Below are 57,671 nucleotides of genomic sequence, written 5' to 3' on the forward strand. Positions count from 1 at the left end.
GCCACGCCCGAGGGGTCGAGGACCAGGGGGTCACCCTGGTCCACCCGTTCGCCGGTGAGCAGGTCGGTGGCCGGGGCGTGGGCGGTCAGTCGGGCCGGTCGCGGGGCGTGGTTGAGGAGGAAGAGCAGACGGGTGCCGACGGGCGCCACCCGGGTGGCGGTCTCCACCGCCGGATGCCCGGCGTAGGGGCCGAGCAGGTCGTGGCGGGTCAGCACCCTGCCTACGACCTGGTCGACGCCGGGCTGGTCCAGGGCGGTGGCGACGTACCAGGCCTCGCCCGAGCCGCGGCGGTTGCGGGTCACGGCCGGGGTGCCCGCGTAGAAGTCGGCGCCGTAGGTGGCGACCGGTTCGGCTCCCCGCGGGAGGACGATCCCGAAGACGAGCCGGGCCGTCGCCCCCGGTTCCGGGACGGTCTGTCGACGGTGAGGGTGTCGATGCCGGACCGGGTGAACAGGCGGTGGTCCTCGTCCCAGACCTCCCGCGGCCACTGCTCGGGGTTGTAGTCGCCGCCGTAGCGGATCTTGGGCGTCATGCGGTGAAGTCCTTCCGCGTCTCGGCGATCACGGCCCGGCTGCCGTGCAGCAGAGACAGCAGCAGCGGGGCGGCCAGCAGGGCGGGCAGGGCCTCGGTCAGCAGGGCCGTCGACGCGGCCGTGAGCATGAGCAGGGAGGCGGCGGCGAGGGTGGCGTGGCCGTGCCGGGACAGGAAGTACGCGGCGAGGCGGGCGGTGTCGCGGGCGCGGAAGGTGAACAGCGAGGTGAGGACGAGGGCGTGCGCGCCCCACAGGAGGGAGCCGGCGCCGATCGCGGCGAGCAGCAGCGCCCACCAGCGGGGTAGGCCGGTGGCGGAGAAGTGCGTGAGGGTGAAGGCGATGACCGTCAGCCAGGCCAGCAGGGGTGCCCACAGCTTCAGTGCCGGTACGGCGTTGAGCCGCCAGCCGCGCAGGTAGGCCCGGGCCGGGTGCAGCTCGGTGAGGTCGCGGCTCCGGTGGTGCAGGGCGTAGAGCCCGGCGGACAGGGCCGGACCGAGGGGCAGCAGGCACAGGGCCGCGAGGGGAAGGTTCGCCGGGTCGGGGCCGAGCAGGAGCAGCCCGGCCAGGCCCGGGGAGGCGGCGAGGAGCAGCAGTGCCTCGACGGTGAGGACGGTGTGGATGAGGGCGGAGGCCCGGGAGAGGGGGCCGGTGCCGAAGTCGGAGGTCCGTGCGGTGCTCACGCCGTGACCTCCCTGCCGGGCGCCGGGTGGGGCCGGGCGACGGCGGGCCGGGCGCGGGGCATGTCGGGGACCCGGTTCACCCGTTCTCCTTCCTGTACCGCTCGTACGCCTTGTTGTGCAGGTCGACGAGCTGCCGCATGTTCTTCGACTTCAGCTCGGCGAGGTAGTCGTCCCACTGGGACAGCGGGCGCTTGCCGAGGACGAACCGGAGGGTGTTCTGGATGACGTGGTCCTTGAGCGGGGTGTCCCAGAGGGACGCCTGCTCCTGCTCGAAGGACCGGAGCGGGTGGGCCGGTTCGATGGGCAGTTGCTCGCGCTGGGCCATGGCGTCCTGGAACTTCTTCTCGTCCGGGCTGAACGAGGAGGAGACCAGGTCCCAGCTGCCGCCGTAGGTGAAGACGCCGTTGAAGAAGCCGTAGTCCTTCTGGAGGTCCTTCGGCGCGTCCGGGTCCGAGCCCATGAGCGAGATGCCGGGCTTCGGCTCGAACCGGCCGCCGGAGCGGGTGTGGGTGACGCCCTCGACGCCCCACTTGCAGAACGTCTGGCCCTCGTCCGAGTACCAGAGCCAGTCGAGGAACTGCATCATCGCGACGAAGTGGTCGCTCTCGAGGGCCTTGCTGGACACCATGACGCCGTTTTCCAGCCGGGTGCCGCCGAGCACCACGGAACCGGCCGGGCCGAGCGGCACCGGCACCATCTCGATCGTCGCGCCCTTGACCTGCTTCTCCAGGTTGTAGCGGTAGTTCTGCACCAGCTCCTGCGGATTGGCGCTGATCACGAAGGACTTCTCGGCCAGCAGCTTCTGCACCGCCTGCTCGTCCTGCTGCGCGAAGCTCTCCGGGTCCAGCAGCTTCTCGGCGACGATTTTTCGCAGGTACTCGATCATGTGACGGTAGCCGTCCGTCGCCCCGTTGAAGACGAACCCGCCCGCCTCGGCGTCGAAGGCGATGTTGTCGTACGTCCAGCCCGCCTTGACCCCGTACGCCTGGCCGAGGTAACTGAACAACGCGCCGCACGGGAAGGGCGTGTTGGTGCTCCAGCGGTCGGTCCACGGATACGTGCCGGGGTGCTCCTCCTTGAGGGCCTTGAGGACGTCGTACACCTCGTCCCAGGTGGTGGGCAGGCGGAGGCCGTGCCGGTCGAGGACGTCCGTGCGGAAGGACAGCGAGTAGCCGGACTTGGGCTTCTCGTGCAGGCCGGGCAGCAGGTAGTACCTGCCGTCGGACTGGCGGATCGAGTCGAGCTCGGGCTCCAGCTTCCACTTGCGGACCTTGTCGCGGAAGTTGGGCATCAGCTTCACGTAGTCGCTGACCGGGAGGATCGCGCCCGAGGAGACGAAGGCCACCTCGGAGGGGTGGTACGTCTTGGGGATCAGGAAGGGCGCGTCGCCCGCGCCGATGAGGACACTGCGCTTCTTCTCGTAGTCGGCCAGCGGGACGTCGACCGGCTTGAGGGTCACACCGGTGCGCTGGGCCAGCTCCTTCCAGAACAGCCAGCCGTTCTTCATGGGGTAGACCGGGTTGTTGTTGTGCAGCACCGAGAAGGACAGCGGCCGGGCCGCCTTGAACCGCTGTCCGGCCCGGTAGTTCTTCATGGCCCCGTCCTGCTTCTTCGACAGGTCCTTCCCGTCGCCGCCGTCGTCCCCGCCGCCGCAGCCGGTGACCGCGGCGAGACCGATGGACCCGGCGGCGGCGAGGATCTGACGCCGCGACAGCTGCCCTGTGTTCTTCACGGGAACTCCCTTGTTCCGTAGCCCAGTTGAGGAGTAGTGCGACGTCAGCCCTTGACCGCCCCGAGCATCACGCCCGAGACGAAGAAGCGCTGGACGAAGGGGTACACGAAGAGGATCGGCAGGGCGGTGAGGACGATGGTGACCGCCTGGATGCTCGCGCCGACCTGGCTGAGCTCCGCGGTGCCCGCGCCCGCGTTACCGCCTCCGGTGGCTCCGGCGATGAGATTGCGCAGATAGACGGTGACCGGCATCAGGTCGGAGTGGTCCATGTACAGGAACGCGCTGAACCAGGAGTTCCAGAAGGACACCGAGTAGAAGAGCAGCATCGTCGCCACGACCGCCTTGGACAGCGGCAGCACGATCCTGAGCAGGATGCCGTAGGTGCCCAGGCCGTCTATCTGCGCGGCCTCCTCCAGGTCCGTCGGCAGGTTCTCGAAGAAGGCCTTCATCACCAGCAGGTTGAAGACGCTGATCGCGTTCGGCAGGGCGATCGCCCACACGCTGTTCTTCAGGCCGAGGCTCGTGACCAGGAGGTAGTTCGGGATCAGGCCGCCGGTGAAGAACATGGTGAACACGGCGATGCCGACGAGTACGCCGCGGCCCTTGAGGTGCCGTTTCGACAGGACGTAGGCGTAACAGGTCGTCAGGACCATGGCGACGGCCGTCGCCACGACCGTGTAGAACACGGTGTTGCCGTAGGTGCGCCAGAACATCGAGTCCTGGAACACGATCTCGTACGTGGTGAGGTTGAACCCTTTGGGCCACAGGCTCACCTCACCGGCCCGGATCTGGCGCTCCCCGCTGAAGGACCTCGCGATGATGTTGACGAAGGGGTAGAGGGTCACCAGCACGACGAGCGTGAGGACCACGCCGTTGACGCCCTGGAAAACCCGGTGGGAACGGCTCGGCTTCACCACAGGCTGGTCCCCACTGTGCGGCGCGAGAGCGTGTTGGCGGAGGTGATCAGGACCAGGCCGATGATCGCCTCGAACAGGCCGATGGCGGCGGCGTAACTGAAGCTGCTGGACTCGACACCGGCCCGGTAGACGTAGGTCGAGATCACGTCGGCGGTCGGATAGGTCAGCGGGTTGTACAGCAGCAGCACCTTCTCGAAGCCGACCGCCATGAAGGTGCCGACGTTGAGGATCAGCAGCGTGATCATGGTGGGGCGGATGCCGGGCAGGGTGACGTGCCAGATCTGCCGCCAGCGGCCCGCGCCGTCGATCCGGGCGGCCTCGTACAGGTCCTCGTCGATCGTGGTGAGCGCGGCGAGGTAGAGGATCGTGCCCCAGCCTGCCGTCTGCCAGATCTCCGATCCGACGTAGATCGTGCGGAACCACTCGGGTTCCTGGATGAAGCGGACCGGTTCGTGGCCGAGCATGCCGAGGACGTGGTTGACCGGGCCGTCGCTCGCCAGCATCTGCATCGTGATGCCCGCGACGATCACGATCGACAGGAAGTGCGGCAGATACGACACCGATTGCACGAACCGCTTCAGGGAACGCCGGCGCACCTCGTTGAGCAGCAGCGCGAGAACGATCGGGATCGGGAAGCAGAAGACGAGCGTGAGCCCGCCCAGCCACAGCGTGTTGCGGAACACCTGCCAGAAGGTGGGGTCGCCGAGGAACATCCGCACATAGCGCAGGCCCACCCATTCCTCGCCGAAGGGCGAACCACCGGGCTCGAAGCGCCGGAACGCGATCACGTTGCCGATCATCGGCAGATAGCGGAACACCAGGAAGAACAGCAGCGGCAGGATCGCCAGTGAGTACAACTGCCAGTCGCGGCGCAGCGCCCGCCGCCAGCCGGTCCGGGCGGGTGTCCGCCCGCCGAGCTCGGGGGCGGCCCGCTCCGCAGGCGGTTCCTGGGTGCCCGGCGGGGCCGGTGTGGTGGAGGTGCTCATTGCTCGGGCCTCCCGTGAGCGGGGACGCGGAACCGAAACTTTCGAGCTCTTACCGGTAACTTCGCGGCAACTTAGGGGCAGCAGAAAGCGCTGTCAATGGGTACCGCACGAGTCGGACGGGGCGCCTGTTCCGGGGTGGATCCCCACCGAAGGCGGGTGACCATCAGAGACCAACCAGCCTGGGACCGCCGCAAGTTTCTGTCATGCGGCCGATTCCTGCGAGGGGCCGCCGTGCCCGCGCGCCACCCGCCTCCGACGGAGCCGGCGGCGGGGAGACGACGGGGACGACCGCGACGGGAATGGGGGGGGGCAGGGACCGCGACGGGGATGGCGACGGCGTGCTGCTCGCGTGACGACGGCACCGCCGGCTCGTGGGACAGGGCGTTCGGCGGCGAACCTCCGGGGGCACCGGCCCGCGGCGGACCTCCGGGAGTACCGGCTCCCGATGGACGACCGGGAGCACCGGCCACTTGTCGCCGAGGTACGCACCAGGACCCGGTGCGCCGGCCGTAGACAACCGGGCCGACTGGCGCTACCTTCCGCAACAGGCGGGGTGGGAGCGCTCCCATAACGGTGGACCGGAACCCGCCCTCGAGTGCCCCCACCCCGCGCATCCGTGCACACACATCCGCAGGCCCGTACCCCCACGAACGGATGATGCTGTCATGATCACGACAAGCCGACCGGGAGGATCCGCGATGCCACGATCAGCGCTCCCCCACCGGGCCAGAGCCCTCTTACTGGTGCTGCTCTCCCTCCTCGTCACCGTCCCGGCCATCGGCCTGGTCATGACGGCCGGTGGCGAGGCGGAGGCGCACGGCACCCCCATGAAGCCCGGCAGCCGTACGTTCCTGTGCTGGCAGGACGGGCTGACCGACACCGGCGAGATCAAGCCGGTGAACCCCGCGTGCCGGGGCGCACAACAGGTCAGCGGCACGACGCCGTTCTACAACTGGTTCTCGGTGCTCCGCTCGGACGGCGCCGGCCGCACCCGGGGCTTCGTACCGGACGGCGAGCTGTGCAGCGGCGGCAACCCCAACTTCACCGGGTTCAACACGCCCAGCAAGGACTGGCCGCTCACCCATCTCACCTCGGGCGCGACCGTCGACTTCTCGTACAACGCCTGGGCGGCGCACCCGGGTTGGTTCTACGTCTACATCACCAAGGACGGCTTCGACCCCACCAAGACGCTCACCTGGAACGACATGGAGGAGCGGCCGTTCCTGAGTGTCGACCACCCGCCGCTGAACGGCTCCCCGGGCACGGTCGAGGCCAACTACTCCTGGGCCGGGAAGCTCCCCGACAACAAGTCGGGCCGCCACATCATCTACATGGTCTGGCAGCGCTCCGACAGCCAGGAGACCTTCTACTCCTGCTCCGACGTGGTCTTCGACGGCGGCAACGGCGAGGTGACCGGCATCAAGCAGCCGGGCACCCCGTCCGAGCCGGTGCCCGGCACCTGCACGGCCACCCGCAAGACCACCGGCACCTGGAACGGCGGCTACCAGTCCGAGGTGACCGTCACCAACACCGGCACGGTCCCGATGCTCGGCTGGATGGTCGACTGGACCCTCCCGTCGGGCCAGAAGGTCGAGAGTCTGTGGAGCGGCAGTCCGACCTACAACGGCCAGGCGGTGATGGTCCACAACACCGACTGGAACGGCTCCCTCGCCCCGGGCAAGAGCACGACGTTCGGCTACGTCGCCTCCGGGCCGGGGGGTGACAGCGCGAGCGGCCTGCCCTGCCGGGTGGGCTGAACCGTCCCCCATGGCGGGCCCGGTGACCGGAGAGGTCCGATGGCCGGGCCCGCCGGCACGGCAGGTGCCGTAGGACGGCGTACGGCCGGAGCACAACGGCCCGGCCCCTCGCCGGGGATCTGACCTCGCGGGTTGACGCCATGGTGCGGGGGGGGGGAGGGCGAGGGCCGCGGCCGACTCGACGGGGGCGCGAGAGGGGCCGCGGCCGATTCGGCGGGCGCGAGTGGGCAGGCCGGGGGCGCGCAGCAGCGCCCGACTCGGGCGCGGCGGAAGTCGGCGGGGTGGGTCACCGGGACCCGGCGGGCACCGTCGGCCGAACCCGGCTGTTCGCCCCATATGTCGCAGATATCCATGTGTGCGATTCTGTTGGAGGGTGCCCTGCCGCTCATGTGCGGCGTGGATCCACCATGGGAGGCGCGACGCCGCGCAGCCGCTCCCGTGCCCGCGTCGTCGATCACCTGAGTTCCGGGACTCCCACCTGCCGGTGGCTGCGGCATGGACGGGAGGTGGATGCGGAACATGCCCCATTACGGCGATGCCCGGGCCGCGGCCCCGGGCCTTCGGGCGCCGGGAAGCGGAGGCACCGGTCCGTCACGTCCCACGCCGGAGCTCGCCGCCCGGGCGCGCGTGCTGGCGTTCGCCGGGGTGGCCCTGGCAGCGGTGTACGTGCGGTGCGAGGACGGCACGGAACTCGGGCTGGCGGAGGTGGCCGCGGCCGGGTCCGCGCAGTCTTACGAGGTGCCGGGGCGCGTGGTCACAACTGCCGTGAAGGGGGCTCCCGGCTCGGGGCCGGGCGCTTCTCCCGGACCGGGCTCGAACCCCGCTCCGGACCGTACGCGCTCCCCCGCCTCGTCGCCCTCCCCTGCCTCATCACCCTCTTTCACCTCATCGCCCTCCCCCACTCCCCGCGATGCCAACGCCCCGGCGCCCCTGGACCCGTCGGGCACCGGCGGCGACGGCTCGCCCGTCGCCGAGGCCTATCTGCGGGGGCGGCCGGTGTGGCGCGCCGCTGCGATGCCCGCCGGCCGGGAGGAAGGCACGGCCGCCTCCGTCCCGCTCGGGGCGCTGCCGCTGGGGGCCGGCGGCGGGTGGCTGGGCTGTCTCCTCGTCGTGGGAGAGGCCGGGGAGGGGTTCGGGGCCGAGCAGCGGGAGTTCCTGGAGCGGTATGCCGAGGCCGTCGCCGAGCGGCTGCGGGGCGAGGCCGACCGGTCGGCCCCCTCACCGGTGCTGGATCCGGCCCTGCGTGCCATGGGGGTCGGTTCCTTCGCCCTGTCGCCCGGCACCGGGCTGGTCGAGACGGACTCCACCCTGCTCGAACTCATCGGCATCCCCGCGGGCGGCTTCGACGGCAAGACCGACACCCTGCTCTCGTGCAGTGTCCCGGAGGACGTCCCCGCCCTGATGTCGGTCATCGAACCGTCCGCGCAGACGCCGGGCCGCCGTGAGCTGGAGTTCCGCGTCCGCCGCCCCACCGGTGAACTGAGCTGGCTGCGGCTGAGCTGCCGGGTGCTGAAAGGGCCCGAGGGTGCCCCGGAGCGGGTGCTGGGCGTGGTGACGGCGGCGCCCGTGCTGCGCCGCAGCGCCAGCGACGTGGCCCGGATCCAGTGGCTGACGGCCGCGCTGGACGACGCCATGACCGTCCGGGACGTCAGCCGTGTGGTGGTCGCCGCGCTGCGTGAGCCGCTCGGTGCCGACCGGGTGGCGCTCGCCGAGCTGCTGGACGACCGGCTGGCGGTCACCGTGCTCGATCCACCGGGTCCCGGTGCCTGGCCGGAGCTGTGGCGGCGTGAATGGCGCTCGGAGTGGCCCGACGCGCCGGTCACCGCCCTGCCCACGCTCCAGGCGGCGCTGCGGGACGGGCGGCTGAGCCTGTGGCCGACGGGCTCCGTGCTGGAACCCGGGCTCGCGGGGATCGGCCCCGGAGGGCTGGCGGTGCTGCCGCTGCCGGCCAAGCGAAGGGTGGCCGGGGTGTGCCTGATCGGCTGGGACACCCCGCACGAGTTCGCCCCCGAGGAGCGGGCTCTGCTGACCGCGACCGCCGGGCTGGTCGGGCAGGCGCTGAAACGCGCGCACGCCTACGACGCCGAGCAGGAACTCGCGACGATGCTCCAGCGCAGTCTGCTGCCGCGCCGGCTCCCCCAGCTGCCCGGGGGCATCGCCGTGGCCCGTTATCTGCCCGCCCGCCGCGGACTCCAGGTGGGCGGCGACTGGTACGACGTGATCGCGCTGTCGGAGAGCAAGGTGGCCCTGGTCATCGGGGATGTGCAGGGGCACAGCGCCGGAGCCGCGACGATCATGGGCCAGATGCGTACGGCGGTCCGGGCCTACGCCGTGGAGGGGCATCCGCCGGACGTGGTCGTCGCGCACGCCAACCGGCTGCTCGTCGGCATGGAGACCGACCTGTTCGCCACCTGCTGTTATGTCGAGCTGGACATGGAGGAGGGCAACGCGCTGTTCGTGCGGGCCGGGCATCTGGCCCCGCTGGTGCGGCACCCCGACGGCGGCACCGCGGAGATCGCGGTCGAGGGTGGACTCCCCTTGGGCGTCCTCGCCGACGCGGAGTTCCCGCTGACGGCGCTGGCGCTGGCCCCGGGCTCGGTGCTCACGCTGGTGACGGACGGCCTGGTCGAGTCGGCGGATCTCCATCTGGACGAGGGGATGCGGCTCGTACGTCAGGCGCTCGCAGCGGCCGATCCCGCGGACCCGGGGCGGATGGCCGACGCGTTGCTCGGCGAGGCCGGGCGCCGTGAGGACGACGTGGCGGTGCTGCTGCTGCGCTACGACGGGATGACGGTACGGCCGGTGCGGGCGGGCTGGGTGGTGTGGCGGCTGCCGGACGCGGTGATGCACGCACGCCGGTTCAGTGCGCGCACGCTGCGTTCGTGGGGCATCTCGGACGAGGCCGACACCGCGCTGCTGGTCGTGTCGGAGCTGGTCACCAACGCGCTGGTGCACACACAGGGCGCGGTCCGGGTGGAACTGACCCTGGCGGCGGATCGGCTGCGGGTGACCGTGAGCGACTCCTCGCCCCGGGCGCCGGCCAAGCCGGTGGTCGTGGACTGGGAGTCGACGGGCGGCCGGGGGCTCTTCCTGGTCGAGGCCGTGTCGGCGGCCTGGGGCTCGGTGCCGGTGGGCGGTGGCAAGCAGGTGTGGAGCGAGATCGTCGTCACCCGCCCGGACCCGGACGCGGAACCCGGTGAGGAGCCGGAGCCGGAGCCGGAACCGGAGACCGTGCCGGAGGCGGATCGCAGGCCGGGCCGCGGGTGGGGCCTCGGCCGTGACCGCACCTGGGGCCTGGGCCGCAACCGCGACCGCCGCAGGGCGCGCGAGCAGGGCCGGGAACGCGCCGACCGGCCCCCGGCCCGCGAGAGCGACCCCGCCACGGACCACGAGAGCAACCCGGCCACCGACCGCGCCGACGGCCCCGCGACCAACCACCACAGCAACCCGACTACCGGCCGCGCCGCCGACCCCGCCACGGACCACGAGAGCAACCCCGCCCCCGACCGCGACAGCGATCCCCTCACGCACCACCACAGCGACCCCACCACCAGCCACCACGGCGACCCGCGCCAGGGCCGACCCGACCCGGGAGGTGCCTGATGCGTGGTCTCAGCCGGCGTGGTGCCGCGTGGCTGCTGGCGGTCGTGCTCGCCGTGTCCCTGGCGGGGTGTTCCGACAGCGGCGGGGAGAGCGGGGGCGGCCTGACGATCGGGCTGCTGCTGCCGAGCCGGGCCGTGCCGCGCTGGGAGAAGTCCGACAAGCCCCTGATCGAGGAGCGGATCAAGGAGCTGTGCCCGGACTGCACGGTCGTGTACGCCAACGCCGAGAACGACGCGGCGAGCCAGCGGCAGCAGATGAACTCCATGATCACCCGGGGCGTCTCGGCCCTGATCCTGGACGTCGTCGACCCCAAGGCCCTGCGCTCCTCGGTCCGGGCGGCCCGGCGCGAGGGCATCCCGGTCCTCGCCTACGACCGGCTCGCCGAGGGCCCGGTGTCGGGTTTCGTCAGCTTCGACGGTGGCCAGGTCGGCCGGCTCCAGGGCCGCGCACTCCTCAAGGGCATGGGCGCCAGGGCCGACGGCGGCGGTGTCGTCATGATGAACGGGGATCCGTCCAGCCCCAACACCGCCTGGTACGAGGGCGGGGCCCGGTCCGTCCTCCGGGACGAGGTGCGGATCCTGAAGTCGTACAACACCCTCGGGTGGCGTACGGAGAACGCGAACGACCACATGTCCGCCGCGATCAGCGACCTCGGCCCGAGCCGGATCGACGGGGTGCTCGCGGCCAACGACTCGATCGCCGCCGGTGTCATCGCGGCGCTCAAGAGCGCCCGTGTCTCGCCGTTGCCCCCGGTCACCGGGCAGGACGCCGACCTCGAGGCCGTGCAGCGCATCGTCAAGGGCGAGCAGTACATGACCGTCTACAAGCCGTTCCGGCTGGAGACCGAGGCGGCCTCCGCGATGGCCGTCGCCCTGGCGCGTGGCGAGGACATCGACGCCCTGGTCACGACGACGGTGGACAGCCCCACGAACGAGGGCGTCCCGGCACTCCTGCTCACCCCGACGGCCGTGACGCGCGAGACGATCGTCCCCACGCTCGTACGGGACGGTGTCTACACGCTCGGCCAGATCTGCACCCCGAAGCTCCGCCCGGCCTGCGACCGGGCCGGGCTCACCCGGTGAGCGAGGTGGTTCTCCGTGGTCCATCCACCCGTGCTGGTGTTGCGCGGCATCACCAAGCGGTTCGGGGGCGTCCAGGCCCTCGTGGACGTCGACCTGAAGGTCCGGGCCGGTGAGGTGGTGGCCTTGGCGGGCGACAACGGGGCCGGCAAGTCCACCCTGATCAAGGTGATCTCCGGGGTCAGCCCCGCCGACCGGGGCGTCATCGAGTGGGAGGGCCGGCCGGTGCAGATCAAACGCCCGCACGACGCCCACGCCCTGGGCATCGCGACCGTCTACCAGGACCTCGCCATGTGCGACAACCTGGATGTCGTGGGCAATCTGTTCCTCGGCCGCGAGATCGACCGGGTGGGCATCCTCGACGAGGTCGAGATGGAGCGCCGTGCCCGTGACCTGATGCGCGCCCTGTCGATCCGCGTCCCCGACGTGCGGATGCCGGTCGCCGCGCTGTCGGCCGGGCAGCGGCAGGCGGTCGCGATCTCCCGCTCGCTCATGGGTGCCCCCAAGGTGCTGCTGCTCGACGAACCCACCGCCGCCCTGGGCGTGGAGCAGACCAGCCATCTGCTCGACCTGATCGAGGAGGTGCGCGACCGGGGTATGGCCATCATCCTCATCAGTCACAACATGGGCGACATCAAGGCCGTCGCGGACCGGGTCGCCGTACTGCGGCTGGGCCGTAACAACGGCTTGTTCGACGTGAGCACGGTGACCCAGGAGCAGATCATCTCCTCCGTCACGGGGGCGGCGGACAACGCCGTCGCCCATCGCACGAAGGGGGACGAGGAGGCCTGGCCGTGAGCCGCGGCGGGACGCACCGCGACGGCGGACCGTCCGAGCCGGGCAGCGCGGGGCCGGTCACCACCGGCGGCGAGCAGCGCGCCCGCGGCCGGCGGGACGGCCTGCGGGAGTACGTCCGGGGGATCCGAGTCAGTGTGGGGAACGGCGAGCGGGGACCGATCCTGGTCCTCACCGGGCTGCTCGTGATCTGGATCGTCTTCCAAAGCCTGGACGACAAGTTCCTCTCGCCGCGCAACCTGTCCAACCTCAGCGTGGACATCGTCGGGACCGGCCTGGTCGCCGTCGGCATCGTGTTCGTCCTGCTGATCCGCGAGATCGATCTGTCGGTGGGTTCCGTCAGCGGGCTCGCGGGGGCCGCCTTCGCCGTGCTGAACGTGAATTACGGGGTGCCGGAGTGGCTCTCGGTGATCGTGGCGGTGGCCGCGGGGACGGCCGTGGGCGCCTTCCACGGGGCCTTCTTCGCCTGGCTCGGCGTGCCCGCGTTCGTGGTGACGCTGGCCGGGCTGCTGATCTGGAACGGCCTGACGCTCTACCTGCTGGGGGCGAGCGGCACGATCAACATCGACGAGGAGGGCCTGGTCGCCTCCCTGACCAGCCGGCACTTCGGCGACGACCTGGCGGCGTACGCGGTCGCGGCGCTCGGCACGGCCGGCTACTTCCTGGCCGCCCGCCGCCGGCAGAGACGCTACCGGGCCGCCGGGATGCCCTACCGGCCCGCGGGTGACATCTGGCTGCGCACCGGTCTGCTCGCCGTGGTCGCCTTCGCCGCGGCCCACACCCTCAACCGGTTCCAGGGGCTGCCGCTGGCGCTGCTGATCTTCCTGGTGGTCCTGGTCGTCTCGGACTACCTGCTGCGCCGCACCCGCCACGGGCGGCGGGTCTACGCGCTCGGCGGCGGGGTCGAGGCGGCCCGCCGGGCCGGCATCGGGGTGTCGCGGGTGCGCGTCGCGATGTTCATGGTGTCGGGCACGCTGGCCGCGGTCGGCGGTCTTTTCGTGGCGTCGGGGCTGACCTCGGCCAGCCCCACGACGGCACGGGCCGCCGGCTCCGGGATGTTGCTGATCAACGCGATCGCGGCGGCCGTCATCGGCGGGACCAGTCTGTTCGGTGGGCGGGGGTCGCCCTGGTCGGTGCTGCTCGGTGTGGTGGTCATCCAGTCGATCGCCTCGGGCATGGCGCTGCTGGGGGTCCAGGACGCCGTGCAGTTCATGATCACGGGTGGCGTGCTGCTGGCCGCCGTGGCGGCCGACGCGCTGTCGCGGCGGGCCCAGGCCAGACGCGGCCGACCGTGAGCCACGGCGTGCACCAAGAGACGTCCGGTATCCCTTTTGTCATTAGATGCCTAATAAACGGCAAAGGTGGGTAAGGGCCGGAGTGCCATGAAACGCAGCCGCCTCACCTTGGCCGCCGTGGCCGCCACGGCCGCCACCGGCCTGGCCCTCGCCGGGTGCGGTGACGTCGACGTTTCCGGTGTCGAGGAGCAGGCCGAGCTCAGGGTGCTCGCGACGGACGTGCCACAGGTGCAGACCCTCGAGAAGCTCACCACGAAGCACTTCACGGCGGAGACCGGCATCACCGTCGACTACACGGTCCTGCCGGAGAACGAGGCGCGGGAGACGATGAACCGCGAGTTCGCGACCCAGGCCGGACACTACGACGTGGCGAGCGTCAGCGCGTACGAGGTGCCGATCTACGCGGACCACGGCTGGCTCGCCCCGCTGGACTCCTACGTGAAGGCGGACAAGGACTTCGACCAGGGCGACGTCTTCCCGAACCTGGCGTCCTCGCTGACCGGGGAGGACGGCAAGCTCTACGCCGAGCCCTTCTACGGCGAGGGCTCCTTCCTGATGTACCGCAAGGACCTGTTCCGCAAGGACGGGCTGACCATGCCGCCGAACCCGACCTGGAAGCAGGTCGCCGACCTCGCCGCGCAGGTCGACGGCACCGACGGCGCGAGCGGCATCTGCCTGCGCGGCCTGCCCGGCTGGGGCCAGAACCTCGCCCCGATCAACACGGTCGTCAACACCTTCGGCGCCACCTGGTACGACATGGACTGGAACGCCCGCCTGACCGCGCCCGAGTTCAGGGAGGCCGTCGGGTTCTACGTCGACCTGCTCCGCACCCACGGCCAGCCCGGCGCCGAACGGATGGGGGTGCTGGAGATCCTGGACCGTTTCGTCGCGGGCGAGTGCGCCATGATGTACGACGCCACTTCGCTGGCCTCGTCGGTCGAGGCCGACAGCTCCTCGGTCAAGGGCAAGGTGGGCTACGTCCAGGCCCCGCACGAACGGACCGACAAGGCCGGCTGGCTGTGGACCTGGGCCTGGGGAATCCAGCAGGCGTCCGAGCACAAGGACGCCGCCTGGGAGTTCATCTCCTGGGCTTCCTCCAAGGAGTACCAGGAGCTGGTCGGCGAGCAGGTCGGCTGGACCTCGGCGCCCGCCGGGAACCGCAAGTCGCTCTACGAGAAGCCCGAGTACCGGCAGGCGGCCGGTGCCTGGTACCGGCAGGAGTACAGCGCCGCGACGGACTCCGCCGACCCGAAGGATCCCGGCGTCGCCCCCCGCCCCTACGACGGCATCGGTTTCCTGGGCATTCCCGAGTTCGCCGTGCTGGGAACGGCGGTCTCCGAGCAGATCGCCGCGGCCATCGCCGGTCATCAGTCGGTGGACGCGGCCCTGGAGAAGTCACAGGACCTCGCCCAGGCCGCGGCGGCGAAGTACCGCGGCGAGTGACCCGGCCGCCCCTCAGCAGGACGACGGCCGGGCCGAGACCGGCGATGTCCTGCCGTGAACGGCGCGGGCCGCGCCCCCGGTCACCCGGGAACGCGGCCCTCGAACCGCCGTGCCGGTCCGCTTACTTGCGGATCAGGCTGCGCAGCACGTACTGCATGATGCCGCCGTTGCGGTAGTAGTCCGCCTCGCCGGGGGTGTCGATGCGGACGACCGCGTCGAATTCGACGCCGGTGTCGGTGGTGACCTTCACCGTGCGCGGGGTGGTGCCGTTGTTGAGCTCCTCGACGCCGGTGAAGTCGAAGGTCTCCTCACCGGTGAGGCCGAGGGACTCGGCGGACTGGCCCTCGGGGAACTGCAGCGGCAGGACGCCCATGCCGATGAGGTTCGAGCGGTGGATGCGCTCGTACGACTCGGCGATGACGGCCTTGACGCCGAGGAGCGCGGTGCCCTTGGCGGCCCAGTCGCGGGACGAGCCGGAGCCGTACTCCTTGCCGGCCAGGACGACCAGCGGGATGCCGGCGGCCTGGTAGTTCTGCGAGGCGTCGTAGATGAAGGAGACCGGGCCGTCCTCCTGCGTGAAGTCGCGGGTGTAGCCGCCCTCGGTGCCCGGCGCGATCTGGTTGCGCAGGCGGATGTTGGCGAACGTGCCGCGGATCATGACCTCGTGGTTGCCTCGGCGCGAGCCGTAGGAGTTGAAGTCACGACGCTCCACACCGTGCTCGGTGAGGTACTTGCCGGCCGGGGTGTCGGCCTTGATGGCGCCGGCCGGGGAGATGTGGTCGGTGGTGACCGAGTCGCCGAGCTTGGCGAGCACCCGGGCGCCGGAGATGTCGGAGACCGGGGTGGTCTCCATCGTCATGCCCTCGAAGTACGGGGGCTTGCGCACGTAGGTGGACTCGGCGTCCCACTCGAAGGTGTTGCCGGTGGGGATCGACAGCGCCTGCCACTGGGCGTCGCCCGCGAAGACGTCGCTGTAGGACTTGGCGAACATGTCCTCGCCGATGGCGCTGGCGACGACCTCGTTGACCTCGGCCTCGGTCGGCCAGATGTCCTTGAGGAAGACCGGGTTTCCGTCCTGGTCGGTGCCCAGGGCGTCCTTGGTGACGTCCACCTTCATGGAGCCGGCGAGGGCGTACGCGACGACCAGCGGCGGCGACGCCAGGTAGTTCATCTTGACGTCGGGGTTGATGCGGCCCTCGAAGTTCCGGTTGCCGGAGAGGACCGAGGTGACCGCGAGGTCGTGGTCGTTGACGGCCTTGGAGACCTCCTCCGGCAGCGGGCCGGAGTTGCCGATGCAGGTGGTGCAGCCGTAGCCGACGAGGTTGAAGCCGACCTTGTCGAGGTACGGGGTCAGGCCCGCCTTCTCGAAGTAGTCGGTGACGACCTTGGAGCCCGGGGCGAGGGTCGTCTTGACCCACGGCTTGCGGGTCAGGCCCTTCTCCACCGCCTTCTTGGCCACCAGGGCGGCGGCGACCATGACGTACGGGTTGGAGGTGTTGGTGCAGGAGGTGATGGCCGCGACCGTCACCGCACCGTGGTCGATCTCGTAGGTCGAGCCGTCGGGGGCGGTGACGGTGACCGGGTTCGACGGGACGGGGGCACCGGTGCCGTCGGCGTGCTGCGGCGCGCCGGCGCCGTTCTCCTGACTGCCGTAGGCCGGGGCGTCGGAGGCCGGGAAGGACTCGGCGCTCGCCTCGTCGACCGGGGAGGCGGACGCGCCGGGCTGCTGCGCGACCGGGGCCTCGACGTAGTTGAGGACGTCCTTGGCGAACTGCCGGGCGGCCTCGGCGAGGACGATGCGGTCCTGCGGGCGCTTCGGGCCGGCGATGGACGGCACGACCGTCGACAGGTCGAGCTCCAGCTTCTCGGAGAAGTCCGGCTCGGCCTTCGGGTCCAGCCAGAGGCCCTGCTGCTTGGCGTAGGCCTCGACCAGCGCGAGCTGCTGCTCGCTGCGGCCGGTGAGCCGCATGTAGTTGATGGTCTCGTCGTCGATCGGGAAGATCGCGGCGGTGGAGCCGAACTCCGGCGACATGTTGCCGATGGTGGCGCGGTTGGCCAGCGAGGTGGCGGCGACGCCCTCGCCGTAGAACTCGACGAACTTGCCGACGACGCCGTGCTTGCGCAGCATCTCGGTGATGGTCAGCACGAGGTCGGTGGCGGTGGTGCCCGGGGTGAGCTCACCGGTCAGCTTGAAGCCGACGACGCGCGGGATCAGCATGGAGACCGGCTGGCCGAGCATGGCGGCCTCGGCCTCGATGCCGCCGACGCCCCAGCCGAGCACGCCGAGGCCGTTGACCATGGTGGTGTGCGAGTCGGTGCCGACCAGGGTGTCCGGGTAGGCCTTGCCCTCGCGGACCATGACGACCCGGGCCAGGTGCTCGATGTTCACCTGGTGGACGATGCCGGTGCCGGGCGGGACGACCTTGAACTCGTCGAAGGCGGTCTGGCCCCAGCGCAGGAACTGGTAGCGCTCCTTGTTGCGGCCGTACTCCAGGTCGACGTTCTGCTTGAAGGCGTCGTTGGTGCCGAACTTGTCGGCGATGACGGAGTGGTCGATGACCAGCTCGGCCGGCGCCAGCGGGTTGATCTTCGCCGGGTCGCCGCCCAGCTCCTTCACGGCCTCACGCATGGTCGCGAGGTCCACCACACAGGGAACGCCGGTGAAGTCCTGCATGATCACGCGGGCCGGCGTGAACTGGATCTCCTGGCTGGGCTGGGCCTGCGAGTCCCATCCACCGAGGGCACGGATGTGGTCGGCGGTGATGTTCGCGCCGTCCTCGGTGCGGAGCAGGTTCTCCAGCAGGACCTTGAGGCTGTACGGAAGGCGGGCCGAGCCCTCCACCTTGTCCAGCCGGAAGATCTCGTACGACTCGTCGCCCACCTGCAGCGTGCTGCGGGCGTCGAAGCTGTTCGCCGACACGACAGTCTCCTTCATTGATGTGCGCGTACCACCACGATCCTGCCGCCACGGCATCTTGGCCGATCCGCTAAGGTAAGGCTAAGTTAGGTAGCCCTTACCGGGGTGGCGGCTGCGGTGCTCACTCGGCAGATATCTCGATGTCGAGATAACTCTAGTACACGAGTGCCGGATGGTCATGCCCCGGCGCCCACCGTCCGGTCATGTGCGCCCTTTTCCCGGGTATCCGAACCGGGTATCCACCCAAGACGGAGGAGGGGACAGGCATGCCGCTCACGTTCCGCAAGAGTTTCCGGATCCTTCCGGGGGTGCGGCTGAACATCAACAAGCGCTCCTGGTCCATCACCACCGGCGGCGGAAAGAACGGCCCGCGTTACACCCGCAGCAGCACGGGACGTCGTACGACATCGATGGACCTGCCCGGACCTTTCGGGTGGCGGCGCACCACGAGGGAGCGTCGACACTGAGGCCGCCGGGCGGGATCGACGTCCCGTCACCCGTTCAGACCTCCCGATCGGGCGACATCTCATATCTGAGATAATCTCAGCCGCATGGCAGACGACTACCTCGTACGCATCGGCAAGCTCATCCGTGACGCCCGGCAGCACCGGGGCTGGACACAGTCGCAGCTGGCCGAGGCGCTCGGAACCAGCCAGAGCGCCGTCAACCGGATCGAGCGCGGTAACCAGAACATCAGCCTTGAGATGATCGCGCGTATCGGGGAGGCCCTCGACAGCGAGATCGTGTCGCTCGGCTACGCCGGCCCGATGCATCTGCGGGTGGTCGGCGGACGCCGACTGTCCGGTGCCATCGACGTCAAGACGAGCAAGAACGCGTGCGTGGCGCTGCTGTGCGCCTCACTGCTCAACGAGGGGCGCACGGTGCTGCGCCGCGTCGCCCGCATCGAGGAGGTGTACCGCCTCCTCGAGGTGCTGGGCTCCATCGGTGTACGCACCCGCTGGATCAACGACGGCGTCGACCTGGAGATCGTGCCGTCCGCCGAGCTGGACCTGGCCTCGATCGACGCCACCGCGGCCCGCCGCACCCGCTCCATCATCATGTTCCTCGGGCCGCTGCTGCACCGCCTGGACTCGTTCAAACTGCCCTACGCCGGCGGCTGCGACCTCGGTACGCGCACCGTCGAGCCGCACATGATCGCGCTGCGCCGCTTCGGCCTCGACATCGCCGCCACCGAGGGCCAGTACCACGCCCAGGTGGACCGTTCCGTCAGCCCCGACCGCCCGATCGTCCTGACCGAACGCGGCGACACGGTCACCGAGAACGCGCTGCTCGCCGCCGCCCGGCACGACGGCATCACCGTCATCCGCAACGCCTCGTCCAACTACATGGTCCAGGACCTCTGCTTCTTCCTGGAGGCCCTCGGTGTCAAGGTCGACGGCATCGGCACGACCACGCTCACCGTGCACGGCGTGCCGACCATCGACGTCGACGTCGACTACTCACCCTCCGAGGACCCGGTCGAGGCGATGAGCCTGGTCGCGGCGGCCGTGGTCACCGAGTCCGAACTGACGGTGCGCCGGGTCCCGATCGAGTTCCTGGAGATCGAGCTGGCGGTCCTGGAGGAGATGGGCCTCGACCACGACCGCACACCCGAGTACTTCGCCGACAACGGCCGCACCCGGCTGGTGGACCTCACCGTCCGGCCCTCCAAGCTGGAGGCGCCGATCGACAAGATCCACCCCATGCCGTTCCCGGGCCTGAACATCGACAACGTCCCGTTCTTCGCGGCCATCGCGGCGGTCGCCCAGGGCCAGACCCTCATCCACGACTGGGTCTACGACAACCGCGCCATCTACCTGACCGACCTGAACCGCCTCGGCGGCCGTCTCCAGCTCCTGGACCCCCACCGGGTCCTGGTCGAGGGCCCGACCCGCTGGCGCGCCGCGGAGATGATGTGCCCACCGGCCCTGCGCCCCGCGGTGGTCGTCCTGCTGGCGATGATGGCGGCCGAGGGCACCTCGGTGCTGCGCAACGTGTACGTCATCAACCGGGGTTACGAGGACCTGGCGGAGCGCCTGAACTCCATCGGGGCGCAGATCGAGACGTTCCGGGACATCTGAGAAACAGTGTAAATCGTCACAATTGCCACATGCGGCGATAGCCGCTGCACTCGCCCGTCGACCCGGGAAAACACCCTCCGATACTTTCCGGCGACTTCCCGCAGCTTCCGGCATCTTGTGCAGTCGATGAGCAAGACGATCAAGGAATACTGACCGCACGTAGATTTTCGCGCAGCTGAGGCCTCGCCACTCTTTACGGAGAGTAGCGGGGCCTCGATGCATTCCCAGGTCAGGGCCACGAAGGCTCTCCCGGCCAGCAACTCTCTGTGCCAACTTCGCTCGGACATGAAGGCACCGCCCCATACGGGTGAGCCATCGTGTGCAAACTTCACGGCGCCCTGCGCCCGCCTCGGCGGAACAGGACGGCGACAACACCGGCGGGCACACAACACAAAGCCCCGAAGCGCGTAAGCACTCCGGGGCTCTCTGTGGAACGGACCTGCCGGTCCTGTTAACCAACCGAAGACCGCGCTTATCCCCTTTGGCGAGTAGACCTGGAGTTGCGCGACGAGACCGCACCCTGCGTCTGGACCTAACCGAGCCCACCCGGCTCATCGACCCGGTCTTCCTGCGCACACCCCGGTTCCGGGATGCCGCGCTCTCCCGTGCGCTCGGCCGGGACACTGCGTCAAGGTGGAGACTCTGAACCCGCTGCGTTCCTTCAAGGGCAGGGGCGCGGACCTCTACATGCGCCCGGCTGACCGCCGGACAGCACGTCGTCTGTGCCTCCGCCGGGAACTTCGGCCAGGTCATGGCGTACGCCGGAAAAGGCGCGTTCCATCCCCGTGATGGTGTTCGCCGCGCACGACGCCAATCCGAACAAGGTGGCGCGGATGCGGAACCTGGGAGCCGAGGTCGTCCTGGCGGGTGGGGACTTCGACGCGGCCAAGGACGCGGCCCGGCCTTCGCGGGCACCCGCCCGGAATACGTCTTCGTGGAGGACGGAGACGAGCCGCTCATCGCCGAGGGCGCCGGCACCATCGCCGTCGAACTGGCCCCGCTCGGCCTGGACGCGCTCCTCGTCCCGGTCGGCAACGGCGCCCTGATCAGCGGCATCGGCTGCTGGACAAAGGCCCGCTCACCGCGCACCCGGATCATCGGTGTCTGTGCGGCGGGCGCGCCGGCCATGGCCACGAGCTGGCGCACCGGGGTACCCGAGGCGACGGGCCCGGTGAGCACCATGGCGGACGGCATCGCTGTGCGGGTGCCCATGCCGGCGGCGGTCGGCTGGATCCGCGAGGTCGTCGACGATGTCCTCCTCGTCGACGAGGAGGACATCCGGCTGGCCCTGCGGATCGTGCGGGACACCATGGGGTTGTTCCTGGAGCCCTCGGGCGCGGTCGGGATCACCGCGGCTCTGCGGCACGACCTGGGCGCCGCCTCGCTGGGAACGGTCCTCACCGGCGGCAACTTCTCGCCCGCGCTCCTGGGCGAACTCGCCCCGGATCCGTCACGGGCGGAAGGCCCGGCCTCGCCCGCCGCTGACCAGCGCGCCCGATGACCGCGCCCGGTGACGTCGGTCCAGGAGTGGGGGACAGTCCGCCGCCGTCCCGCGCGCCGCGGGGCTTGCGGCCGCCGGGCTGTTCACCGTACGGCAGCACCGCCGGGGACGCCGCCGACCGCCCACCGCCCGGTCACGGACCGCCGTCTTCGCAGGCGGCTAGGCTGACCGAGTCGGCCCATCGGACCCCGCACGACATGGGCCGCACGCCCTGTACGCGGCTCGGAACGTCGAGGGAGGTACCCATGCGGCTGGCGCGCGTACTCGCCGCCGCCCTCACCGCGGCACTGCTGCTCGCAGGGTGCGGCGGAAGCGACGCGCCGCCCCGCCCGTCCGGGGAGATCAAGGTGGCCACCGGCAACCCGGGCGGTGTCTACGCGGACTACGGGGCCGGTTATGCCGACCTCATCGAGGGTCGGCTGCCGGACGTCTCGGCGCGGGTTCTGCACACCGGAGGCAGTGTGGACAATCTGCGCCGGGTGGCCGCCGACCAGGCACAGGCGGGCTTCACCCTCGCCGATTCCGCCGCCGACGCAGTCGCCGGGAGCGCGCCCTTCTCCCAGAAGCTGCCCGTGGTGGCGCTGGCCTCGCTCTACGACAACTACGTGCAGTTGGTGGTCCGCGCGGACAGCCCGGTGCGCAGCGCGAAGGCTCTGCGCGGGCTGCGGGTCTCCGTGGGGGCCGAGGGCTCGGGCACGGCGGTGATCGCCGAGCGCATCCTGAAGGTCGCCGGGCTCTTCCCCGACGGTGACCTGACCTCGCTGCGGCTGGATGTGCGCGAGTCGGCGACCGCCTTGGCCGAGGGGCGTATCGACGCCTTCTTCTGGAGCGGCGGTCTGCCGACCGGAGCCATCACCGAACTGCGCCGCAGCACCATGATCCGCCTCGTCGACCTCGGCGACGTGGTCGACGAGCTCACCCGGTCCTACGGCGAGCTGTACACCGAGACCACCGTGCCGGCCGTCGTGTACGGGGCGCAGAGCGCGGTGACCACGGTGAGCGTGCCGAACTTCCTGGTGGTACGGCGGGACATGGCGGACGCGGAGGCGTACTGGCTGACCCGGCTGCTGTTCGAGGGGCAGTCCCGGCTGATCCGGGCGCACCCTGAGGCCCGCCGCCTCGACCGGCGTACGGCGATCGCCACCCACCCGCTGGAGCTGCACCCCGGCGCCGCTCGGTGGTACCGCGAGTCACATCCCTGACCGCTCGCAAGTACCGTCACCGGCTCCCCTCACAGCGGATCGGACAGGGGATCGCCGGGGAGTGCCGGCGCGGCGGGCAGCCGTACGGTGGCGGAGAGTCCGTGTGGCCGCGCGGCTGCCAGGAGCAGTTCACCGCCGCCCGCCTCCACCACCATGCGGGTGAGCGCGAGGCCGAGCCCCGTGCCGCGGACGTTCTGGTGACGTGTGCTGCGCCAGAACCTCCCGCCCGCCTGGGAGAGTTCCTCCGCGGTCAGGCCGGGGCCGGCATCCCGTACCGTCACCTCGACCGTCTCCATCGCTGCCCCGGCCGGGGCGCGGTGCACGGAGACATCGACCGGTGCCCCCTCGCCGAACTTGAGGGCGTTGTCGAGCAGGGTGTCGAGTGCGTGGTCGAGACAGTCGGGCAGGGACAGCGCGCTCACGCCGTCGGGAATCTGCGTGGTGAGCGGGACACCCGCACCGGAGAAGGCAGCCCGCCAGGCATCGACCCGGTGCGTCACCACGGCGGTGACGTCGACCGGTCCCCTTTCCGCCTCCGACGCCTCCGCCCTGGCCAGCCGCAGCAGCCCGTCGAGCATCTCGCCGAACCGATCGGCCTCCTCCACGGCGAAGTGCAGTTCGTTCAGACCGCGCGGGTCGTTCACGAACTCCTCCAGGTTCTCCACCCGCAGCCGGAGCGCGGTCAGCGGATTGCGCAGTTGGTGGGACGCCTGTGCCACGAACGCCCGCTGCTGCTCCTGGGAGGCGTGCATGCTGTCCGCCATCACGTTGAAGTGGTTGGCGAGGCGGCGCAGTTCCGGGGCACCCACCCGCTCCGACACACGGGTCTTCAGGCTCCCGAGGGCCACCTCATGGGTGGCGCGGTCCAGGTCGTGGACAGGACGGAGCACCCAGCGGACCACCGGCGCCGCGACCGCGATCACCACCAGGACGAGTGCCGCGAGGCTGCCCAGCACCACCAGGGTCAGATGGTCGGCCACCTCGGAACGGGCCTGTTCGGTGGGTGAGACGATCAGCACGGCGCCCAGCACACGGCCGTCGCGCCGGACGGGCTCGGCCAGCACGAAGGACCGGTCGTCCCATGGCCACCACACGCCGGGCTGCTCGGGAGGCCGGTCGGCGAGGGCGAGCAGCAGCGCCGACCGCACCTGCGGCTCCTCCAGGTCGACGGGGCGCGAGGCGATCACGGTCTCGCTGTCGGCGTCGACCACCGCGACGCGTGAGTCGTAGAGGTTCGCGTAGCGGTCGGCGGCGGCCTCCAGACGGCCGGTCCGCCCCGACTCCAGGGCGGTGGCGGCCAGGTCCGCGAACCATGCGCCGTCCTCGACCCTCCCGATGAACGAACTCTGGACCGTACGCTCCGCGGTGGCCCGCACCAGGGGCAGGCTGAGCGCGACGATCAGACCTGCGACCAGGACGAAGACGATGAAGAGAAGTCGGCGGCGCATCCGGCGTCCTCACTCGCCTGCCGCCGCCGGACCGCCGGCCTCCGCGCCACCACCGTCGGCTCCCGGACCGGTGCCGCCCCCCGGACCACGGGCCGCCCCCGGGCCCGCGGAGAGCCGGTACCCGAACCCTCGCACGGTCTGTACCAAGCCCCCCGCCCGCCCCAGCTTGCCGCGCAGGGTGGCCACATGGACGTCGAGGGTGCGTGACATGCCGTCGTACGTCGTCTGCCACACCTCCACCACGATCCGGTCGCGGGGTACGGCGGCACCGCCCGCGCGGGCCAGCAGGGCGAGAACCTCGAATTCCTTGAAGGCCAGGGCGACGCTGCGCCCGTCCACGGTGACCGTGCGCCGCCCGAGGTCCACCTCCAGGCCCTCGAGGGCGACGAGCCGGTCCTCATGGCCGCGCTGGCTCACGCTGCGCCGGAGCACCGCCTCGATACGGGCCAGCAACTCCGCGGTGCCGAACGGTTTCACCACGTAGTCGTCGGCGCCGCTGCGCAGCCCCCGCACCCGGTCGGGCTCGTCTCCCCTCGCGGTCACCGCGATCACCGGTACGCCGCCGCGGGCGCGCAGTTCGCGGCAGACCTCGATGCCGTCCCGGTCGGGCAGGCCCAGATCGAGCAGCACGAGATCGGCGGGGGGTGCCGCCAGGGCGTCGGCGGCGTTCGCGGCACGCCGTACCTCGTATCCGTGGCGCCGGAGGGCGCCGGTGAGGGCGTCGGCGACCCGGTTGTCGTCCTCGACGAGAAGTATCCGCACACGGCCTCCCGGTGGATGGAATCCGGCGGGCCCTGAGGCCCGGCGGCACAGGTGCCGAGGGAGCGCGCAGGTCACAGCCGGTGCGATGAGCGTAGAAGTGACCGCCGTCACTGAACCCTAAACCTACGTTAAGTCCTCGGTCGTGCTCTGTTGCACGCATGTGAACAGCTGCCACGGTCTGGGACACCACGAACCGCCTAGTCCCAGGAGAAGCCGCGATGAGCATGGCAACGGTGCCGCCCGAGCCGAGGCAGCGATCAGCCGAGGAGCTCGTGGCCGAGTTCGAGCAGGAGCGGCCGGCCCGGAAACTCTCCCCCCGGGTCTCCGCGGCCGTGTCCGTGGTGTGCGCCGCGCTGTCGGTCTTCGTGCTGTACGCGATCTTCTTTCCGGTTGCCAAGGGCACCCAGTACTACCTGACTCTCTTCCTCGCGGGGACGCTGCCGTTGATCTTCCTGACCCACCGCGGGACAGTGCGGGTACCGGCGCTGCTGCTGCCCTGGCGACGCGGTGACCGCACCGCGCCCGCCGACGGGGTGCCGGACAAGGCGGCCGTCCGCCACGACAACCCGGGGTGGCTCGACTGGCTGCTCGCCGCTGCGGCACTCGCCGTGTGCCTGTACCCGCTGCTGGAGTTCGACGCCTTCATCGAGCGGCGCCAGCTGCCGACCTCGCTGGACACGGCGGCCGGCCTCGCCATGATCGTGCTGGTCCTGGAGGCGTGCCGACGCACCACCGGCTGGGTCCTGCCGGCCTTCTGCGCGAGCTTCCTGGTGTACGCGTACTACGGCGGACTGCTGCCGTACGACTGGTCGCTGGCGCACGGCGGCTTCGACATCGACGCGATCGCGGCCCACTTCTTCATGGGCACCGACGGCGTCTACGGTGTGCCGCTGAACGTCGCCGGCACCTACATCGTCCTGTTCACCATCTTCGGCGCCGTCCTCGACATCTCCGGCGCGGGCAAGTTCTTCATCGACCTGTCGTTCGCGGCCTTCCGCGGCTCCCGCAGCGCGCCCGGACGCACGGTGACCGCCGCGGGCTTCCTCCTCGGCACCGTCTCCGGTTCCGGCACCGCGACCGCGGTCAGCCTGGGCTCGGTCGCCTGGCCCGTCCTGCGCCGGGCCGGTTACGGCAAGGAGCAGGGCGGCGGAGTGCTCGCGGCCGCCGGGATCGGCGCGATCCTCTCCCCGCCGACACTGGGCGCCGCCGCGTTCATCATCGCCGAGTACCTGAGGGAGAGTTACCTCACCGTCCTGCTGTACGCGCTGGTGCCCACGCTCCTGTACTACCTGGGCATCCTCCTCGCCGTCGAGATCGACGCCCGCAAGCACCACACCCAGCCCGTGGTGGACGACGAGCCCACCTCGGCACTGCGCCTGCTGGGCCGGTTCGGCTACCACTTCCTCTCCCTCTTCATGATCGTCGGTTTCATGGCGATGGGACTGCCCCCCTTCAGGGCGGTGGTCTACGCGACGGCCCTGCAGTTCCTGCTGTCGTTCCTCGACCCCAAGCACAGGATGACGCCGCGACGGCTGTACCAAGCCCTCGCAGAGGGCAGCAAGTCGGTCCTCCCGGTCGTCGCCACCTGCGCCGCGGCGGGCATGATCGTCGCCGTCGTCACCCAGACCGGTCTCGGCCTGAACCTGGCCTCGGTCATCGTCGACGCGGCCGGGGCCTTCGGCGAGAACCCGACCGTGACACTGGTCCTGACCGTGCTCTTCGCCGCGGTCGCGGTGTCGATCCTCGGGCTCGCGGTCCCGGTCACCGCCTCGTTCATCATCGCCGCGGTGATCATCGCGCCGGCCCTGCTCGAACTGGGAGTCGCCACCCACGAGGCGTACATGTTCATCTTCTACTACGCCGTGCTCTCCGAAGTGAGCCCGCCGACGGCCATGGCGGCGGCCGCCTCCGCCGCCATCACCGGCGGCAACCCGATGCGCACGATGGTGGCGACCTGGAAGTACTCGCTGCCCGCGTTCCTCGTGCCGTTCGCCTTCGTCCTCACCGACAACGGCGCCCATCTGCTCGGCACCGGCGGCCTGTGGGGCGTCCTGTGGACCACCGCGGTCTCCGCCCTCGCCGTAGCCGCACTGGCCGCGGCCACCGGAGGCCGGCTGCTCGGCCCGGCGGGCCCGGTGGAGCGTGCGCTGTGCGCCGCCGCCGCCCTGTGCCTGCTGTACCTCGAACCTGTGGCGATCACCGCGGGTTGCGCGGCCCTCGTACTCGCCCTCGGCGTGCATCTCGTACGCCGTCGGCAGTCCACCCTCTCGGGTTCCACCACCGGTGAGAACCCCGAGGCGGACACGATCACGGAAGGACAGCTCTCCTCATGAAGCACCGGATGCGCACCCTGCGCCTCGCCACCGCCGCTCTCGCCGTAGGTCTGCTCGCCACCGCCTGCGGTGGCGGGAAGCAGACCGAGAACACGGCCGCCGACAGCGGCGGGAAGGGAGGCCGGCTCACCATCGCGACCGGCCCCACCACCGGCGTCTACTACCAGATCGGCGGCGGACTCGCGGAGCTGATCTCCGACAACCTCGACGGCTACCGGGCCACCGCCACCACCACCGGCGCCTCCGTGCAGAACATCCAGGGCCTCGGAGCCGGCACCTACGACGTCGCCTTCTCCCTGCTGGACACCGCCGGCGACGCCGTCGAGGGCAAGGAGTCCTTCTCCTCCCCCCAGGACATCGAGGCACTGACCCGGCTGTACCCGAACTACACCCAGGTACTGGTCCGCTCCGACGCGGGGATCGACTCCATCGGAGACATGAAGGGCAAGAGAGTGTCCACCGGGGCCCCCGGCTCCGGCACGGAAGTGATCGCCAACCGGCTGCTGAAGGCCGCCGGGCTGGACCCCGCCAAGGACATCTCCGCCGACCGTCTCGGCCTCCCGGAAACCGTGGACGCCATGAAGGACGGCACGATCGACGCGCTGTTCTGGTCCGGCGGACTGCCCAGCGGCGGGATCACGGACCTCACCACCAGCCTCAAGAAAGAGGTCCGCTTCCTGGACGTGACACCGCAACTGTCCGCTCTGAACCAGGAGTACGGCGACGTCTACATGACGGCCTCCATCCCCAAGTCCGTATACAACCAGTCCAAGGACGTGCCCACGATCGTGGTACCGAACGTGCTGCTGGTGAAGAAGGGCTTCGACCCGGATCTCGCCGCCGAGATCGTCAACCTCGTCTACGAGAAGAAGAGCGAACTGGAGAAGGTGAACGCGGCCGCGGCCGAGATCGATCTCGACATGGCCGAGATCGTCACCCCAGTCCAGCTGAACCCCGGCGCGGAGAAGGCTCTGAAGGCCCTCGCCCAGAAGTCCTGAGCCAGGTAAGGGGCAGGTGGCCGGTCCGTCCCGAAATGGACCGGCCACGCATCACAGACAGATCAACCTCTGCCCGGCGCGGGCGCACCAACGCGCGCGAACGACAAGCCATACGACCGATCCCGGAAACCGCTGCCAGCCCCTCCTTCATATGCCTGCTGCCTCACGCCCGCCGACCGTGTCCGCGGTGTCGCCGCCCGGTCCGCACCGCGAGCGCACCCGTCAAGTGGGATCACGGTGCACACCCACAGAGAACCCCTGTGCCGCGGCTTCACCCTCAGCACGGGGGACGAGACCGGTCCCACGGCGCGTCGGCTCGTCCTGTCGACGGTCGGTGACTGGGGTCTGCCGCTTCCGGACGAGACGCTGGATGACCTGGCGCTGCTCTCCGGCGAGGTGATCGCCAACGCGCTGTAGCACGCCACCGGCCCGTACAGCGTCGTCGCGAGCTGGACGAGGGCCCGGCTGCGGGTGGAGGTGGCCGACACGGCTCGCCCTTTCCGGACCTCGCATGGTGGCGGGCCGTACGCCGAGAGCGGTCGCGGCCTGTTGCTGGTCGCGGCCCTGGCGGCCGATTGGGGCAGTACGCCCACGGCCACGGGAAAGACCGTTTGGTTCGAGGTAGCACCCCACGCGCACAAGCCATCTCGACCGGCTGGCGTCGTGACACGCCCGTATTCACTCCGACTGCATGGGAAAGACATGGTCTTGAGGACATTCGGCTGGTCGTTCGCCGTCACTGCGGCCGGCCTTGCCTTCGCCGCGTGGCAGTGGGGCTGGGAGGCGTTCGGGATCGTACTGATCCTGTCGATCCTCGAGATCTCGCTGTCCTTCGACAACGCGGTCGTCAACGCCGGGATCCTGAAGAAGATGAACGCCTTCTGGCAGCGCGTCTTCCTCACCCTGGGCATTCTGGTCGCGGTGTTCGGCATGCGGCTGGTGTTCCCGGTCGTGATCGTCGCCATCAGCGCGAAGGTCGGCCCCATCGAGGCGGTGCAGCTCGCCCTCGACGACCCGAACCGCTACGAGGACCTGGTCACCGACGCCCACCCGGCGATCGCCGCCTTCGGCGGCATGTTCCTGCTGATGATCTTCCTGGACTTCATCCTCGAGGACCGCGACATCAAGTGGCTCGCCTGGCTGGAACGCCCGCTCGCCAAACTCGGCAAGGTCGACATGCTCTCGGTGTGCGTCGCGCTGATCGTGCTGCTGGCCACCGCGATGACCTTCGCCACCAACGCCCACGTCAGCACGGGCCACGCCGACAAGTCCGCCACCGTGCTGCTCTCCGGCGTCGCCGGCCTGGTCACGTATCTCGTGGTCGGCGGTCTCTCCGGCTACTTCGAGGACAAACTCGAAGAGGAGGAGGAGCACGAACACGAGGAGGAGGAAAAGGCCAGGGCCGAGGGCAAACCGGTCCCGGCGGTCACCCTGGCCGGCAAGGCCGCGTTCTTCCTCTTCCTGTACCTGGAAGTTCTGGACGCGTCCTTCTCCTTCGACGGGGTGATAGGCGCCTTCGCCATCACCAACCACATCTTCTGGATGGCGCTCGGCCTGGGCATCGGCGCGATGTACGTGCGTTCGCTGACGGTCTATCTGGTCCGCGAGGGCACCCTGGACGACTACGTCTACCTGGAGCACGGCGCCCACTACGCGATCGGCGCGCTCGCCGCGATCCTGCTGGTGACGATCCAGCACGAGATCAGCGAGATCATCACCGGCCTGGTCGGCGTGTTCCTGATCGCGGCCTCCTTCCTGTCCTCCGTACACCGCAACAAGACACTCCAGGCGGCAGAAGGAACAGCCGCGGCCTCGGGCGAGAAGACTCAGGTCTCGGCCGGGGCCTGACCAGCCGACGAACCCTCGTGTGCCGTTCCACCACAGCGGGTCGCCCGGGGAGCGGCCTCCCACTCTGCCCTTCCGCCCGCTCGACCAAGCCGTCGCTGCACGCTCCGCCCACTGCATGGGGCGCATTGACCAACGGCGCGCAGCACATCCGCGGTTGGCGGGGGTTCACCCCAGAACCTCCCCCTTACGTGCCGGAGGATTTGCCTTTAGTCTCAGCTCTGCTTACGAGTTACCAGCCAGTTAACAAGTCTTTGGATGGGCGCATCCGGGCCCGGAGGTCGATGTGAGTTCCGCGCAGTCCCTTCTTGAAAGCCGCCCCGTTTCCGTGGCGCACCTCTTCCTCTCAAGAGTCCGGGCCACACCTGACCTGGAGGCTTACCGCTACCCCGCACCGTCCGACGACGGCTCTTCCGGCACCGAGCAGTGGCACTCGCTGACCTGGGCGCAGACCGGCGAGCGGGTCAAGGTGATCGCGGCCGGCCTTCTCGCACTCGGGGTGCGGCCCGAAGAGCGTGTGGCGATCTCCTCCTCCACTCGCGTGGAATGGATCCTGGCCGACATGGGCGTCATGTGCGCGGGCGCTGCCGCCACCGCCGTCTACCCCAGCACCAATGCCGACGAGACGGCGTACATCCTCGCCGACTCCGGCAGCCGGGCGATCTTCGTCGAGAACGCCGCCCAGTTGGCCAAGGTGGTCGCCCATGCCGACCGCCTGCCCGGGCTCGACCACGCGATCCTCTTCGACCCCCAGGCGGACGCCATACCCGTGGACGGCCTGGAGGTGCTGTCACTCGCCGAGCTCGAGAAGCTCGGCACCGCGCACCTGGAAGAGCACCCTGCCGCAATCGAGGCAGCCGTCGGCGCCATCGAGAGGGAACAACTCGCGACCCTCATCTACACCTCCGGCACGACCGGCCGCCCCAAGGGCGTTCGCCTCGTCCACGACTGCTGGTCGTACCAGGGCGTAGCACAGGAGGTCAGCGGGCTGCTGCGCCCCGACGACGTGCAGTTCCTCTGGCTGCCGCTGTCCCACGTCTTCGGCAAGGCTCTGATCTCCGGTCAGATCGGGACCGGACATGTGATGGCCGTGGACGGGCGTGTCGACCGCATCATCACCAACCTGCCCGCCGTCCGGCCCACCGTGATGGCATCCGCACCGCGGATCTTCGAAAAGGTCTACAACGGCATCGCGAGCAAGGCGAGGGCCGAGGGCGGCGCCAAGTACAAGATCTTCCTCTGGGCGGCGCAGGTCGCCCGCGACTACGCCAGGGCGCAGCAGAACACCGTGACGGCGAACGCGAGGCGCAGGGCCCCTATGCGGCTCTCCGTGCAGCACGCCCTGGCCGACCGGCTGGTGTACCGCAAGATCCGCGCTGCCTTCGGAGGCAATCTGCGCGGCAGCGTCTCGGGCAGTGCCGCGCTCGCGCCCGACATCGGCTACTTCTTCGCCGGCGCCGGCGTGCCCGTCCTCGAAGGCTACGGCCTGACCGAGACCAGCGCCGCCTGCACCGTCAACCCCGCCGACGACCTTCGCGTCGGCACCGTCGGCAAACCCCTGCCCGGGACCGAGGTCCGCATCGCCGACGATGGCGAGATCCTTCTCCGAGGGCCCGGAATCATGCGTGGCTACCACAACCTCCCGGAGAAGACCGACGAGGTGCTGGAGAGCGACGGCTGGTTCCACACCGGCGACATCGGAGAGGTCGACGGCGACGGCTTCGTCCGGATCACCGACCGCAAGAAGGACCTGTTCAAGACCTCGGGCGGCAAGTACGTGGCTCCTACGGAGATCGAAGGGCGCTTCAAAGCCATCTGCCCGTTCGTCAGCAACGTCCTCGTCATCGGCAACGGCCGCAACTACTGCACCGCTCTGATCGCCCTCGACGAAACCGCCATCATGCCTTGGGCGGCATCCCACGACCTCGGTGGCCGCGGCTACGCGGAGGTCGTCTCGTCACCGCAGGTGCACGAGTTGATCGACGGCTTCGTCCAGCGTGTCAACGGCGAACTGCAGCGGTGGCAGACCATCAAGAAGTTCTCGGTGTTGCCGCGCGACCTCGACGTGGAGCACGGCGAGCTCACCCCGAGCCTCAAGGTCAAGCGGCCTGTCGTGGAGCGCGAGTACGCCGAGGCCATCGAGGCCATGTACGAGGGTTCCCGCGAGGCGTGACCTCCATCGGTCCGGTACGGCACTTCCACGGCCTTACCGGACCGACGCCTGCGTCGTCATCGGGGTCGGCAAGACGGACCCGCCCCTGGCAACCAGACGATCGACCAACTCCTGGGCCTTCGCCGGCCGTGTCCCGCAGCGTGGTGTAGCCATCAGACGGTGCTCCTGTGGCCGGTCGGTGCGACCGAGCCTCCCGGGCCGCTGCACGAGCTGGTCAAGGCGGCGTCCCCCGCCAGGTTCATGGATGCCGGGCCGATCACCGCCGGGACCTGCACCATCACGAAGGCGACCCGGCCACACCATCCGAGGGGACGTCATCCTCACTCTGATGACGCCGAAAGAGTGGCCGTCGACAGTGGGAGTCCTCTGGGACTTTTCTGGGACTTCCGGCTCCATGAACGGGCACGAGCGTGAAACAGCCGAAAGGCCGTATGCGCAGGTCAGCAACGCACAGACGTCGAATGCGGCAGGTCACGGGGCTCCCTGGTCCCTTCCGGGACATCTGACCGGGAGCACGTCCTCGGGTGTGGGTCCGTGGAAACGGGAAAGTCCACTCCTGTGGACGCGCCACTGCTGACCTTCGGCCACAGCACCGCCGGACGGGACCGGATCGCCGAGCTGCTGCGTGACGCCGGTGTGGCGGCCGTCGTGGACGTGCGGACCGCTCCCGGCAGCCGCCGTGACCCCGATCTGCTGCGGGAGCGGCTCGCCGAGTGGCTGCCCGGTGCCGGCATCGCCTACCGGTGGGAACCCGGCCTCGGCGGGTTCCGCCCGCTGCCCGAGGACAGCCCGGACGTCGTCTGGCGCAACGCGTCCTTCCGCGGGTACGCCGCCCACACCCGATCCCCCGAGTTCCTCGCCGCCGTGGAGCGGGTGCTGCGGGAGGCGGGGCACGCGCGTACCGCCGTGATGTGCAGCGAGGCGGTCTGGTGGCGCTGTCACCGTCGTCTGATCGCCGACTTCGCGGTGCTCGCCGGCGGTGTACCCGCCCTGCACCTCATGCACGACGGGCGCCTGAGCGCCCACAGGCCGACGCCGGGAGCCCGTCTGCGTGACGACGGGCTCCTCGTGTACGACGCCCCCGCCGGGCCGACCCGGGGCTGAGCCGTCAGTACAGCTTGTTCACCGCCGTGACGGTCGTGGTCTTGAAGTCGGCCACCTGAGCGTGCTGGAACGTGCCCATCTGGGCCCACCGGACCACCGTGACGGTCGCGCCGTCACGGCCGACCGAGAAGAGGCCGATGTCGGAGGAGCCCCAGGCCGAGGCGGTGTGGATGCCGTAGACGTGGGCGCCCTCCTCGACGTTCAGCCGCCCGTAGTACTTCTGCGTCGCGGTGAGGTCGGGGTTTTGCTGCATCAGCTTCTTCGCGCAGCCGGCGAGGTCCTTGCGCAGCAGCGCCGCGAAGTCCTTCGCCCACTGCTCGCTGCGCCCCTCGACTGTCAGCTGCTGGGCGTTCGTGTCGTACTCCGTCCAGTACTCCCGGTGCGCGGTGATGGACGGCAGGGCGTCGCCCACGCAGATCGGCAGCGGGTCGGGCTGGCCGGCGGTGACCGGCCCGGCGTACCAGGGCGAGGACGGGTGCGGCGGCAGTTCGGCCGGCTCCAGGAACCGGGGTGTGTCGGAGGCCTGCGTGGCGGCGACGGCCGGGACGGCGGCTGCGGCCACTGAGGCGACGGCCGCCAGCGCGGCCACGGTGGTACGGATACCTCGGGCACGAATCTGCATGATCTCCCCCATGGTTGCTTCGGTCGAATGCGCGGGCTTCAGCCCTTGCCCCCCCCGTATGACCCGTCACCGCCCGCAACCGTTGCCCTCCGCCTCCGCTACGGGTCAGTCCCGAATGTCACCGTCGTGCCACCGGGTGCGAGGAGAGGGCGGTTCACCCGTATGCCCGCGTCGGGTGGCGTCGGACGGCGGGCGCTCCGACAATATATGCAGGAATCGCTATATCTTAATGTCGCCATGTCTGCCGAGCCCGGCCCACGGGCGGGCCACCAGCACATACGAGGAGCTCCACCATGACCACCGCCGAGCACATCACCCACGAGGACCACGCACACACCCACGGCGACGACTGCGGCCACCTCTCCTTCCCCCACGGCGACCACACCGACTACGCCCACGACGGCCACATCCACCGGACGCACGAGGGCCACACCGACGAGTGCGTGAACGGCGGCCACGCGGTCCACAAGAACCACGACCATCAGCACGGCGACGACTGCGGCCACCTGGCCGTGCGGCACGACGACCACACGGACTACGTGCACGACGGCCACCGCCACGCCGCCCACGAGGGCCACTGGGACGACCACTGACCCGCAGTCACCTCGGGCGAGACAGGCAACTGGGAATCGTTGTCATATGCTAATGCACGCATGTGATAATGACGCCCTCTCACTCGGCGGACGAGCCGGACCCGACGCTGCGGGCGGCCGGCGAGCTGCTGCGCGCCCTGGCCTCGCCCGTGCGGCTGGGCATCGTGCGGGAACTGTCCGGCGGCGGGAAGTACGTCCATGAACTGGTGACCGCCCTGGGCGTGAGCCAGCCGCTGGTCTCCCAGCACCTGAGGGTGCTGCGCACCTCCCGGATCGTCACCGCCCGGCGTGAGGCCCGCGAGACGCGGTACACCCTCACCGACGACCATGTGGCGCACATCGTGCTCGACGCCATTCGGCACGTTCAGGAGTAGCGCGTCGCAGGTCGGGCCGCGGCGATCGCGATCGAACAGCATCGGCGGGCGTCCCGGGTCCGGTACGCCCGCCGGTCCACCGTGGTGCTCAGGCCTGGGTCAGCGTGATGTCCTGCCCGCGAACCGCGTGGAAGGTGGGCAGGGGCAGGCCGCTGAAGGTGCGCAGTTCCATCACGGTGGCCTCGACGTGGGCCGTCCCGGCCACGAACGCGCCGAGCGCGGCCCGGCCGGTGTTCACCCAGCGGTGCTCGGCGCCGTCGCACACGGCCCGGGTCCCGCCGATGCCGTGGCGGGTCGTGGAGACGCCCTGGCTCAAGGACGAGCTGACGAAGACCGGGCCGCTGGAGCTCGCGCAGCGGTAGGTGCCGGACAGGGTGACGGTGCCGTCGGCGGCGATCCCGCCCCCGGCGTCGACCGTCACGGAGCCGGTCGGGGCGAGGACGGACGCGCCGGCGGGCGCCGCGCCGGCGCCGGTGAGCAGGAGCAGCGCGGCACCGGCCGCCGCGCCGAGAAGGGGACGTACACGCATGGGGAATCCTCCCGGGATGAGGGGGAATGGCGGCTTCCACTCGTACCGGCCCCGCGGGTCGGTGCCCGTGACCCTCACCCCTTCGGTGGCGAGCCCGCGCCGGCCGTCGTGGAACCGTCCTGGGAATGTCCTGGGCGTGTCACGCTTCCCACCGGGCCGTTCCGATGAGTTCGGGACGGGAGCATGGTCTGTCTGTACGCGTCATACGAACCCTTCGGATGGCCCTACCGACGTGGAGGTGCGCCATGTGTGCCCACCAGCCCCAGTGCCCCGCGACCGACTCCCCCGCCGCGCACGTCGTGGCGGCCCGCCCCGAGCAGGGCTGGAGCCTGCTGTGCGACGGGACGGTCGTGTTCGAGGTTATGTCGATCTCCAGCCCCAAGTAGCGATCTGACCTGCTGATTTGCGAGATGGACATGTCGTTTCAGTGTCGCTGGGGCAAGGGTCTGCGCGAGCTTGGTGTCATTAGCGAGAGCGAGCAGCGAGAGAGCGACGAGCCGTCGTCCCTCGCTCGACTCCGGCGGGGGCCGACGTTGGGTTCACTGTCGGTGATCGAAAGGGGACTGGTGCAGCCACCGCAGTGTGCGAGAGGCTGATCCATCCAAGAGGATCTTCAGCACACGGAGGCTACGCGCTCATGGCGATACCCGGCACTTCAGAGCAGTCCTTACCAGCAGCAGGCACCTACGAGATCGACCCAGTGGCATCCACGGTCTGTTTCGACACGCGTGCCATGTTCGGGCTGCTCCCGGTTCGTGGGACGTTCACTATCAGTCATGGCCGGATCATCGCTGCTGAGTCGCCGGAAGAGTCGTCGGTGGAAGTCGCGATGGACGCGGCCAGCTTCGAGTCCGGCAATCAACAGCGCGACGATCACGTCAGGTCCTCCGACTACCTGGACGTGGCACGACATCCCGAGATCGCCTTCCGGAGCCAGCGCCTGGAAAGATCTGCCCAGGATGCGTCACTGCAAGGCGAGTTGACTGCCTGCGGAGTAACGCAGCCGGTCTCCGTCACGATCACTTCCGTTGCCTATGAGGACAGGCGGATCACAGCCAACGGCACCGCCACGTTGGACAGATACGCCTTCGGTGTCACGAAAGCCAAGGGCATGACGGGTCGCCACCTAAAGATCACCCTGGAAGTCGTCGCTGACCGCTGAGGGAAACCTGGAGTTGCTGGCACCGCCGACTGAGCTGCCCGACAGTGCGCGCAGGCGGCGGATTTCGCCGTGGGCGGTCTCCAGCTTCCGGGTGAGATCGGCGACCTGGTCGCGAAGGTGCCGGTTGCGTTCAAGCACGGTCTCCAGCCTGCGTTGCAGGGACGCGTCGCTGGCCACATGCCTGGAGCTGCGGTGTGGGACTGAGGCTCGTTGCTGGAGTTGGCTGATCGCGGTGATGAGGTCGGTCTGCGTGTAGAGCCAGGACCGGGAGACGCCGGCGGCATTCGCGATACCGACGACGGTCGGCCGTTCGCTGCGGCGGGCCGCTGCCGTGACGGCTTCTTCGGCGCGCTCGCGTGCCTGCCTGCTGCGCGTCTTCGACGCTTCGACGAGGAATCGGGCGTTGTCAGCCGGTGGCATCGAGATCGGTCACCTTCCCGCCGGCCACGATCTGCTGCGGGCCGGCCTGGTCTAGGGCGTCGATGATGGTGTCGAGCTTGCCGAGCGTGCGGGTGTTCTTCTCGACGATGCGCGACAGCCCGGCCTTCTCGGCATCGTCGATGAGCTTGCGGGTCTCGTCCCGCTGGCGTCGGTGCTGGTCGAGGAAGTCGCCGGTGGTGATGAAGAAGCGGCAGTCCAGACAGGGGTTGGCGTACTCGCAGTCGGTCTGGATGGGGGCTCCGCAGTAGCCGTTGGGGAGACTGACCTTGGCACGGACCAGGGACAGCCGCATCCAGGTGGCATCCGCCAGCGGGTGGTCGACGGGCAATGCGACGGGTTCGCCTTCGGCGTTGACCTTCAGGGACTTCTCCCAGTGCTCGCGCAGGGTCTTCTGATGCAGTCGGGCGTAGATGGCCGTCATCTGCGGCGACATGTGATCGAGCGATTGCTGGACGATGTGCTGCGGGACGTTGGCGTTGATGAGCCGGGTGCCCAGCGTGTGGCGGAACTGGTGGAAGGTCACCCTGGCGGGGCGGCCGTGCTCGTCGACGAGGCGGATGCGCTCCAGCCAGGTCTCCATCTGTTCCCGGCACCAGGTGTCCGAGACGGGCTTGCTGCCATTTAGGTTGGCCTGCCAGCCGGGGAACAGGAAGCGGCTCCCGGACGGGAAGCGGGCCTGGACGCGCTTTTGCTGTGCGGCGACCTCGTCGGCGAGGGCCTGGCTGATCGGGAAGAACGCGATGCGTCCGTGAATCTTGTGGTTCACCCAGGTCAGGTAGGGGGCGCCGGTGTCGTCGTGGGTGACGCAGTCGAACCGCAGACGTCGGGCATCCTTCATACGCAGGCCGCAGGAGATCAGCAGCGGGACCATGAGGCGGAGATCGTCGGTGGCGATCCGTGCCAGGCTGGCGGGGTTCTCCAACTGCCGCATCAGGTGTTCGGAGATCCAGCGGGGCTTGGCCGGCGGCGTCGGCGGGGCGTCGTTGTAGACGACGGCGTCGCGGGGCAGGTCGGGCTGCCAGTCGTGGGCGCGGGCGTCGGCAAGGAACCGGCTCAGCGAGTTGACCGCTGCCCGGCGGGTGAACACGTCCGGGTAGTCGACGGCGAGGGCGGCGATCCACGTCTCGATCCTGGCGCGGGTCAGGTCGGCCGGCCCGGCGTTCGGCGGCAGGTGCCGGGGAAGATGGGTCAGGGAGCGCAGGTTCTGCGCGACGGTGTTGACGCTGATGTTCGTGCTGATGCGCCAGCGGCACCATCGCTTGGCCAGCTCGCGCAGCCAGGGCTGGGCTATGCCGCCGAAGCGCAGGTAGCGCGTCTCGCCTTCGGCGAGAGCGAAGTGGCGCAGGTCCCAGGTGTCCCGCGGATCCTGGTCGGCCCAGGGGTCATCGGCGATGAGCAGGTGCTCCAGGGCGAAGCGGGTGTCCGCGATGAAGCGGAAGGCGACTACGTTGTAGCCGGGGCGCTGTCCGTCGGGTCCCAGCGGTCCGATGTGGTCGCGCCACCTGGTCTCGTCCCAGTCCAGGAGGCTGGCGACCGGTGCCTGGCAGGCCCAGGTCACCGCGCGGCGGACATCGCGGGCGGGGGTGAAGCGCAGCCCCTCGTCGAGACGGTGTTGCAGCCCGAACTGGAACTCCAGGCGGAGTGCGGGGTCGAGCTGGCTCAGGCGGATCTTGGGATCACCGCGGTGGGCGAGGGCGTCGTACCAGCTCGTGAGTTCAGGGCGGCCGTCTTGCGCCACCGGGTGTGGTGCGTGTGACACAGCGGCGCATCGGTGCTGTCGGTCCAGCGCGGGCAGCCGGGAAACTCGCAGGTCCGCTCGGCGGCCCACGGCCTGCGCGGCGGGTGATAGAGGGTGCGTCCCAGCCAGTCCTCAAGCGGCGGTCGACCGGCGTGGGCCCATCGCGAGGCATGCCGGTGACACAGGCCGTGGGCGGCCCTGGCCCGGTTGCACCCGCAGACCAGGCAGGCCGCCATCTCCTGGCGGCGACGCAGTCGCGCGTCCTCGTCCGCGGCCCAGCTGTCCAGGTCGGCCGGACGTCCTGCGGCCACCCAGCGGTGATGGTGGGTGCGACACAGCTTCAACCGCCCCATGGTCAGCGTCGTCGGGCAGGAAGCGATGCGGCACTCCCCTGGGATGAACACCGGCCTGTCACGCGGCGGACAGAACACTTCGGCGCGGAACTCCGGGCGCACCGTCTCCATCAGCTTCGCAAGCAGCCCCGCCGAGCGTCGGCGCGTCTGGGGCGTGTTCACCGGGCCGATGCCCCGTCCTTGATGATCCCTGCCGAAAGGAGCACCCGGCGATGATCCTCGACCTCGAGGTGACTGTAGATCTCGCCCGTGGTCTGCGGGCTGGCATGACCAAGGAGTTCGGCCACGACCTCGATCGGAACCTCGGCCCGCAACAGCCGCGTGGCGTAGGTGTGCCGGCAGGCGTGCGGCGAGAAGTGCGTGATGCCGGTTCGCCGCTGCAGGCGCTCCACCAGCTCGTTGACGTTCGCCCGGGTCATCGGGGAGCCGATCGGCTCGCGGAAGAGGTTGGCGAACACGAAGTCGCAGTCCAGCGTGCCGTACTCGCTCTCCATGTAGGCGGCGTAGCGGTCGAACAGCTCCGGCCTCACGGGGACGATCCGGCCCTTCATGCCCTTGACGCGAGCCCGGTTGGCGTTGTTCTCGCGCGGAACGACGTGCACCTCGCCCTTGCGGAGGTTCAGGTCGGCATGCCGCAGGCCCAGGGCCTCGCTGATCCGCAGCCCCGAGTCATCCAGCAGAGCGATCAGGAACCGGTCCCGGCGCCGGTTGCAGGCGCTCATCAGCCGCTGGACCTCGTCCTCGGTCAGCGTCCGGGGCGGCTTGCGATGGGCGGAGATGCGGATCGGGCTGTACTCGACTTCACCGCCCCGCTGGGTGTGCGCCAGCATCGGCGTGTAGGAGCCGGTCGGCTGCCTGCCCAGCAAGTTCCCCAGCAGCGCGGGCACACTCTCGTCCCGCCGGGCGTGGAACCGGTAGAACGACGCGAGCGCGGCCCGCTTCCGCTGCAACGTGGTGTCCTCCAGCGCCTGGCCAACACCGGGCAGCACGAACACCCCCGGTGCACGGGCTGGCTTAGGACGACGCAGCCAGTCGAAGAACTGGGCCAGGACCTCCAGGCGCACGCGCCGGAAGTCGAGGCCCGTCTGCTCCAGCCAGACGAAGAAGTCCCGCAGGTCGTACGCGTAGCCCTGCACCGTGTTCGGCGACGCGCCCCTCGCCGCCAGGTACGCGAGGAACTCCTCCACGGCATCGACGGGAAGCCGTCGTCCCCCACGACGGTGTACGAGACCGGACCCTCCTCGGACAGCCGCAGCCTCTGCACAGCGAACGACACACCACACCCCAGGACGACATGGACAGGCGAACAGAACCCGTCCATGTAGCACCGAAAGGTCCCTTCATGACAGCGAGTTGGACATCAAAGACACCCGGAAGACTGATCGGCATAGTCGACGACACCGGCGAACTGCTGCCGGACGGCCGCGTGGTGCAGCCGCGCCGGGTGACGGCGCGGGAACTGGCCGTCGCCGCCTGACCGGAGCCTCACCGCACGCGGCACGCGGGCCGCTCTACGGCAGGACCGCGAAGCCGTCCAGTTCGACCAGCGCCTCCGCGTCCCACAGCCGGACGACCTGGACGACCGCCATGGCGGGGTAGTGTCGTCCGGCCGACTCGCGCCACAGGCGGCCCAGTTCGGGCGCGTGCGTGCGGTACGCCTCGACATCCGTGGCGTAGACGGTGACGCGGGCCAGGTCGGAGGGTGTGCCCCCGGCCGCGGCGAGGGCGGCCAGCAGGTTGGCGAGGGCCTTGCCGAACTGCTCGGGCAGGGTCCGTCCGACCACCTTGCCGTCGGAGTCGAGGGCCGTCTGGCCCGCCAGGAACACCACCCGTGAGCCGCGGGCCACGACGGCGTGGGAGAAGCCGGCCGGCGGGGACAGGTCGGGCGGGTTGACGCGCTCGGTGCTCACCGTGCCTCCTGACGGGCGTACAACTCCTTGGCGATGATGCCGCGTTGCACCTCGCTGGCCCCCTCGTAGATGCGCGGCGCGCGCACCTCGCGGTAGAGGTGTTCGAGCAGGTGGCCGCGTTGCAGGGCGCGGGCGCCGTGCAGTTGGACGGCCGTGTCGACGACGTACTGGGCGGTCTCGGTGGCGAGGAGTTTCGCCATGGCCGAGCGCCGGGGCACGTCGGGGGAGTCCGCGTCGTACGCCGACGCCGCCGCGTGGACCATCAGCCGAGCGGCCTCGGTGCGCAGGGCCATCTCGGCGACCTGGTGCGAGACGGCCTGCAGGTCCCGCAGCTTGCCCCCGAAGGCGTCGCGCCCGGCGGTGTGGGCGAGGGTCGCGTCGAGGGCCGCCTGCGCCATGCCGACCGCGAAGGCGCCGACGCTGGGCCGGAACAGGTTGAGGGTCCGCATGGCGACCCGGAAGCCACGGTCGGCCTCGCCGAGCACGTCGTCGGCCGTGACGGGCACGGCGTCGAAGTCGAGCGCGCCGATCGGGTGCGGCGAGAGCATGTCGAGAGCGCGGCCGGTCAGGCCCGGGCGGTCGGCGGGCACGAGGAACGCCGTGACGCCCCGGGCGCCGGTGTCCGGGGTGGTCCGGGCGAAGACGGTGTAGAAGTCGGCCTCGGGGGCGTTGGAGATCCAGCACTTCTCACCGGTGAGGCGCCAGCGGGCGGAGCCGTCGGGGGTGGCGGTGAGTGCCGTGCCGGCCGACGGTCCGCCGCCCGGCGAGATGTCCGGCTCCGCCCGCAGCCCCAGCCCCGCCGCGTCCGACCCGGCCCCCGGCTCACTCAGCGCGAAGGCCGCGACCGCCGTGCCGTCGGTGATCCGGGGCAGCCAGCGAGCGCGTTGTGCCCGCGTGCCGTACGCGTGCACCGGATGGGCGCCGAGGCCCTGGAGGGCCAGGGCCGTCTCGGCCTCCGTGCAGGCGTAGGCCAGGGATTCGCGCATCAGGCACAGGTCGAGCGCGCCCGAGGTGAACAGGCGCCCGAGCAGGCCGGCGCTGCCGAGTTCGGCGACCAAGGGCCGGTTCACACGCCCCGGTTCGCCCTTGTCGGCCAGGGGGCGGAGCCGTTCCGCGGCCAGGGCGCGCAGTTCGGCACACCAGGCGAGTTGTGCCGGTTCGAGCGAGAATGCGGTCATCGCCGGTCCCTTCTCCGCCACCCTGCGTTCCGGCTGGGCCACTCCGAGGCTATCGCGAATCGTTGACTGTCGTCACCAACACGATACGCTCCAGGGGCGAGCCCACCACGCCAAGGGGGCGAACCGTATGAACCCACGGGGCACAGCCCACGTCGACACCTTCGCCCGGGACCATCTGCCACCCCCGGACCAATGGCCCGAGCTCCGTTTCGACCTGCCGGAGCTGCGCTACCCCGAACGGCTCAACTGCGCCGCCGAGCTGCTGAACGGCCCGCCCGGTGAGCGCCCGGCGTTCCTCACCGCCACCGGCGAGCGGTGGACGTACGGCGATCTGCGCGCCCGGGTGGACCGCGTCGCACACCTGCTCACCGGTGAGCTCGGTGTCGTCCCCGGCAACCGGGTGCTGTTGCGCGGCCCCACCACCCCCTGGCTCGCGGCCTGTTGGCTGGCGGTGCTGAAGGCGGGGGCCGTGGCGGTCACGGTGCTCGCCCAGCAGCGCCCGCACGAACTGAGCACGATGTGCGAGATCGCGCGGGTGCGGCACGCGCTGTGCGACATCCGGGCCGTCGACGACCTCGCCAAGGCCGAGGTCCCCGGCCTGCGGATCACGACCTACGGCGGTGACGGTCCGGACGACCTCCTCAACCGCCCGGCGCCCGCGGGCTCGTACGAGGCCGTCGCGACGGCGGCCGACGACGTGGCGCTGATCGCCTTCACCTCCGGCACCACCGGCCGCCCCAAGGGCTGTATGCACCTCCACCGGGACGTGCTGGCGATCGCCGACACCTTCTCCCGGCACGTGCTGAAGCCCCGCGCCGACGACGTGTTCACCGGCAGCCCCCCGCTGGGCTTCACCTTCGGTCTCGGCGGGCTGGTGGTCTTCCCGCTGCGGGCCGGCGCGAGCGCGCTGCTGCTCGAACAGGCGGGGCCCCGGCAACTGCTGCCCGCCATCGCCCGGCACCGGGTCTCCGTGCTGTTCACGGCGCCGACGGCGTACCGCGCGATGCTCGACGCGCTCGACGGCCACGACGTCTCCTCGCTGCGCCGCTGCGTTTCGGCCGGTGAGAACCTGCCGGCGGCCACCTGGCGGGCCTGGCACGAGCGCACCGGTCTGCGCGTCATCAACGGCATCGGCGCCACCGAGCTGCTGCACATCTTCATCTCCGCGGCCGACGACCGGATCCGGCCCGGGACCACGGGCGTTCCCGTGCCAGGCTGGCACGCGCGCGTGCAGGACGCGGACGGCGAGCCCGTCCCCGACGGGCAGCCGGGGCTGCTCGCCGTGCGCGGACCGGTCGGCTGCCGGTACCTCGCCGACCCGCGGCAGCGGGACTACGTGCGCGACGGCTGGAACATCACCGGCGACACCTACGTCCGCGACCCCGACGGCTACTTCCGTTACGTCGCCCGCGCCGACGACATGATCATCTCGGCCGGGTACAACATCGCCGGCCCCGAGGTGGAGGAGGCACTGCTGCGGCATCCGGACGTGCGGGAGGCGGCGGTCGTGGGCCGGCCCGACGAGGTCCGCGGACAGGTCGTGCAGGCCTTCACCGTCCTCAGGGAGGGCGCGCGGCGGGACGCCGAGGCACTGCGCGCGTTCGTCCAGGGCGAGCTGGCACCGTACAAGTGCCCGCGCGAGATCGTCTTCCTGGACGCGCTGCCGCGCACGGCCACCGGCAAGCTCCAGCGGTTCAGACTGCGGGCCGCGGGGGTACCGGAAGGCGACCGGGACTGATCCGTACGACCTAAGATGATCAACGTGTCCGACCAGCATGCACCACGGTCTCTCATCGTCACGCTCTACGGCGCGTACGGCCGCTTCGTGCCGGGCCCCGTGCCGGTAGCCGAACTCATCCGGCTGCTGGCCGCGGCCGGCGTGGACGCTCCGTCCGTACGCTCCTCGGTGTCGCGGCTCAAGAGACGGGGACTGCTCGTGCCCGCCCGCACCGCACAGGGCGCGGCCGGGTACGAACTGTCCCCGGACGCACGCCAGTTGCTCGACGACGGCGACCGGCGCATCTACGCCTCGGCGCCGCCCGAGGACGAGGGCTGGGTACTCGCGGTGTTCTCCGTGCCGGAGTCGGAACGGCAGAAGCGGCACGTACTGCGCTCCCGGCTGGCCGGGCTCGGTTTCGGCACGGCCGCTCCGGGCGTGTGGATCGCGCCCGCGCGGCTGTACGAGGAGACCCGGCACACGCTCCAGCGGCTGCGGCTCGACGCGTACGTCGACTTCTTCCGCGGCGACCACCTCGGCTTCGCCCCGACCGCGGAGGCCGTCGCCCGCTGGTGGGACCTGGCGGCCATCGCCAAGGAGCACGAGGCGTTCCTCGACCGCCACGCGCCCGTGCTGCACGACTGGGAGAAGCGCGAGGACACCCCGCCCGAGGAGGCCTACCGGGACTACCTCCTCGCCCTGGACTCCTGGCGCCACCTCCCCTACACCGACCCGGGCCTGCCGTCCGAGTTGCTTCCCGCGGACTGGCCGGGGGTCCGCTCGTCGGCGGTGTTCCGGGGACTGCACGAGCGTCTGCGGGACGCGGGGGCGGATTTCGTGGGGCTCTGACCCACCCGGACGCCGCCCGGTTTGCCGCGTTTGCTCCGCCGTGGAACGGTCAATCAGTGTCCGCGACTGGACGGAGCGCGCACCGGGAGGCGGGCCAGGGATGACCGTCACCACACCACCGAGGACGACAGGCGTCCGCGCGGACCGGTTCTCATGAGGCGGTGGGGGCGCTCGGTGCACGGCAGGTGGAGGCGGGCCGGTGCGCACACCCTCATCCGGCAGGGCCGCGACGTGGAGTTGCTGCACCGGGCCATGGGCTTCGCCACGCTCGCGCTGGTCACCCTGGCGCCGCTGCTGATCGTGGTCGCCGCCGCCGACCCCCTGGGCCGGGGCGGATTCGCCTCGTGGCTGGCCGACGGCATGGGGCTGTCCGGGCGGTCCGAGCGGGTGCTCACGGAGATCATCAGTCCGCCGCGCCAGGTCATCGGCACCACGAGCGTGCTCGGCGGGGTCGCGCTCGCCGTCTTCGGTATCGCGTTCAGCGGGAGTGTGCAGAACGGCTACGAGCGGATCTGGGGACTGCCCTCGGGCCCGTGGCATCGCGTCTGGCGCCAGGCGGTGTGGCTGATCGCGATGACCGCGTACCTGTACCAGGAGGTGCAGACGCGCAGCCTCACCTCGGGGCCGGAGCGGATCGCGCTGAGCTCCGCGTCCGGCGTGCTGTTCTTCTGGTGGGGGCAGCGCTTCCTGCTGGGCGGGCAGATCCGCTGGAGCGATCTGCTGCCCGGAGCGGTGGCCACCATGGCGGGGCTGATCGGCCTGCGCATGTTCTCCTACTTCGTCTTCACCCCCCTCATCGTCACCAACGCCATCAACTACGGAGCGGTCGGCGTCGTCCTCGTCGTGGAGTCCTGGCTCATCGGCGTGGGTTACGTCTTCTACGGCGGGGCGCTCCTCGGCCGCTGGGTGCTGAATCGCCACGGGTACGGGCGACGCGACGGCTAGTGCCCCTTCCGTGCGAACGCACATGCCACCCTCAATAATTCTCTTCCCGGCTCATGCGAATCCACAGAGGGGTTTCCCCTGGCATCTGCGGCATTATCATCGACGCAGGCCCAGCAGAGGAGCAGACCCGTGAGGACCCGTACCGCGCACCGGACCCGCCGCCCGCTCCAGGTGGCCGCGGGGGGAGCCGCCGCACTGCTGGCGCTGAGCGCCTGTTCCTCCGGCTCTGATCCCTCGGCCGGGCCGTCCGGGTCGGGCGGGGTCTCGGGTGGGGTCTCAGGTGAGGTGACCGTCTTCGCCGCGGCCTCGCTGAAGGAGAGCTTCACGACGCTGGGCGAGCGGTTCGAGAAGGAGCACCCCGGCACGAAGGTCACCTTCAGCTTCGGCGGCAGCGACTCCCTCGCCGCGAGCATCACCGGCGGCGCCCCGGCGGACGTCTTCGCCTCGGCCAGCCCCAGGACGATGAAGATCGTCACGGATGCCGAAGACGCCTCGGCCCCGCCCGTGACCTTCGTCCGCAACCAGTTGGAGATCGCCACCCTGCCCGGCAACCCGCACAGGATCGCCTCCCTCGAAGACCTCACCCGGGGCGGCCTGAAGGTCGTTCTGTGCGACAAGGCGGTGCCGTGCGGCGCCGCCGCGCAGCAGGCCCTCGACGCCCGCGGGCTCACGCTCACGCCCGTGTCGTACGAGCAGGACGTCAAGGCCGCGCTGACCAAGGTCGAGCTGAAGGAGGCCGACGCGGCCGTCGTCTACCAGACGGATGTGCGCGCGGCGGGTGACAAGGTGGAGGGCGTGCAGTTCCCCGAGTCCGCCGACGCCGTCAACGACTACCCGATCGCCCTGCTCAAGGACGCCCGGAACGCCGGGGCCGCCAAGGCGTTCATCGCGCTGGTGCGCTCCGCCGAGGGCCAGGAGGTCCTGGGCGCGGCCGGGTTCCTCAAGCCGTGACATCCCCGGCCGGCAAGCCTCATGTCGCGACTGACGGTCCGCGGGGCGGTCCGCGGCGCCGTCGGGTCCGGACGGGCGTCCCGCTGCCCCTGCTGCTCCCCGCGCTGGCCGGCCTGGCGTTCCTGATCGTGCCGCTGATCGCCCTGCTCGTGCGGACCCCGTGGCACAGCCTGCCCGGGCAGCTGACCAGCCCGGAGGTGTGGCAGGCCCTCAGGCTGTCCCTGCTGTGCGCCTCGGCGGCCACCGCGGTGAGCCTGGTCGTCGGCGTGCCGCTGGCCTGGCTGCTGGCCCGCGTCGACTTCCCCGGTCGCGGCCTCGTACGCGCTCTCGTCACCCTGCCCCTGGTCCTGCCTCCGGTCGTCGGCGGTGTGGCGCTGCTGACGGCGCTCGGCCGCAACGGCATCGTCGGGCGGTGGCTCGACTCGTGGTTCGGGATCACGCTGCCCTTCACCACCGCCGGGGTCGTGCTCGCGGAGGCGTTCGTGGCCATGCCGTTCCTCGTCATCAGCGTCGAGGGCACCCTGCGGGCCGCCGACCCCCGCTACGAGGAGGCGGCCGCCACCCTGGGCGCGTCCCGCTTCACCGCGTTCCGCCGGGTCACGCTGCCGCTCATCGCGCCGGGCATCGCGGCGGGCGCGGTCCTGGCCTGGGCACGGGCGCTCGGCGAGTTCGGCGCGACGATCACCTTCGCCGGCAACTTCCCCGGCCGCACCCAGACCATGCCGCTGGCCGTGTACCTGGCGCTGCAGAGCGACCCCGAGGCCGCCATCGCCCTCAGCCTGGTGCTGCTGGCGGTGTCGATCGCGGTCCTCGCGGGGTTGCGCGACCGCTGGATGCGTGCGGGATGACGCGGCCCCCCGCGCAGGACGCGCACACCGGCGCCCCGACCGAAGGGCTGGACGCCCGCCTCGTCGTGGACCGCGGCGGCTTCCGTCTCGACGTGCCGCTGACCGTCGCGCCGGGTGAGGTCGTCGCCCTGCTCGGCCCGAACGGCGCCGGCAAGACCACCGCGCTGCGCGCCCTGGCCGGTCTGACTCCGCTGACCGGCGGGCATCTGCGGCTGGAGGGCACCGAGCTGGACCGCACCCCGCCGGAGGCCCGCCCCGTCGGCGTCGTCTTCCAGGACTACCTGCTCTTCCCCCACCTCACGGCCCTCGACAACGTGGCCTTCGGTCCCCGCTGCCAGGGCGCCACCAAGGCCGAGGCCCGTGCGCGGGCCGCCGAGTGGCTGGACCGCATGGGCCTCGCGGCGCACACCGGCGCCAAGCCGCGCAGGCTCTCGGGCGGCCAGGCACAGCGCGTCGCCCTCGCCCGCGCCCTGGCGACCCGGCCCCGGCTGCTGCTCCTCGACGAGCCCCTGGCGGCCCTGGACGCCCGCACCCGCCTGGAGGTCCGCGCCCGGCTCCGGCGCCACCTGGCCGACTTCGAGGCGGTGGCCGTGCTGGTCACCCACGATCCGCTCGACGCCATGGTGCTGGCCGATCGTCTGGTGGTCGTGGAGCACGGCCGGGTCGTCCAGGAGGGCACCCCGGCCGACATCGCCCGCCATCCCCGTACGGACTACATCGCGCGGCTGGTCGGCCTGAACCTCTACCGGGGCGAGGCGGACGGCCACACCGTCCGTCTCGCCGGCGGCCCGCCCGTCACCACCTCGGAGGTCCTGTCGGGCCCGGTCTTCGTGGCGTTCCCGCCCGGCGCGGTGACCCTCCACCGCGACCGGCCGACCGGCTCCAGCGCCCGCAACCTGTGGCGCTGCGAGGTGGCCGGTCTGGAGACCCACGGCGACCAGATCCGTGCCGACCTCACCGGTGAACTCCCCCTCGCCGCCGACCTCACCACGGTCGCCGCCGCCGAGCTCGGCCTGCACCCGGGCGCGCGGGTCTGGGCCACGGTGAAGGCAACGCAGACCCACGCCTACCCGGTCTGAGGCGTCCGGCGTCCGCACGGCTCAGGCCGCCGTCCCGACCGGCGCGCCCTCCGGGGCGACGGCCTCCCGCACGACGCGCCGGCGCCGCACCGGAAGGAGCGTCGGGTGGGCGACGCCCCAGGCCGCGCCCTTGCAGATGATCTCCTTGTAGAGCGCGGCGAGCCGGCCGGTCAGGGCCGCCGGCACGGCACGGTCGTCGGCGGTGACGTACTGGATCAGGCCGTCCCCGCGGCCCAGCGAGATGCACTGGTTGAAGTAGCGCACGGGCACGGTCGGGACCTTCCCGCCGGTCAGCCGGGCCGCGATGGCGTCGGCGGCCTGCCAGGCGGTGGGGACGCCCGAGGCGCACGACATCCGCAGCGGCTTGTCCGCGGGGCCCCTCGCCGAAGCCGCGTCGCCGATGGCGTACACGTCCGGGTGGGACACCGAGCGCATGGTCCGGTCGACGACGATCCGGCCGGTGCCGGTGACCTCCAGGGTGGTGGCCCGGGCGATGGGGTGGACGGCGAAGCCGGTGGTCCACACGGTGACCACGGCCGGGATGTCCGCCCCGTCGCCGATGGCGATGTGATCGGCTTCGACGGCGGTGACGGCCGTGTGCTCGTGGACGGTGATGCCGAGCCGGCCGAAGACCTCGCGCAGGTGCCGGGCGCCCTTGGCCGAGAGCCAGTCGCCGAGGCCGCCTCGGGCGACCAGGGCGACGTCGAGGTCCGGGCGGGACTCGGCGATCTCGGTCACCGCCTCCAGCCCGGTGAGACCGCCGCCGACCACGACCACGGGTTCCCCGGCGGCCAGGCCGGCCAGCCGCTCGCGCAGCCGGAGCGCTCCGGGACGGCCGGCGATCTCGTGGGCGTGCTCGGCGGCGCCGGGCACGCCCTGGGCGTTCCAGCCACTGCCGAGGGCGTAGACGAGGGTGTCGTACCGCAGCTCCTCGTCCCGCGCGCCCTGGTCGGCGTGGACGGTGACGGTCCTGCGGTCGACGTCGACGGCGGTGACCTTCCCCTGCTTCAGGGTGACGCCGGTGCCGTGGAACATCTCGCTGAACGGCCGGGGCGTGAGGTCCTGGCCGAGCGCGAGCTGGTGCATCCGGACCCGCTCGACGAAGTCGGGCTCGGCGTTGACGACGGTGATGGCGACGTCTTCACGGTGCAGCCGCTTGGCGAGGCGCCCGGCGGCGGTGGCTCCGGTGTAGCCGGCTCCGAGGACGACGATGCGGTGCTGCATGGCGTGGCTCCTGTCATGACGGCTGTCTGGCGCGGATTCACCTCTTGAACCGGATGGCCCGCCATTCCCTGACAGGAAGACGATGTGAAGCACGTCACATCATGGTCGGTCGGGTCAGAAGACCGTGAGCAGGGGATCGCCGTGGTCGTCGGCGGCCCATCGCCGGGTCGCGCGTTCGAGCTTGTCGGGGTTGACCTGGTTGCGGAACGCGGCGATGCCGTCGTCGGCGATCTCCAGGCACATGACGCCGATGACCCGTCCGTCGAGGACCACCACCAGGGCCGGGTCGCCGTTGGCGGTCGACGGGTAGACCGAGGGAGAGCCGCCGACCAGGTCGCGCTTGGCCTTGCCCGGCTTGAACAGGCCGCGCATGAACGTCGCGACCGCGAGCGCGCCCTCGAACGCCCTGGCGCGGGCCGGGACCTTCCCGCCGCCGTCGCCGATCGCGACGGCGTCCTGGGTGAGCAGCCGCACCAGCGGTTCGGTCCGCCCGCTCTTGGCGGCCGCGAGGAACTCGTCGATGATCCGGCGCGCGGCGGCGGCGTCGATCTCGGTGCGGGTGCGGGCCCTCCCCTGCGCGAGGTGCTTCTTCGCGCGGTGGAGGATCTGCTGGCTGGCGGCCTCGGTGAGGTCGAGGATGTCGGCGATCTCCCGGTGCGGATAGTCGAAGGCCTCTCGCAACACGTACACCGCGCGCTCGTTCGGGGAGAGCCGTTCCAGCAGGACGAGCATCGCGTACGAGACCGATTCACGCTGCTCGGCGGTGTCCGCGGGCCCGAGCATGGGGTCCCCGGCGAGCAGCGGCTCGGGCAGCCACTCGCCCACATAGGTCTCGCGCCGCGCCCGGGCCGAGGCGAGCTGGTTGAGGCACAGGTTGGTGAGGACCTTCGTCAGCCACGCCTCGGGGACGTCGATGCGGTCGGTGTCGGCGCCCTGCCAGCGCAGGAAGGTCTCCTGCACGGCGTCCTCGGCCTCGCTCGCCGAGCCGAGCAGCCGGTAGGCCACCGCCTCCAGGCGCGGCCTGAAGGCCTCGAACCGGTCCACGTCGTCCATGGTCAGGGCCATGCCCCGGATCCTAACGCGCCCGGGTGTCGCCGCCTCCCAGACTCAGGCGCGGTTTGGGGGCGTCCAGACGGCCCGTCCGGGGGCGGCGGCTGCCCGCACGGTACGGGGCCGGCCAGACGGCGCCCGGGCCCGTGTACCCCTGCTCGGCCGCCGCGTGCAGGGTCCAGTGGGGGTCGTAGAGGTGAGGGCGGGCGAGCGCGCAGAGGTCGGTGCGGCCCGCGAGGATCAGGGAGTTGACGTCGTCCCAGGAGGAGATGGCGCCGACCGCGATCACCGGGACGCCCGTGGTGTGGCGGATCCGGTCCGCGAACGGCGTCTGGTACGACCGCCCGAACTCCGGCCGCTCGTCCGCGACGACCTGGCCCGTCGACACGTCGATCGCGTCGGCCCCGTGCGCGGCGAAGGCCCGGGCGATCTCGACGGCGTCCTCGGCGGTCGTCCCGCCCTCGGCCCAGTCGGTGGCGGAGATGCGGACGGTCATGGGCCGCTCCCCCGGCCACACGGCGCGTACGGCGTCGAAGACCTCCAGCGGGAAGCGGAGCCGTTTCTCCAGGGAGCCGCCGTAGGCGTCGGTGCGCCGGTTGGTCAGCGGGGAGAGGAAGCCGGACAGGAGATAGCCGTGGGCGCAGTGCAGTTCGAGCAGGTCGAAGCCGGCCCGCGCGGCGCGGACGGCCGCTGCCGCGAACTGCTCGCGGATGTCCGTGAGTTGGGCGCGGGACAGCTCACGCGGCGTCTGGCCGGCCTCCTTGTACGGGAGTGCCGAGGGGGCCACCAGCGGCCAGTTCCCCTCCGCCAGCGGCTCGTCCATGCCCTCCCACATCAGCTTCGTGGAGCCCTTGCGGCCGCTGTGGCCGAGCTGCACGCCGATCGCCGTGCCGGGGGCCCGGTCGTGGACGAAGTTCGTGATCCGCTTCCAGGCCTCGGCCTGGCGGCCGGTGTAGAGACCGGCGCAGCCGGGCGTGATCCGGCCCTGCTCGCTGACGCACACCATCTCGGTCATCACCAGCCCCGCCCCGCCCAGCGCCCGCGCGCCGAGGTGGACGAGGTGGAAGTCGCCGGGGACGCCGTCGACGGCCGAGTACATGTCCATCGGCGAGACGACGACCCGGTTGCGCAGGGTCAGGCCGCGCAGCCGGAACGGTGTGAACATCGGGGGTGTGCCGGGCGGGCAGCCGAACTCGCGCTCCACCGTCTGCGTGAAACGCGCGTCGCGCAGCCGCAGATTGTCGTGCGTGACGCGGCGGCTGCGGGTGAGCAGGTTGAAGGCGAACTCGCGGGGCGGCTGGTCCAGGTACAGGCCGAGGTTCTCGAACCACTCCAGGCTGGCCCGGGCCGCGCGCTGTGTGGAGGCGACGACGGGTCGCCGCTCGGCCTCGTACGCGGCCAGGGCCTCGGGCAGCGTGTCGCGCTCCTCCAGGCAGGCGGCCAGGGCCAGCGCGTCCTCGACGGCGAGCTTGGTGCCGGAGCCGATGGAGAAGTGGGCGGTGTGCGCGGCGTCTCCGAGGAGGACGACGTTGCCGTGCGACCAGCGGTCGTTGACGACCGTGCGGAACGTCGTCCACGTGGAGTTGTTCGATGTCAGGGGGCGGCCGCGGAGGGCTTCCGCGAAGATCTTGGCGCACCGCCCGATCGACTCGGCTTCGTCGAGTTCGTCGAAGCCGGCCGCGTGCCAGACCTCTTCGCGCATCTCGATGATCACCGTGGAGGCGTCGGGCGCGTAGGGGTAGCCGTGGAGTTGCATCACGCCGTGTTCGGTCTCGGCGATCTCGAAGCGGAAGGAGTCGAAGGGGAAGTCGGCGGCGAGCCAGATGTAGCGGCAGCGGTGGGCCGTCACCCGGGGCCGGAAGGTGTCGGCGTAGGTCTCGCGGGTGGCGCTGTGGACGCCGTCCGCGGCGATGACCAGGTCGTGGGTGTGCGGGAGGTCCGCCGGGGCCCCGGTGCGAAAGCGGAGGTCGACGCCGAGTTCGCGGCAGCGGGTGTGGAGGATGTCCAGCAGTCGCTTGCGGCCCAGGGCGGCGAACCCGTGGCCGCCGGAGGTGTGGCGTGCGCCGCGGTGGACGATGTCGATGTCGTCCCAGCGGGTGAAGTGCCGCTGGAGGGCGTCGTAGACCTGGGGGTCGGCGTGTTCTATGCCGCCGAGGGTCTCGTCGGAGAGGACCACGCCGAAGCCGAAGGTGTCGTCGGGGGCGTTGCGTTCCCAGACGGTGATCTCCCGTGCGGGGTCGAGGCGTTTGAGGAGGGCGGCGGCGTAGAGCCCTCCCGGGCCGCCGCCGATGATCGCGACGCGTAGGGGGTGGCCGGTGTTGTGGTGCGGCTGCGGGTGCGTGGTGGCTTGTCGCGCCCGCGCGGCGGTAGCCGCATATTCAGCACGGCCCCGCGCCGCTGAGGGAGTCGCGGTCACCGTCCGCTCCATTTCGGGGGGCGCTTCTCCGTGAAGGCCGCGTGGAATTCCGCGTAGTCCTCTCCCGTCATCAGGAGGGCCTGGGTCGAGGCGTCCAGTTCGATGGAGGCCGCCAGGGGCATGTCCAGTTCGGACGTGAGCAGCGCCTTCGTCTGGGCGTGGGCCAGGGCCGGGCCGGACGCGAGGCGGTGGGCCAGCCGGTGGGACGTCTCGTCCGCCCGGCCCTCCTCCGTCAGTTCGCTGATCAGGCCGATGCGCTCGGCCTCCAGGGCCCGGACCGGGTCGCCCAGCATCAGCAGGCGGGTCGCGTGCCCCAGGCCGACGACCCGGGGCAGGAGGTAGGCCGCGCCCATGTCGCCGCCGGAGAGCCCGACACGGGTGAAGAGGAAGGCGAAGCGGGCGGTGGGGTCGGCGACGCGGAAGTCCGCGGCCAGGGCGAGGACCGCTCCGGCCCCCGCGGCCACGCCGTGCAGCGACGCGATCACGGGGAACGGGCACTCGCGGATCGCGCGGACCACCTGGCCGGTCATCCGGTTGAAGTCGAGGAGCTGGGCGGTGTCCATGCCGAGGGTCGCGCCGATGATCTCGTCGACGTCGCCGCCGGAGCAGAAGCCGCGGCCCTCCCCGGCCAGCACCAGGGCCCGTACGGACCGCTCCCGGGACAGCTCCGCGAGCAGGTCGCGCAGGTCGGCGTAGGCGCCGAAGGTGAGCGCGTTGAGCTTCTCGGGACGGGCCAGGGTGACGGTCGCGACGCCGTCGGCGATGTCGACGCGCAGATGCTCCCAGCCGGCGGTGCGGGCGGCGGAGCCGGTGAAGGGACTCATGACGTGCGGCCTCCTCGGGCGGGCACTGCCTCACTGAGCTCTACCCCACGAAGCTATCACCCATCCGTGACTGTCGTCATGAGTGCGCGATAGACCGTCCGGGTAGGAGTTCGGTGGGGGATCGGATGCGACCCGGTCCGGTCACATCCGTCACAGATCGTCCACACCGGCGTAACGGCGGGATCAGGTGTGCGCGGCACCGCGTTCACCTGGGTAAGCCGTCGGCAAGGAGGCAACGGCGCCTCCGCCGGTGCCCCTCGGACTCCTCCGAAGACCGGCGCCGTACCATACCTAAGGTTGAAAGCAGGACGTCCTGCTCCATGAACGGACCCGACGTGCACGAACTCCCCTCAGCCCCCGCCTCCTGGCGCATCGCGCTGCCGCACACCGCGGCGGCGGTGCCCGTGGCGCGCGCCCTGGTCCGTACGGCGCTGGCCGAGCTGGAGCACGCGGCGGACTGCGACACCGCTGAGCTGCTCACGGCGGAGCTGGTGGCCAATGCCGTGGAGCACACCACCGGCGAGACACCGATAGAGCTGGTCGTGGAGCTGATGCCGTCGGGTTGCCAGGTCGAGGTGCACGACACCGACCCGGCCCCGCCCGGCGACCTCACCCGTCCGGCCGGCGGCCCGCCCGACCCCTGGCAGGAGCACGGGCGCGGACTGCTGCTGATCCGCGCCCTGAGCTCCTCCTGCGGGCACCGGCCGACCGAGTCCGGCAAGGCGGTCTGGTTCAGGCTGTCCGCACTGCCGGCTCAGCGGCGTCCGCCGGCGTGACCCAGGCGAGCCGGGAGTTGCGCCGGCCGTAGAGCAGGTACAGGGCGACCCCGGCCACGAGGAACGCCGCGAACTGGAGCCAGGTCGTCGCGCCCGTCTCGTACATCAGGTACAGGCAGCAGCCGACGCCGAGCAGCGGGGTCACGGGGTACAGCGGCACCCGGAAGCTGCGGGCGAGGCCGGGTTCGCGACGGCGCAGCGCGATGACCGCGATGTTGACGACGGCCATGGTCGCGAGGGTGCCGATGGTGCACAGGTTGACCACCGCGTCCAGCGGTGCGAAAGCCGCGGGGAGCGCGAAGACGACGGCCACGATCAGCGTGCCGGCGACCGGCGTGGAGGTCCTCGGCGACACCTTCTCGAAGACGCTCGGGATGAGCCCGTCGCGGGACATGGACATCAGGATCCGGGTCTGGCCGTACATCACGGCGAGCACGACCGAGGCGATGGCCACGACCGCGCCGAAGGCGATCACCGCGCCTCCGGCGGTGGAGCCGGTGACCTGGTTGACGACGTAGGAGAGTGCCGCGGGACGGCCGCCGACCGCGTCACCGCCGATGGCGCCGATCGCGGCGAGCGCGACCGCGCAGTAGAGCAGTGTCACCAGGCCGATGCAGACGAGGATCGCCACGGGGATGTCCCGGCGCGGGTTCTTCGCCTCCTCCCCTGCGGTGGTGATCGCGTCGAAGCCGATGTACGAGAAGAAGGCGGCGGTGGTGCCCGCGCCGATGCCGGCCAGGCCCGTCGGCGAGAACGGGGTGAGGTTGCCGTCCTCGAAGGCGGTGAAGCCGATCGCGATGAAGGCGACCAGGACGGCGAGCTTCAGCACGGCCATCGCGGCGGTGGCCCGGGCGCTCTCGCGCACTCCGCGGACCAGCAGCACGGCGGCCATCGCGATGACGATCACGGCCGGGAGGTTCACCGCGCCGCCGTCGCCGGGTCCGGCCGACAGGGCCGCGGGCAGGTGCACTCCGGTGACGCTCTCGAGGAGCTCGTTGACGTACTGGCTCCAGCCGACCGCCACCGCGGACACCGACACGCCGTACTCCAGCAGCAGGCACCAGCCGACGAGGAAGGCCGTGCCCTCGCCGAGACCGGCGTAGGCGAAGGAGTACGAGGAGCCGGAGACGGGGATCGCGCCGCCCAGCTCGGCGAAGGCGAACGCGGTGAAGACGCAGGTGATCGCGGCGAGCAGGAAGGAGACGACGACGGCCGGGCCGGCCTGGGCGACCGAGTCGGACAGGCCGACGAAGATGCCGGTGCCGACGATCGCGCCGACGCCGAAGCAGATGAGCTGGAAGAGGCCCATCGTGCGCTTGAGGCCGTGGCCTTCACGGTCGGCGCCGGATTCCGCCACGAGAAGGGCGGGGGGCTTGATCCGGGGAGCGGGCATGCGGGTGGTGCTCGTTTCTGGTGGTGCGGCAGTGCGACGGGTTCGTCGCGCGGCGGCCGCGGAGAAGGGGTGGTTCCGGGCCGCCGGTCAGCATAAGGCCTGTTCAGGCGAGGGTTGCCACCAAGACCGCCTTGATGGTGTGCATCCGGTTCTCCGCCTCGTCGAAGACGACCGAGTGGGCCGACTCGAAGACCTCGTCGGAGACCTCCAGGTACTCCAGGCCGTGCGCCGCGTGGACCTCCTGGCCGACCTTGGTGCCGAGATCGTGGAAGGCGGGGAGGCAGTGCAGGAACCGCACGTCCGGGTTGCCGGTGGCGCGCAGCACGTCCATGGTCACGGCGTAGGGGGCGAGGGCGGTGACGCGCTCGGCCCAGACCTCCTTCGGCTCGCCCATGGAGACCCAGACGTCCGTGGCGACGAAGTCGGCGCCCCGGACGCCCTCGTCCACGGTCTCGGTGAGCGTGATGCGGGCACCGCTGGCCCCGGCGAGCGCTCGGGCCCGGTCGACGACCTCCTGGGCCGGCCAGTACTCCTTCGGCGCGACGAGCCGTACGTCCATGCCGAGCAGGGCGCCGGTGACCAGGTAGGAGTTGCCCATGTTGAAGCGGGCGTCGCCCAGGTAGGCGAAGGCGACCCCGGTCAGCGGCTTGGCGCAGTGCTCGGTCATGGTCAGCACGTCGGCGAGCATCTGGGTGGGGTGCCAGTCGTCGGTGAGCCCGTTGTAGACGGGGACACCGGCGTGCGCGGCCAGCTCCTCCACCTTGCGCTGACTGTCGCCCCGGTACTCGATCGCGTCGTACATCCGGCCCAGCACCCGCGCGGTGTCCTTGACCGACTCCTTGTGCCCGATCTGGGAGCCGGAGGGGTCGAGGTACGTGGTCGAGGCGCCCTGATCGGCGGCCGCGACCTCGAACGCGCAGCGGGTGCGGGTGGACGTCTTCTCGAAGATCAGCGCGATGTTACGGCCCCTGAGGTACTGGGTCTCGGTCCCGGCCTTCTTGGCGGCCTTCAGTTCGGCGGCCAGCTCGACCAGAGCACGGAACTCCTCCGCGGTGAAGTCCAGCTCTTTGAGGAGGTGGCGGCCGGCGAGGGCGGTCGGGACAGTCGCCATGGGGGCGCTCCAGGGATACGGGGACACAGACGTCTGGAATACTATACGAAGCTCAGCATGTCTATACGGAGACCTCCCGTGGGCCGCCTACACGGGCTCCCGTTCGACCGGGCAGCTCATGCACCGCGGCCCGCCCCTGCCCCGGCCCAGCTCGCTGCCCGGGATCTCTATCACCTCGATGCCCTGTTTGCGCAGGTGGGTGTTGGTGGTGGCGTTCCGCTCGTAGGCGACCACGACGCCGGGTTCGACGGCCAGGACGTTGCAGCCGTCGTCCCACTGCTCGCGTTCGGCCGCGTGCACGTCCTGGGTGGCGGTCAGCACACGGATCTCGTTCAGGCCGAGAGCGGCGGCGATCGCCCGGTGCATGTGCTCCGGCGGATGGTCGGTGACCTTCAGTTCCTTCTC

The 57,671-nt window shown here is 70.8% G+C and carries 49 protein-coding genes and 2 pseudogenes (2 of these 51 running past the window's edge); 28 read left to right on the top strand and 23 right to left on the bottom strand.

The features are described 5' to 3' along the window. The 5 genes and pseudogenes from QNO09_RS13875 to QNO09_RS13900 form a co-directional block, all read right to left on the bottom strand. A pseudogene (locus QNO09_RS13875) lies at positions 1-416 on the bottom strand (beta-galactosidase trimerization domain-containing protein); its annotated part reaches 13 nt to the left of the window's first position; the annotation flags it as partial. A gap of 112 nt (positions 417-528) precedes the next feature. Beyond that, entirely contained in the window at positions 529-1,212 is a 684-nt protein-coding gene (locus tag QNO09_RS13885) for a hypothetical protein (RefSeq protein ID WP_283970458.1), read from the bottom strand. A gap of 76 nt (positions 1,213-1,288) precedes the next feature. Next, a complete protein-coding gene (locus QNO09_RS13890; protein ID WP_283970459.1) occupies positions 1,289-2,944 on the bottom strand; it encodes an ABC transporter substrate-binding protein in 1,656 nt (551 codons plus the stop codon). A 44-nt stretch (positions 2,945-2,988) separates the two neighbouring features. Further along, positions 2,989-3,861 carry a carbohydrate ABC transporter permease gene (locus tag QNO09_RS13895; protein ID WP_283970460.1) on the bottom strand — a complete coding sequence of 291 codons (873 nt, stop codon included), beginning with the start codon at positions 3,859-3,861 and terminating at the stop codon, positions 2,989-2,991. Beyond that, positions 3,855-4,847 (bottom strand): ABC transporter permease, encoded by a 993-nt coding sequence (locus tag QNO09_RS13900; RefSeq protein WP_283970461.1) that lies wholly within the window; start codon positions 4,845-4,847, stop codon positions 3,855-3,857. Before QNO09_RS13900 ends, QNO09_RS13895 begins: the two co-directional genes overlap by 7 nt. 698 nt (positions 4,848-5,545) lie before the next feature. Here QNO09_RS13900 and QNO09_RS13905 point away from each other — a divergent pair. The 6 genes and pseudogenes from QNO09_RS13905 to QNO09_RS13930 all read left to right on the top strand — a co-directional run bounded on the left by QNO09_RS13905 (position 5,546) and on the right by QNO09_RS13930 (position 14,819). Continuing rightward, the gene (locus tag QNO09_RS13905) at positions 5,546-6,604 is read left to right on the top strand and encodes a lytic polysaccharide monooxygenase auxiliary activity family 9 protein (protein ID WP_283970462.1); all 1,059 of its coding nucleotides are present in this window, start codon (positions 5,546-5,548) and stop codon (positions 6,602-6,604) included. A 1,014-nt stretch (positions 6,605-7,618) separates the two neighbouring features. Continuing rightward, positions 7,619-9,787, top strand: a pseudogene (locus QNO09_RS13910) (SpoIIE family protein phosphatase); the annotation flags it as partial. Between the two features lie 419 nt (positions 9,788-10,206). Further along, positions 10,207-11,289: a substrate-binding domain-containing protein gene (locus QNO09_RS13915; RefSeq protein ID WP_283970463.1), complete on the top strand. Its 1,083-nt coding sequence runs from the start codon at positions 10,207-10,209 to the stop codon at positions 11,287-11,289. Positions 11,290-11,304: 15 nt separating this feature from the next. Beyond that, positions 11,305-12,084 carry an ATP-binding cassette domain-containing protein gene (locus QNO09_RS13920; RefSeq protein ID WP_283970464.1) on the top strand — a complete coding sequence of 260 codons (780 nt, stop codon included), beginning with the start codon at positions 11,305-11,307 and terminating at the stop codon, positions 12,082-12,084. Next, the gene (locus tag QNO09_RS13925) at positions 12,081-13,376 is read left to right on the top strand and encodes a sugar ABC transporter permease (protein ID WP_283970465.1); all 1,296 of its coding nucleotides are present in this window, start codon (positions 12,081-12,083) and stop codon (positions 13,374-13,376) included. Before QNO09_RS13920 ends, QNO09_RS13925 begins: the two co-directional genes overlap by 4 nt. Positions 13,377-13,463: 87 nt before the next feature. After that, positions 13,464-14,819 (top strand): ABC transporter substrate-binding protein, encoded by a 1,356-nt coding sequence (locus tag QNO09_RS13930; RefSeq protein WP_283970466.1) that lies wholly within the window; start codon positions 13,464-13,466, stop codon positions 14,817-14,819. Positions 14,820-14,940: 121 nt separating this feature from the next. Here QNO09_RS13930 and QNO09_RS13935 read toward each other — a convergent pair whose 3' ends face one another. Next, positions 14,941-17,739: an aconitate hydratase gene (locus QNO09_RS13935; RefSeq protein WP_283970467.1), complete on the bottom strand. Its 2,799-nt coding sequence runs from the start codon at positions 17,737-17,739 to the stop codon at positions 14,941-14,943. Positions 17,740-18,002: 263 nt separating this feature from the next. Here QNO09_RS13935 and QNO09_RS13940 point away from each other — a divergent pair, with 263 nt between their 5' ends. The 4 genes from QNO09_RS13940 (at position 18,003) to QNO09_RS13955 (ending at position 22,520) form a co-directional block, all read left to right on the top strand. Further along, complete coding sequence (locus QNO09_RS13940) at positions 18,003-18,203, top strand: DUF4236 domain-containing protein (RefSeq protein ID WP_283970468.1); 201 nt, start codon at positions 18,003-18,005, stop codon at positions 18,201-18,203. Between the two features lie 84 nt (positions 18,204-18,287). Beyond that, the gene (locus QNO09_RS13945) at positions 18,288-19,817 is read left to right on the top strand and encodes a helix-turn-helix domain-containing protein (protein ID WP_283970469.1); all 1,530 of its coding nucleotides are present in this window, start codon (positions 18,288-18,290) and stop codon (positions 19,815-19,817) included. 697 nt (positions 19,818-20,514) lie between these two features. Beyond that, positions 20,515-21,318, top strand: a complete 804-nt coding sequence (locus tag QNO09_RS13950) for a pyridoxal-phosphate dependent enzyme (RefSeq protein ID WP_283970588.1) — start codon at positions 20,515-20,517, stop codon at positions 21,316-21,318. Positions 21,319-21,563: 245 nt separating this feature from the next. After that, complete coding sequence (locus tag QNO09_RS13955) at positions 21,564-22,520, top strand: TAXI family TRAP transporter solute-binding subunit (protein ID WP_283970470.1); 957 nt, start codon at positions 21,564-21,566, stop codon at positions 22,518-22,520. A gap of 29 nt (positions 22,521-22,549) precedes the next feature. Here QNO09_RS13955 and QNO09_RS13960 read toward each other — a convergent pair whose 3' ends face one another. Continuing rightward, a complete protein-coding gene (locus QNO09_RS13960) occupies positions 22,550-23,968 on the bottom strand; it encodes a HAMP domain-containing sensor histidine kinase (protein WP_283970471.1) in 1,419 nt (472 codons plus the stop codon). Between the two features lie 9 nt (positions 23,969-23,977). Further along, the gene (locus tag QNO09_RS13965; RefSeq protein ID WP_283970472.1) at positions 23,978-24,730 is read right to left on the bottom strand and encodes a response regulator transcription factor; all 753 of its coding nucleotides are present in this window, start codon (positions 24,728-24,730) and stop codon (positions 23,978-23,980) included. A gap of 218 nt (positions 24,731-24,948) precedes the next feature. Between QNO09_RS13965 and QNO09_RS13970 the strand changes: the two genes are divergently transcribed. The 6 genes from QNO09_RS13970 (at position 24,949) to QNO09_RS13995 (ending at position 33,183) form a co-directional block, all read left to right on the top strand. Next, positions 24,949-27,063: a TRAP transporter permease gene (locus tag QNO09_RS13970; RefSeq protein WP_283970473.1), complete on the top strand. Its 2,115-nt coding sequence runs from the start codon at positions 24,949-24,951 to the stop codon at positions 27,061-27,063. Continuing rightward, entirely contained in the window at positions 27,060-28,061 is a 1,002-nt protein-coding gene (locus tag QNO09_RS13975; RefSeq protein ID WP_283970474.1) for a TAXI family TRAP transporter solute-binding subunit, read from the top strand. Before QNO09_RS13970 ends, QNO09_RS13975 begins: the two co-directional genes overlap by 4 nt. Before the next feature lie 237 nt (positions 28,062-28,298). Beyond that, on the top strand, positions 28,299-28,478 hold the full coding sequence (locus QNO09_RS13980) for a hypothetical protein (RefSeq protein WP_283970475.1): 180 nt from the start codon (positions 28,299-28,301) through the stop codon (positions 28,476-28,478). 285 nt (positions 28,479-28,763) lie between these two features. Then, positions 28,764-29,909, top strand: coding sequence for a DUF475 domain-containing protein (locus QNO09_RS13985; RefSeq protein ID WP_283970476.1), 1,146 nt, complete (start codon positions 28,764-28,766; stop codon positions 29,907-29,909). 283 nt (positions 29,910-30,192) lie between these two features. Beyond that, the gene (locus QNO09_RS13990; RefSeq protein ID WP_283970477.1) at positions 30,193-32,079 is read left to right on the top strand and encodes an AMP-dependent synthetase/ligase; all 1,887 of its coding nucleotides are present in this window, start codon (positions 30,193-30,195) and stop codon (positions 32,077-32,079) included. A gap of 558 nt (positions 32,080-32,637) precedes the next feature. Continuing rightward, positions 32,638-33,183: a DUF488 domain-containing protein gene (locus tag QNO09_RS13995; protein ID WP_283970478.1), complete on the top strand. Its 546-nt coding sequence runs from the start codon at positions 32,638-32,640 to the stop codon at positions 33,181-33,183. Between the two features lie 4 nt (positions 33,184-33,187). Here the strand turns inward: QNO09_RS13995 and QNO09_RS14000 are convergent, their stop codons facing one another. Next, complete coding sequence (locus QNO09_RS14000; protein ID WP_283970479.1) at positions 33,188-33,817, bottom strand: hypothetical protein; 630 nt, start codon at positions 33,815-33,817, stop codon at positions 33,188-33,190. Positions 33,818-34,098: 281 nt separating this feature from the next. Here QNO09_RS14000 and QNO09_RS14005 point away from each other — a divergent pair, with 281 nt between their 5' ends. Beyond that, complete coding sequence (locus tag QNO09_RS14005; protein WP_283970480.1) at positions 34,099-34,398, top strand: hypothetical protein; 300 nt, start codon at positions 34,099-34,101, stop codon at positions 34,396-34,398. Between the two features lie 68 nt (positions 34,399-34,466). Continuing rightward, positions 34,467-34,772, top strand: a complete 306-nt coding sequence (locus QNO09_RS14010) for an ArsR/SmtB family transcription factor (protein ID WP_283970481.1) — start codon at positions 34,467-34,469, stop codon at positions 34,770-34,772. 88 nt (positions 34,773-34,860) lie between these two features. On the opposite strand, the gene QNO09_RS14015 is transcribed toward QNO09_RS14010, so the two are convergent. Next, the gene (locus QNO09_RS14015; protein ID WP_283970482.1) at positions 34,861-35,301 is read right to left on the bottom strand and encodes a DUF6299 family protein; all 441 of its coding nucleotides are present in this window, start codon (positions 35,299-35,301) and stop codon (positions 34,861-34,863) included. A gap of 245 nt (positions 35,302-35,546) precedes the next feature. Here QNO09_RS14015 and QNO09_RS14020 point away from each other — a divergent pair, with 245 nt between their 5' ends. Continuing rightward, a complete protein-coding gene (locus QNO09_RS14020) occupies positions 35,547-35,687 on the top strand; it encodes a DUF5999 family protein (protein WP_283970483.1) in 141 nt (46 codons plus the stop codon). A 251-nt stretch (positions 35,688-35,938) separates the two neighbouring features. Further along, entirely contained in the window at positions 35,939-36,463 is a 525-nt protein-coding gene (locus tag QNO09_RS14025) for a YceI family protein (protein WP_283970484.1), read from the top strand. Here QNO09_RS14025 and QNO09_RS14030 read toward each other — a convergent pair. The 4 genes from QNO09_RS14030 to QNO09_RS14045 are packed head-to-tail and all read right to left on the bottom strand — an operon-like array spanning position 36,428 to position 40,182. Continuing rightward, positions 36,428-36,883 carry a DUF6262 family protein gene (locus QNO09_RS14030; RefSeq protein ID WP_283970485.1) on the bottom strand — a complete coding sequence of 152 codons (456 nt, stop codon included), beginning with the start codon at positions 36,881-36,883 and terminating at the stop codon, positions 36,428-36,430. The two genes, QNO09_RS14025 and QNO09_RS14030, sit on opposite strands and share 36 nt — an antisense overlap. After that, positions 36,870-38,642 carry a tyrosine-type recombinase/integrase gene (locus QNO09_RS14035; RefSeq protein ID WP_283970486.1) on the bottom strand — a complete coding sequence of 591 codons (1,773 nt, stop codon included), beginning with the start codon at positions 38,640-38,642 and terminating at the stop codon, positions 36,870-36,872. The genes QNO09_RS14030 and QNO09_RS14035 overlap by 14 nt, the downstream gene beginning before the upstream one ends. Beyond that, the gene (locus QNO09_RS14040; protein WP_283970487.1) at positions 38,564-39,157 is read right to left on the bottom strand and encodes a hypothetical protein; all 594 of its coding nucleotides are present in this window, start codon (positions 39,155-39,157) and stop codon (positions 38,564-38,566) included. The genes QNO09_RS14035 and QNO09_RS14040 overlap by 79 nt, the downstream gene beginning before the upstream one ends. Further along, a complete protein-coding gene (locus tag QNO09_RS14045; protein ID WP_283970488.1) occupies positions 39,154-40,182 on the bottom strand; it encodes a tyrosine-type recombinase/integrase in 1,029 nt (342 codons plus the stop codon). The genes QNO09_RS14040 and QNO09_RS14045 overlap by 4 nt, the downstream gene beginning before the upstream one ends. 107 nt (positions 40,183-40,289) lie before the next feature. On the opposite strand from QNO09_RS14045, the gene QNO09_RS14050 reads away from it, so the two are divergent. After that, entirely contained in the window at positions 40,290-40,472 is a 183-nt protein-coding gene (locus QNO09_RS14050; protein WP_502962292.1) for a DUF5999 family protein, read from the top strand. Between the two features lie 34 nt (positions 40,473-40,506). Here the strand turns inward: QNO09_RS14050 and QNO09_RS14055 are convergent, their stop codons facing one another. Together QNO09_RS14055 and QNO09_RS14060 are read right to left on the bottom strand one after the other, a co-directional pair. Next, positions 40,507-40,905, bottom strand: coding sequence for a RidA family protein (locus tag QNO09_RS14055; protein ID WP_283970490.1), 399 nt, complete (start codon positions 40,903-40,905; stop codon positions 40,507-40,509). Further along, entirely contained in the window at positions 40,902-42,083 is a 1,182-nt protein-coding gene (locus QNO09_RS14060) for an acyl-CoA dehydrogenase family protein (RefSeq protein ID WP_283970491.1), read from the bottom strand. The genes QNO09_RS14055 and QNO09_RS14060 overlap by 4 nt, the downstream gene beginning before the upstream one ends. Positions 42,084-42,210: 127 nt before the next feature. Between QNO09_RS14060 and QNO09_RS14065 the strand changes: the two genes are divergently transcribed. The 6 genes from QNO09_RS14065 (at position 42,211) to QNO09_RS14090 (ending at position 48,472) form a co-directional block, all read left to right on the top strand. Continuing rightward, entirely contained in the window at positions 42,211-43,821 is a 1,611-nt protein-coding gene (locus QNO09_RS14065) for an AMP-binding protein (protein ID WP_283970492.1), read from the top strand. 15 nt (positions 43,822-43,836) lie between these two features. After that, positions 43,837-44,649: a PaaX family transcriptional regulator gene (locus tag QNO09_RS14070; RefSeq protein ID WP_283970493.1), complete on the top strand. Its 813-nt coding sequence runs from the start codon at positions 43,837-43,839 to the stop codon at positions 44,647-44,649. A 153-nt stretch (positions 44,650-44,802) separates the two neighbouring features. Continuing rightward, the gene (locus QNO09_RS14075; protein ID WP_283970494.1) at positions 44,803-45,594 is read left to right on the top strand and encodes a YhjD/YihY/BrkB family envelope integrity protein; all 792 of its coding nucleotides are present in this window, start codon (positions 44,803-44,805) and stop codon (positions 45,592-45,594) included. A 129-nt stretch (positions 45,595-45,723) separates the two neighbouring features. After that, complete coding sequence (gene modA / locus QNO09_RS14080) at positions 45,724-46,545, top strand: molybdate ABC transporter substrate-binding protein (protein WP_283970495.1); 822 nt, start codon at positions 45,724-45,726, stop codon at positions 46,543-46,545. Further along, complete coding sequence (gene modB / locus QNO09_RS14085) at positions 46,542-47,393, top strand: molybdate ABC transporter permease subunit (RefSeq protein WP_283970496.1); 852 nt, start codon at positions 46,542-46,544, stop codon at positions 47,391-47,393. The genes modA and modB overlap by 4 nt, the downstream gene beginning before the upstream one ends. Next, a complete protein-coding gene (locus QNO09_RS14090; protein ID WP_283970497.1) occupies positions 47,390-48,472 on the top strand; it encodes an ABC transporter ATP-binding protein in 1,083 nt (360 codons plus the stop codon). The genes modB and QNO09_RS14090 overlap by 4 nt, the downstream gene beginning before the upstream one ends. Before the next feature lie 21 nt (positions 48,473-48,493). Here the strand turns inward: QNO09_RS14090 and QNO09_RS14095 are convergent, their stop codons facing one another. The 4 genes from QNO09_RS14095 to QNO09_RS14110 form a co-directional block, all read right to left on the bottom strand. Continuing rightward, a complete protein-coding gene (locus QNO09_RS14095; protein ID WP_283970498.1) occupies positions 48,494-49,696 on the bottom strand; it encodes an NAD(P)/FAD-dependent oxidoreductase in 1,203 nt (400 codons plus the stop codon). 114 nt (positions 49,697-49,810) lie between these two features. Next, positions 49,811-50,761: an RNA polymerase sigma-70 factor gene (locus tag QNO09_RS14100; protein ID WP_283970499.1), complete on the bottom strand. Its 951-nt coding sequence runs from the start codon at positions 50,759-50,761 to the stop codon at positions 49,811-49,813. A 10-nt stretch (positions 50,762-50,771) separates the two neighbouring features. Next, positions 50,772-53,174 (bottom strand): bifunctional salicylyl-CoA 5-hydroxylase/oxidoreductase, encoded by a 2,403-nt coding sequence (locus tag QNO09_RS14105; protein ID WP_283970500.1) that lies wholly within the window; start codon positions 53,172-53,174, stop codon positions 50,772-50,774. After that, positions 53,159-53,986 (bottom strand): enoyl-CoA hydratase family protein, encoded by an 828-nt coding sequence (locus QNO09_RS14110; RefSeq protein ID WP_283970501.1) that lies wholly within the window; start codon positions 53,984-53,986, stop codon positions 53,159-53,161. Before QNO09_RS14110 ends, QNO09_RS14105 begins: the two co-directional genes overlap by 16 nt. A gap of 320 nt (positions 53,987-54,306) precedes the next feature. Here QNO09_RS14110 and QNO09_RS14115 point away from each other — a divergent pair, with 320 nt between their 5' ends. Further along, positions 54,307-54,762, top strand: a complete 456-nt coding sequence (locus tag QNO09_RS14115) for an ATP-binding protein (RefSeq protein WP_283970502.1) — start codon at positions 54,307-54,309, stop codon at positions 54,760-54,762. Here the strand turns inward: QNO09_RS14115 and QNO09_RS14120 are convergent. The 3 genes from QNO09_RS14120 to QNO09_RS14130 all read right to left on the bottom strand — a co-directional run. Next, a complete protein-coding gene (locus QNO09_RS14120) occupies positions 54,719-56,155 on the bottom strand; it encodes an amino acid permease (RefSeq protein ID WP_283970503.1) in 1,437 nt (478 codons plus the stop codon). The two genes, QNO09_RS14115 and QNO09_RS14120, sit on opposite strands and share 44 nt — an antisense overlap. A 103-nt stretch (positions 56,156-56,258) precedes the next feature. Next, entirely contained in the window at positions 56,259-57,266 is a 1,008-nt protein-coding gene (argF, locus tag QNO09_RS14125; RefSeq protein WP_283970504.1) for an ornithine carbamoyltransferase, read from the bottom strand. 87 nt (positions 57,267-57,353) lie between these two features. Next, positions 57,354-57,671: the 3' end of an arginine deiminase gene (locus QNO09_RS14130; protein ID WP_283970505.1), read on the bottom strand. The gene runs 906 nt beyond the window's last position; the window shows 318 of its 1,224 coding nt (coding positions 907-1,224); its start codon lies beyond the right edge, outside the window; it ends in the stop codon at positions 57,354-57,356.

Source organism: Streptomyces sp. 378 (assembly GCF_030124145.1).
GTDB lineage: Bacteria > Actinomycetota > Actinomycetes > Streptomycetales > Streptomycetaceae > Streptomyces.

Coding starts and splice junctions, on each gene's coding strand:
- QNO09_RS13900 (WP_283970461.1), bottom strand. CDS start 4,847: ATGAGCACCTCCACCACACCGGCCCCGCCGGGCACCCAGGAACCGCCT.
- QNO09_RS13905 (WP_283970462.1), top strand. CDS start 5,546: ATGCCACGATCAGCGCTCCCCCACCGGGCCAGAGCCCTCTTACTGGTG.
- QNO09_RS13915 (WP_283970463.1), top strand. CDS start 10,207: ATGCGTGGTCTCAGCCGGCGTGGTGCCGCGTGGCTGCTGGCGGTCGTG.
- QNO09_RS13930 (WP_283970466.1), top strand. CDS start 13,464: ATGAAACGCAGCCGCCTCACCTTGGCCGCCGTGGCCGCCACGGCCGCC.
- QNO09_RS13940 (WP_283970468.1), top strand. CDS start 18,003: ATGCCGCTCACGTTCCGCAAGAGTTTCCGGATCCTTCCGGGGGTGCGG.
- QNO09_RS13945 (WP_283970469.1), top strand. CDS start 18,288: ATGGCAGACGACTACCTCGTACGCATCGGCAAGCTCATCCGTGACGCC.
- QNO09_RS13955 (WP_283970470.1), top strand. CDS start 21,564: ATGCGGCTGGCGCGCGTACTCGCCGCCGCCCTCACCGCGGCACTGCTG.
- QNO09_RS13960 (WP_283970471.1), bottom strand. CDS start 23,968: ATGCGCCGCCGACTTCTCTTCATCGTCTTCGTCCTGGTCGCAGGTCTG.
- QNO09_RS13970 (WP_283970473.1), top strand. CDS start 24,949: ATGAGCATGGCAACGGTGCCGCCCGAGCCGAGGCAGCGATCAGCCGAG.
- QNO09_RS13975 (WP_283970474.1), top strand. CDS start 27,060: ATGAAGCACCGGATGCGCACCCTGCGCCTCGCCACCGCCGCTCTCGCC.
- QNO09_RS13985 (WP_283970476.1), top strand. CDS start 28,764: ATGGTCTTGAGGACATTCGGCTGGTCGTTCGCCGTCACTGCGGCCGGC.
- QNO09_RS14000 (WP_283970479.1), bottom strand. CDS start 33,817: ATGGGGGAGATCATGCAGATTCGTGCCCGAGGTATCCGTACCACCGTG.
- QNO09_RS14005 (WP_283970480.1), top strand. CDS start 34,099: ATGACCACCGCCGAGCACATCACCCACGAGGACCACGCACACACCCAC.
- QNO09_RS14010 (WP_283970481.1), top strand. CDS start 34,467: ATGACGCCCTCTCACTCGGCGGACGAGCCGGACCCGACGCTGCGGGCG.
- QNO09_RS14015 (WP_283970482.1), bottom strand. CDS start 35,301: ATGCGTGTACGTCCCCTTCTCGGCGCGGCGGCCGGTGCCGCGCTGCTC.
- QNO09_RS14020 (WP_283970483.1), top strand. CDS start 35,547: ATGTGTGCCCACCAGCCCCAGTGCCCCGCGACCGACTCCCCCGCCGCG.
- QNO09_RS14025 (WP_283970484.1), top strand. CDS start 35,939: ATGGCGATACCCGGCACTTCAGAGCAGTCCTTACCAGCAGCAGGCACC.
- QNO09_RS14030 (WP_283970485.1), bottom strand. CDS start 36,883: ATGCCACCGGCTGACAACGCCCGATTCCTCGTCGAAGCGTCGAAGACG.
- QNO09_RS14050 (WP_502962292.1), top strand. CDS start 40,290: ATGGACAGGCGAACAGAACCCGTCCATGTAGCACCGAAAGGTCCCTTC.
- QNO09_RS14060 (WP_283970491.1), bottom strand. CDS start 42,083: ATGACCGCATTCTCGCTCGAACCGGCACAACTCGCCTGGTGTGCCGAA.
- QNO09_RS14065 (WP_283970492.1), top strand. CDS start 42,211: ATGAACCCACGGGGCACAGCCCACGTCGACACCTTCGCCCGGGACCAT.
- QNO09_RS14070 (WP_283970493.1), top strand. CDS start 43,837: ATGATCAACGTGTCCGACCAGCATGCACCACGGTCTCTCATCGTCACG.
- QNO09_RS14075 (WP_283970494.1), top strand. CDS start 44,803: ATGAGGCGGTGGGGGCGCTCGGTGCACGGCAGGTGGAGGCGGGCCGGT.
- QNO09_RS14090 (WP_283970497.1), top strand. CDS start 47,390: ATGACGCGGCCCCCCGCGCAGGACGCGCACACCGGCGCCCCGACCGAA.
- QNO09_RS14095 (WP_283970498.1), bottom strand. CDS start 49,696: ATGCAGCACCGCATCGTCGTCCTCGGAGCCGGCTACACCGGAGCCACC.
- QNO09_RS14100 (WP_283970499.1), bottom strand. CDS start 50,761: ATGGCCCTGACCATGGACGACGTGGACCGGTTCGAGGCCTTCAGGCCG.
- QNO09_RS14105 (WP_283970500.1), bottom strand. CDS start 53,174: ATGGAGCGGACGGTGACCGCGACTCCCTCAGCGGCGCGGGGCCGTGCT.
- QNO09_RS14110 (WP_283970501.1), bottom strand. CDS start 53,986: ATGAGTCCCTTCACCGGCTCCGCCGCCCGCACCGCCGGCTGGGAGCAT.
- QNO09_RS14115 (WP_283970502.1), top strand. CDS start 54,307: ATGAACGGACCCGACGTGCACGAACTCCCCTCAGCCCCCGCCTCCTGG.
- QNO09_RS14120 (WP_283970503.1), bottom strand. CDS start 56,155: ATGCCCGCTCCCCGGATCAAGCCCCCCGCCCTTCTCGTGGCGGAATCC.
- argF (WP_283970504.1), bottom strand. CDS start 57,266: ATGGCGACTGTCCCGACCGCCCTCGCCGGCCGCCACCTCCTCAAAGAG.